51 protein-coding genes (2 of these 51 cut by a window edge) are annotated in these 57,671 nt (G+C 40.2%); 32 read left to right on the top strand and 19 right to left on the bottom strand.

Annotation, left to right across the window (positions count from 1 at the left end; all coding sequences use genetic code 11):
* The 5 genes in view from CWB60_RS06340 to CWB60_RS06360 are tightly spaced (at most 56 nt apart) and all read right to left on the bottom strand, a layout consistent with a single transcriptional unit that may run on beyond the window.
* Window positions 1-389 carry the 5' portion of a transporter substrate-binding domain-containing protein gene (locus CWB60_RS06340; RefSeq protein WP_138577264.1) on the bottom strand. The gene continues 466 nt to the left of window position 1, outside the view, so the window shows 389 of its 855 coding nt (coding positions 1-389); it begins with the start codon at window positions 387-389; its stop codon lies beyond the left edge, outside the window.
* Window positions 390-445: 56 nt separating this feature from the next.
* A complete protein-coding gene (locus tag CWB60_RS06345) occupies window positions 446-1,249 on the bottom strand; it encodes a DUF1338 domain-containing protein (protein ID WP_024031784.1) in 804 nt (267 codons plus the stop codon).
* 27 nt (window positions 1,250-1,276) lie between these two features.
* Window positions 1,277-2,743, bottom strand: coding sequence for a succinylglutamate-semialdehyde dehydrogenase (gene astD, locus CWB60_RS06350; protein ID WP_138577263.1), 1,467 nt, complete (start codon window positions 2,741-2,743; stop codon window positions 1,277-1,279).
* Between the two features lie 7 nt (window positions 2,744-2,750).
* Window positions 2,751-3,785 (bottom strand): arginine N-succinyltransferase, encoded by a 1,035-nt coding sequence (gene astA, locus CWB60_RS06355; RefSeq protein ID WP_024031782.1) that lies wholly within the window; start codon window positions 3,783-3,785, stop codon window positions 2,751-2,753.
* Window positions 3,786-3,830: 45 nt separating this feature from the next.
* A complete protein-coding gene (locus CWB60_RS06360) occupies window positions 3,831-5,036 on the bottom strand; it encodes an aspartate aminotransferase family protein (RefSeq protein WP_138577261.1) in 1,206 nt (401 codons plus the stop codon).
* Window positions 5,037-5,218: 182 nt separating this feature from the next.
* Between CWB60_RS06360 and CWB60_RS06365 the strand changes: the two genes are divergently transcribed.
* Window positions 5,219-5,647, top strand: coding sequence for an Lrp/AsnC family transcriptional regulator (locus CWB60_RS06365; protein ID WP_031289416.1), 429 nt, complete (start codon window positions 5,219-5,221; stop codon window positions 5,645-5,647).
* Between the two features lie 128 nt (window positions 5,648-5,775).
* Entirely contained in the window at window positions 5,776-6,948 is a 1,173-nt protein-coding gene (locus tag CWB60_RS06370) for a cellulose-binding family II protein (RefSeq protein ID WP_138577259.1), read from the top strand.
* Between the two features lie 53 nt (window positions 6,949-7,001).
* Here CWB60_RS06370 and CWB60_RS06375 read toward each other — a convergent pair whose 3' ends face one another.
* Window positions 7,002-7,934 (bottom strand): hypothetical protein, encoded by a 933-nt coding sequence (locus CWB60_RS06375; RefSeq protein ID WP_138577257.1) that lies wholly within the window; start codon window positions 7,932-7,934, stop codon window positions 7,002-7,004.
* 373 nt (window positions 7,935-8,307) lie between these two features.
* On the opposite strand from CWB60_RS06375, the gene CWB60_RS06380 reads away from it, so the two are divergent.
* The 10 genes from CWB60_RS06380 to rluF all read left to right on the top strand — a co-directional run bounded on the left by CWB60_RS06380 (window position 8,308) and on the right by rluF (window position 23,791).
* A complete protein-coding gene (locus tag CWB60_RS06380) occupies window positions 8,308-8,610 on the top strand; it encodes an isoamylase early set domain-containing protein (RefSeq protein WP_138577255.1) in 303 nt (100 codons plus the stop codon).
* Between the two features lie 9 nt (window positions 8,611-8,619).
* Complete coding sequence (gene malQ / locus CWB60_RS06385; RefSeq protein ID WP_138577253.1) at window positions 8,620-10,617, top strand: 4-alpha-glucanotransferase; 1,998 nt, start codon at window positions 8,620-8,622, stop codon at window positions 10,615-10,617.
* Window positions 10,610-12,829, top strand: coding sequence for a 1,4-alpha-glucan branching protein GlgB (glgB, locus tag CWB60_RS06390; protein ID WP_138577251.1), 2,220 nt, complete (start codon window positions 10,610-10,612; stop codon window positions 12,827-12,829). The genes malQ and glgB overlap by 8 nt, the downstream gene beginning before the upstream one ends.
* Window positions 12,822-14,885 carry a glycogen debranching protein GlgX gene (glgX, locus tag CWB60_RS06395; protein ID WP_138577249.1) on the top strand — a complete coding sequence of 688 codons (2,064 nt, stop codon included), beginning with the start codon at window positions 12,822-12,824 and terminating at the stop codon, window positions 14,883-14,885. Before glgB ends, glgX begins: the two co-directional genes overlap by 8 nt.
* A complete protein-coding gene (locus tag CWB60_RS06400) occupies window positions 14,878-17,415 on the top strand; it encodes a glycogen/starch/alpha-glucan phosphorylase (protein WP_138577247.1) in 2,538 nt (845 codons plus the stop codon). The genes glgX and CWB60_RS06400 overlap by 8 nt, the downstream gene beginning before the upstream one ends.
* A 14-nt stretch (window positions 17,416-17,429) precedes the next feature.
* Window positions 17,430-18,731 carry a glucose-1-phosphate adenylyltransferase gene (gene glgC / locus CWB60_RS06405; RefSeq protein ID WP_138577245.1) on the top strand — a complete coding sequence of 434 codons (1,302 nt, stop codon included), beginning with the start codon at window positions 17,430-17,432 and terminating at the stop codon, window positions 18,729-18,731.
* A gap of 41 nt (window positions 18,732-18,772) precedes the next feature.
* On the top strand, window positions 18,773-20,308 hold the full coding sequence (locus CWB60_RS06410) for a glycogen synthase (RefSeq protein ID WP_138577243.1): 1,536 nt from the start codon (window positions 18,773-18,775) through the stop codon (window positions 20,306-20,308).
* Between the two features lie 91 nt (window positions 20,309-20,399).
* On the top strand, window positions 20,400-21,614 hold the full coding sequence (locus tag CWB60_RS06415) for an EAL and HDOD domain-containing protein (protein WP_138577241.1): 1,215 nt from the start codon (window positions 20,400-20,402) through the stop codon (window positions 21,612-21,614).
* 19 nt (window positions 21,615-21,633) lie between these two features.
* Window positions 21,634-22,728: a DUF418 domain-containing protein gene (locus CWB60_RS06420; RefSeq protein ID WP_502704736.1), complete on the top strand. Its 1,095-nt coding sequence runs from the start codon at window positions 21,634-21,636 to the stop codon at window positions 22,726-22,728.
* Between the two features lie 76 nt (window positions 22,729-22,804).
* Window positions 22,805-23,791, top strand: a complete 987-nt coding sequence (rluF, locus tag CWB60_RS06425; RefSeq protein WP_029774482.1) for a 23S rRNA pseudouridine(2604) synthase RluF — start codon at window positions 22,805-22,807, stop codon at window positions 23,789-23,791.
* A 9-nt stretch (window positions 23,792-23,800) separates the two neighbouring features.
* Here the strand turns inward: rluF and CWB60_RS06430 are convergent, their stop codons facing one another.
* From CWB60_RS06430 to CWB60_RS06445, 3 genes are all read right to left on the bottom strand, one after another.
* A complete protein-coding gene (locus tag CWB60_RS06430; protein WP_138577239.1) occupies window positions 23,801-24,385 on the bottom strand; it encodes a hypothetical protein in 585 nt (194 codons plus the stop codon).
* A 333-nt stretch (window positions 24,386-24,718) separates the two neighbouring features.
* A complete protein-coding gene (locus CWB60_RS06440) occupies window positions 24,719-27,799 on the bottom strand; it encodes an efflux RND transporter permease subunit (RefSeq protein WP_138577235.1) in 3,081 nt (1,026 codons plus the stop codon).
* Between the two features lie 2 nt (window positions 27,800-27,801).
* Window positions 27,802-28,884 (bottom strand): efflux RND transporter periplasmic adaptor subunit, encoded by a 1,083-nt coding sequence (locus tag CWB60_RS06445; RefSeq protein ID WP_138577233.1) that lies wholly within the window; start codon window positions 28,882-28,884, stop codon window positions 27,802-27,804.
* A 123-nt stretch (window positions 28,885-29,007) separates the two neighbouring features.
* Here CWB60_RS06445 and CWB60_RS06450 point away from each other — a divergent pair, with 123 nt between their 5' ends.
* The 3 genes from CWB60_RS06450 to CWB60_RS06460 all read left to right on the top strand — a co-directional run bounded on the left by CWB60_RS06450 (window position 29,008) and on the right by CWB60_RS06460 (window position 31,320).
* Window positions 29,008-29,904, top strand: coding sequence for a LysR family transcriptional regulator (locus CWB60_RS06450; protein ID WP_138577231.1), 897 nt, complete (start codon window positions 29,008-29,010; stop codon window positions 29,902-29,904).
* Window positions 29,894-30,205 (top strand): MGMT family protein, encoded by a 312-nt coding sequence (locus CWB60_RS06455; protein WP_138577229.1) that lies wholly within the window; start codon window positions 29,894-29,896, stop codon window positions 30,203-30,205. Before CWB60_RS06450 ends, CWB60_RS06455 begins: the two co-directional genes overlap by 11 nt.
* A gap of 563 nt (window positions 30,206-30,768) precedes the next feature.
* Window positions 30,769-31,320 carry a diguanylate cyclase gene (locus CWB60_RS06460; RefSeq protein WP_138577227.1) on the top strand — a complete coding sequence of 184 codons (552 nt, stop codon included), beginning with the start codon at window positions 30,769-30,771 and terminating at the stop codon, window positions 31,318-31,320.
* A 271-nt stretch (window positions 31,321-31,591) separates the two neighbouring features.
* Here the strand turns inward: CWB60_RS06460 and CWB60_RS06465 are convergent, their stop codons facing one another.
* Window positions 31,592-32,491, bottom strand: coding sequence for an SDR family oxidoreductase (locus CWB60_RS06465; protein WP_138577225.1), 900 nt, complete (start codon window positions 32,489-32,491; stop codon window positions 31,592-31,594).
* Between the two features lie 598 nt (window positions 32,492-33,089).
* Window positions 33,090-33,719, bottom strand: coding sequence for a PAQR family membrane homeostasis protein TrhA (trhA, locus tag CWB60_RS06470; protein WP_055254106.1), 630 nt, complete (start codon window positions 33,717-33,719; stop codon window positions 33,090-33,092).
* Window positions 33,720-33,886: 167 nt separating this feature from the next.
* Here trhA and CWB60_RS06475 point away from each other — a divergent pair, with 167 nt between their 5' ends.
* From CWB60_RS06475 to CWB60_RS06550, 16 genes are all read left to right on the top strand, one after another.
* On the top strand, window positions 33,887-34,246 hold the full coding sequence (locus tag CWB60_RS06475) for a hypothetical protein (protein ID WP_024031760.1): 360 nt from the start codon (window positions 33,887-33,889) through the stop codon (window positions 34,244-34,246).
* Between the two features lie 225 nt (window positions 34,247-34,471).
* Window positions 34,472-34,750, top strand: coding sequence for a hypothetical protein (locus tag CWB60_RS06480; protein WP_138577223.1), 279 nt, complete (start codon window positions 34,472-34,474; stop codon window positions 34,748-34,750).
* Window positions 34,751-34,973: 223 nt separating this feature from the next.
* Window positions 34,974-35,555: an LON peptidase substrate-binding domain-containing protein gene (locus CWB60_RS06485; protein WP_004586417.1), complete on the top strand. Its 582-nt coding sequence runs from the start codon at window positions 34,974-34,976 to the stop codon at window positions 35,553-35,555.
* 69 nt (window positions 35,556-35,624) lie between these two features.
* Entirely contained in the window at window positions 35,625-36,248 is a 624-nt protein-coding gene (locus CWB60_RS06490) for a sigma-70 family RNA polymerase sigma factor (RefSeq protein ID WP_004586416.1), read from the top strand.
* Window positions 36,241-36,921, top strand: a complete 681-nt coding sequence (locus CWB60_RS06495; protein WP_138577221.1) for a ChrR family anti-sigma-E factor — start codon at window positions 36,241-36,243, stop codon at window positions 36,919-36,921. Before CWB60_RS06490 ends, CWB60_RS06495 begins: the two co-directional genes overlap by 8 nt.
* 8 nt (window positions 36,922-36,929) lie before the next feature.
* On the top strand, window positions 36,930-37,883 hold the full coding sequence (locus CWB60_RS06500) for a YbgA family protein (RefSeq protein ID WP_096042971.1): 954 nt from the start codon (window positions 36,930-36,932) through the stop codon (window positions 37,881-37,883).
* Window positions 37,883-39,274 (top strand): deoxyribodipyrimidine photo-lyase, encoded by a 1,392-nt coding sequence (gene phrB, locus CWB60_RS06505; protein ID WP_138577219.1) that lies wholly within the window; start codon window positions 37,883-37,885, stop codon window positions 39,272-39,274. Before CWB60_RS06500 ends, phrB begins: the two co-directional genes overlap by 1 nt.
* A 1-nt stretch (window position 39,275) precedes the next feature.
* Window positions 39,276-39,704 carry a nuclear transport factor 2 family protein gene (locus CWB60_RS06510; RefSeq protein ID WP_138577217.1) on the top strand — a complete coding sequence of 143 codons (429 nt, stop codon included), beginning with the start codon at window positions 39,276-39,278 and terminating at the stop codon, window positions 39,702-39,704.
* 2 nt (window positions 39,705-39,706) lie between these two features.
* Window positions 39,707-40,417 (top strand): SDR family NAD(P)-dependent oxidoreductase, encoded by a 711-nt coding sequence (locus tag CWB60_RS06515; protein WP_004586411.1) that lies wholly within the window; start codon window positions 39,707-39,709, stop codon window positions 40,415-40,417.
* Window positions 40,414-41,670, top strand: coding sequence for an NAD(P)/FAD-dependent oxidoreductase (locus CWB60_RS06520; RefSeq protein ID WP_138577215.1), 1,257 nt, complete (start codon window positions 40,414-40,416; stop codon window positions 41,668-41,670). Before CWB60_RS06515 ends, CWB60_RS06520 begins: the two co-directional genes overlap by 4 nt.
* The gene (locus tag CWB60_RS06525; protein WP_054981923.1) at window positions 41,663-42,400 is read left to right on the top strand and encodes a DUF1365 domain-containing protein; all 738 of its coding nucleotides are present in this window, start codon (window positions 41,663-41,665) and stop codon (window positions 42,398-42,400) included. The genes CWB60_RS06520 and CWB60_RS06525 overlap by 8 nt, the downstream gene beginning before the upstream one ends.
* 53 nt (window positions 42,401-42,453) lie before the next feature.
* Window positions 42,454-43,716: an SAM-dependent methyltransferase gene (locus CWB60_RS06530; protein WP_029774496.1), complete on the top strand. Its 1,263-nt coding sequence runs from the start codon at window positions 42,454-42,456 to the stop codon at window positions 43,714-43,716.
* Complete coding sequence (locus CWB60_RS06535; RefSeq protein ID WP_138577213.1) at window positions 43,691-44,203, top strand: DUF2878 domain-containing protein; 513 nt, start codon at window positions 43,691-43,693, stop codon at window positions 44,201-44,203. Before CWB60_RS06530 ends, CWB60_RS06535 begins: the two co-directional genes overlap by 26 nt.
* 50 nt (window positions 44,204-44,253) lie before the next feature.
* The gene (locus CWB60_RS06540) at window positions 44,254-44,727 is read left to right on the top strand and encodes a chalcone isomerase family protein (RefSeq protein ID WP_055254401.1); all 474 of its coding nucleotides are present in this window, start codon (window positions 44,254-44,256) and stop codon (window positions 44,725-44,727) included.
* A gap of 1 nt (window position 44,728) precedes the next feature.
* Window positions 44,729-45,268, top strand: coding sequence for a DUF3833 domain-containing protein (locus CWB60_RS06545; RefSeq protein WP_024031747.1), 540 nt, complete (start codon window positions 44,729-44,731; stop codon window positions 45,266-45,268).
* Between the two features lie 206 nt (window positions 45,269-45,474).
* The gene (locus tag CWB60_RS06550) at window positions 45,475-45,750 is read left to right on the top strand and encodes an HU family DNA-binding protein (RefSeq protein WP_004586404.1); all 276 of its coding nucleotides are present in this window, start codon (window positions 45,475-45,477) and stop codon (window positions 45,748-45,750) included.
* 206 nt (window positions 45,751-45,956) lie between these two features.
* Here the strand turns inward: CWB60_RS06550 and ilvN are convergent, their stop codons facing one another.
* Together ilvN and CWB60_RS06560 are read right to left on the bottom strand one after the other, a co-directional pair.
* Window positions 45,957-46,454, bottom strand: coding sequence for an acetolactate synthase small subunit (gene ilvN, locus CWB60_RS06555; RefSeq protein ID WP_004586403.1), 498 nt, complete (start codon window positions 46,452-46,454; stop codon window positions 45,957-45,959).
* Window positions 46,454-48,178: an acetolactate synthase 3 large subunit gene (locus CWB60_RS06560; RefSeq protein WP_138577211.1), complete on the bottom strand. Its 1,725-nt coding sequence runs from the start codon at window positions 48,176-48,178 to the stop codon at window positions 46,454-46,456. The genes ilvN and CWB60_RS06560 overlap by 1 nt, the downstream gene beginning before the upstream one ends.
* Window positions 48,179-48,622: 444 nt before the next feature.
* On the opposite strand from CWB60_RS06560, the gene CWB60_RS06565 reads away from it, so the two are divergent.
* Entirely contained in the window at window positions 48,623-51,622 is a 3,000-nt protein-coding gene (locus CWB60_RS06565) for an immune inhibitor A domain-containing protein (protein ID WP_138577209.1), read from the top strand.
* Window positions 51,623-51,826: 204 nt separating this feature from the next.
* Here CWB60_RS06565 and CWB60_RS06570 read toward each other — a convergent pair whose 3' ends face one another.
* The 6 genes from CWB60_RS06570 to CWB60_RS06595 all read right to left on the bottom strand — a co-directional run.
* On the bottom strand, window positions 51,827-52,834 hold the full coding sequence (locus tag CWB60_RS06570) for an isocitrate dehydrogenase (protein WP_004586400.1): 1,008 nt from the start codon (window positions 52,832-52,834) through the stop codon (window positions 51,827-51,829).
* 189 nt (window positions 52,835-53,023) lie between these two features.
* Complete coding sequence (locus CWB60_RS06575) at window positions 53,024-54,712, bottom strand: hypothetical protein (protein ID WP_138577207.1); 1,689 nt, start codon at window positions 54,710-54,712, stop codon at window positions 53,024-53,026.
* Window positions 54,713-54,718: 6 nt separating this feature from the next.
* Window positions 54,719-55,105 (bottom strand): DUF3192 domain-containing protein, encoded by a 387-nt coding sequence (locus tag CWB60_RS06580; RefSeq protein ID WP_004586398.1) that lies wholly within the window; start codon window positions 55,103-55,105, stop codon window positions 54,719-54,721.
* A 69-nt stretch (window positions 55,106-55,174) separates the two neighbouring features.
* Window positions 55,175-55,948 carry a flap endonuclease Xni gene (gene xni / locus CWB60_RS06585; RefSeq protein ID WP_138577205.1) on the bottom strand — a complete coding sequence of 258 codons (774 nt, stop codon included), beginning with the start codon at window positions 55,946-55,948 and terminating at the stop codon, window positions 55,175-55,177.
* A 10-nt stretch (window positions 55,949-55,958) separates the two neighbouring features.
* Window positions 55,959-57,302: a nucleotide 5'-monophosphate nucleosidase PpnN gene (gene ppnN / locus CWB60_RS06590; protein ID WP_138577203.1), complete on the bottom strand. Its 1,344-nt coding sequence runs from the start codon at window positions 57,300-57,302 to the stop codon at window positions 55,959-55,961.
* Window positions 57,303-57,381: 79 nt separating this feature from the next.
* On the bottom strand, window positions 57,382-57,671 hold the end of the coding sequence (locus CWB60_RS06595; RefSeq protein WP_138577201.1) for a GGDEF domain-containing protein. 1,246 nt of this gene lie beyond the right edge of the window; only the last 290 of its 1,536 coding nucleotides appear in the window; the start codon falls outside the window, past its right edge; the stop codon is at window positions 57,382-57,384.

Below are 57,671 nucleotides of genomic sequence, written 5' to 3' on the forward strand. Positions count from 1 at the left end.
TCAGGAAAGTTTTGTAAGGTGCGTTTAAATGCGTATATTTTTCGTTGCTCGTAAATAGTAGTTGGTATATTTGAGAACAAAATATGTTTTTCACGCTCGGGCGTTTTTATTATATCGTAGCTGCACACTGCTTCATTACCCATAAGCCGCTTGATTAAACGAGCTTGGTTGGTCCACTGCAATTTAGTATTAATTGTATGATTGAGCAGGCTTTCGAACGTTTTATCTGAGTTTAAAAAGCCATCAGTAGACGCATTCGCTCTAGAGAGTAATGTAAGTGGTTCATTTGCATGGCTCAATGATGATATAAGCAGTACATGCAAGATAATCAAAAATTTAGTAAATACAGGCATATAACTTAGTGTAAATGTTCTAAATATTTTTGTCATAAAAAAAAGCCCAAACGGGCTTTTTTTAAGTTAAAACATTAAGGCATGTTTTATTTTTAACGCGCGTTAGTGCTTTCAAAGATTTTATCAGCAGAGGCTGCAACAAACCCCGTGTAAAGCTCGCCATCGGCTTTAGGGTATCTAATGGCAAACTCATAAAAGCAGCTAGGGATGCGCAGGTCACCGTCGCTGAAGGTGACAGCATACTCATCTGCAAGGGTTGATGATTGCTCTAATAACACCTCTGGTGAGCCTTTTACTTCGCCGCCTGATGTATTTAGGGCAAAGCCTGCGTCTTTAAGTGCTTGGTTAACATCCTGAATATTATCAAACTTAGCAAGCATATTAATATTTACAGTAAAGTGGTTTGCACGGTAGCCCCATGCCGACATCCACGCTGCGTACTCACTTTCAGCAAGTAACTGCTTGTAAGTATCGCTACTTACTTGCCAATGGGTGCCTGAGTATAAAAAGTTATCGGCAGTTACTGCGTTTTCATCTATTTGCTCTACCATATCTGTCACAATGGCTTGTAACTCTGGTGAACACTTTTCAACTAATAGCTCAGAAATAAATACTTTAGGTTGCTTAGGATCGCTATGCTCGTAGTGTTTAGCATAGAGCTTTTTAGCTTCAAAGTGGTATTCACCACACTCTGTATAACCAAGTGCTAAAAAGTGCGCGGCTAGTTTTTCTAGGCCTACTTTTTCAATATTAAAGGTCCGCAGCGCAATATGGTCGTTAATAATGTCATCTTTTTGCGTTGAGCCTAATAAATCATGAATTTTATCTGCCGAGGGGGTAACGGCTAAATAGTTATCCCATAGGTTTTCAAATAATGTATTTACGTTAGTGTGCATGTTAAATCCTTAAATTGGGTTATTCACTTATTCAATTACTAAGCCTGGCGCTAAAGTTTGTGGCAGGTTTACCTTATCGGCCTCAACTGATGCTACAGGGTAGGCACAATAATCAGCGGCATAATACGCACTGGCTCGGTGGTTACCACTTGCGCCTATGCCACCAAACGGTGCTGCACTAGAGGCACCCGTAATAGGGCGGTTCCAGTTGACAATGCCGGCACGAATGCGCTTTAAAAAGTGGCTGTAATCATCTTCGTTATCGCCAAGTAAGCCTGCAGATAAACCAAAGCTGGTGTTATTAGCCTCTGCTATTGCGCTGTCAAAGTCGTTGTAGCGATACACTTTAATGAGCGGGCCAAAGTGTTCTTCATCGGCCATGTTGGTAATGTTAGTTACATCAATAATACCTGGGCTTACAAACCCAGTGCCTGCTTTTAGCTGCTTAAGCTCAACAAGTATTTCGCCACCACTTGCAACTAATTCTTTTTGCGCTGCAACCATGCCTAAGGCGGCTTTTTCGCTGATCATGGCACCCATAAATGGTTGATCGCTTGCAAAGCTGTCATCAACAACAATGTTTTTAGTTGCGCTAACAAGTTTTTCTAAAATAGCATCGCCATTGAGCGATTTTTCAATAAACACGCGGCGTGCACAGGTACAGCGCTGGCCAGAAGTAATAAAGCCCGATTGAATAATATCGTGCACTGCAGCGCTTACATCGGCTACATTTTTAACGATTAATGGGTTATTACCGCCCATTTCAAGCGCTAATATTTTACCTGGGTGGCCTGCAAACTGTTTATGTAATAAATGGCCGGTGTTTGAGCTGCCGGTAAAAAATAAGCCGTCTATGTTTTGATGCGAAGCAAGAGCTTTACCTGTTTCTACTTCACCTTGCACTAGGTTAATAACACCTGCTGGTAAGCCTGCTTTTAACCAAAGTGATAAAGTAAATTCAGCAACGTGAGGGGTTAGCTCAGACGGTTTAAATACCACGGTGTTACCCGCTAAAATAGCCGGTACAATATGGCCATTAGGTAAATGCCCAGGAAAGTTATACGGGCCAAATATAGCCACAACGCCGTGTGGTTTATGGCGTATAAAGGCTTTAGCACCCGGCATTGGGTTTTCAGTGGTGCCGGTACGCTCGTTGTACGCTTTAATTGAAATGGCCACTTTACCTGTCATAGCGCCTACTTCTGTGCGTGTTTCCCAAAGAGGCTTGCCAGTTTCGCGCGCTATAATGGCTGCAAATTCTTCGCTGTGCTCTTTTAATTGTGCTACAAAGTTTTCAAGTATGGTTATACGCGACTCAATAGGCGTATCTGCCCATTGTACTTGTGCGGCTCTAGCTGCATTGATTGCAGCATCTACTTGCTCAGCTGTTGCGCCATTACCTTGCCATATAACTTTGCCGTTACTCGGATTAACAGAGCTAAAAGCGGGGCCTTGGCCTGAATGCCATTGGTTATTTATAAGGTGTGTGTTCATATTTGTTTTACAGGCGGAAAAAACGCGCTGCATCTCCTTGGGATAAATTAAGGGCATCAGCCACTTCTTGGCTTATTACTAATGTGTGTTTAGCGTGGTTATAGTGGGCGTGCTGGGTAAAGGTTGCTCTAAACCCACTTACACCTTGATTACAAACGGCTAAAGTATCTGAGCTGTGCTGGCTAATATGTTCCAGCTCGCCAATAGTAATAGGGCATACTTGAGATTCACGAATACTGCGAATATTACCAAGCTTGGCTTCTACCGTTGGGCCTGCATCAAACAAATCAACATAGCCACGGTGCTCAAAGCCTTCTTTTTCGAGCAGTTTAAGTGCGGGTTTAGTTTTTTCATGCACGTTACCAATCACTGCTTGGGCTTTTTTACTGAGTAGATTGACGTAAATAGGGTATTTAGGCATTAACTCACTAATAAACACTTTATCGCCAAGCCCAACTAAATGATCGGCCTTGGGAAACTCAATACTAAAAAAGTGCTCTTGCAGCCACTGCCAAAACGGTGAATGACCATCTTCGTCGCTTACACCCCGCATTTCAGCAATCACGGTATCGGCAAAGCGTTCGCTGTGCTGCGCCATAAATAAAAAGCGTGAGCGTGATAAAAAGCGCCCGGTTAAGCCTTTACGGCTGTTTTCGCGCAAAAACAAAGTACATATTTCAGAGCATCCGGTGTAATCGTTACACATGCTTAAAATATCAACGGTGTTATAAACATTAAGTGTAGGCGAGTGGTGTACTGTTTTACCTAAATGGTAATGGTACAAAGGCACAGATAAACCAACAGCGGCTTCTATGGCGGTTGTGCCAATGACCTCACCTGTTTCACTGTCTTCTAAAACAAATAGGTAGCTTTCATCTAACGGCTGATTGATATTTTTAGCAAAGCTTTTTTCGGCGCGGTCTATTTTGTCTTTTAATAGCTGGTCGTCCACCGGAAGCGAGGTAAACCCATGGCCCGATTCAATCGCAATTTGCTTAAGTGCAGCAAAGTCTTCAGTGGTAATAGGACGTAATACTTGCATTTATTACTTGCTCCAACAGCGCGCCCTGGGGCGCACTTAATTAAATTAGCCGTTTACTACGTCGCTTACTGCTTTTTCAAAGCGTGCTAGGCCTTCTTTAATATCTTCAAATGGAATAACTAAAGAAGGGGTAAAACGAATAACATTCATGCCTGCAACAAGGTTCATTAAACCATTGTTAGCACTGGCAACTAAAAAGTCACGTGCGCGGCCTTCAAATTTATCGTTTAATACCGCACCAATAAGTAATCCTTTACCACGTACTTCACTAAATACGTTATATTTTTCGTTAATTGCATTTAAACCATCGCGAAATAGTTGTTCACGCTCTTTAACGCCGTTGAGTACATCCGGTGTGTTTACGGTGTCAAATGCAGCTTCTGCTACTGCACAAGCTAGTGGGTTACCACCGTACGTAGAGCCATGCGTACCTACTTTTAAGTGCTCTGCGATATGAGTACGAGTGATCATAGCGCCAATAGGAAAACCACCGCCTAACGCTTTAGCTGTCGTTAAAATATCGGGCACTACACCTAAACCTTCGTAAGCGTATAAATCGCCAGTGCGGCCAACGCCTGTTTGTACTTCATCAAAAATTAGCAGTGCATTGTGCTTGGTACATAACTCGCGTACTTTTTTTGCAAATTCGTCGGTAGGTGAAATAATGCCGCCTTCACCTTGTAGTGGCTCCATCATTACGGCACATGTTTTATCGCTAATAAGTGCTTCAAATGCTGCAATGTCGTTGTAATCACAATGCATAATGTCGCCAGGTTTAGGGCCAAAGCCATCAGAGTAAGCAGCTTGTCCGCCCACCGTTACTGTAAAAAATGTACGGCCGTGAAATCCTTTGTTAAAGGCAATTATTTGTGATTTTTCTTCGCCGTGTTCGTCAAGTGCAAAACGACGTGCAAGCTTAAGGGCCGCTTCGTTGGCTTCTGCGCCTGAGTTTGCAAAATACACTTTATCAGCAAATGTCGCTTCAACCATTTTTTGCGCTAAACGCAGGGCTGGCTCATTAGTCATCACATTTGATAAGTGCCAAATTTTCTCGCCTTGCTCTTTTAAAGCCGATACAAGCGCTGGGTGACAGTGGCCTAAACAATTAACAGCAATACCGCCTGCAAAATCAATAAACTCATTGTTATTTTGATCCCACACACGTGAGCCTTCGCCGCGCACAGGAATAACTGCCGACGGATTGTAGTTTGGCACCATTAGATCGTTAAATAAGTCTCTTGTTACTTGCATTATGTACACCTAAAAATTGTGAATATTGAATAAAGATTAGCAAAATAAAAACGTTAGCGTTTTCTCAGCTAGGTAATTTTTGTTATTAAGCACTATTATCGAAGGTTGTAGGTTAAATTTGCAGTGCTATTTTGTGAAAAATGATTACAATAAAAGTCAAAATAACGAAATTAATAAGCAATATGATAACTTCACAAGACGAAAAGCTACTTTCAATTTTAAAAACCAATGCAAGAGCCAGTATTTCTGACTTGGCACGCATGCTTAATTTATCGCGCTCTACCGTGCAAAGCCGTATGTTAAAACTTGAAGAAACAGGAGTTATAAAAGGCTATAGCGTAGACTACGGTGAAGACTATTTGACCAGTATGGTCTCGGCTCATGTATCTATAAAGGTGATGCAAAAACTCACCACTAAAACCAATTTAGAACTTAAACAGATTGATGCTATTTCCCAGCTTTATGCCATAAGTGGGGAGTTTGATTTAATTGCCGTAGTGCAAGCGCAAAACTTAGAAAAGCTAAGCCATTTACTTGATGATATAGGTAATTTAGATGGGGTAGAGCGCACAACGTCGTCAGTGATTTTAGAAACAAAATTTAAGCGTTAAAGTATAGCGTTACTGAAGCGAAAGGTTACCTATTGATTTAACTTAATATTTAATTTTATCGAAGTTAGGTATTTTGGCAAAGCCTTACTATACTTATTGTAATTAACACAATTATTTAGCAATGGATTATGCCCACAACGTTATTTTTTGCACTTTTAACTTTAACTGAACCCTTAAAATTAGGTACCAATGTATCGCTTACAACACCAGATAATGCGGTTAACCAAGTGCAATGTATTTTACACAATATGGACATGCCATTTGAGTTGCAATCGTTACCTTGGCTGAGGGCACGTCGCGAGGTAAAACAAGATAGGTTGGATGGGTATTTTACAACGCATTTAACCTCTGAGATGAGCCAGTATGGTAAGTTGTCATCACCTATTTACCTAGAAAATTGGTACTGGTTTACTCATCCCGATAGCGTTAATAAAGACCCCAAAAAATTACGTTATGGCGTGGTCCATGGCAGTTATCAGGCTAATTGGTTTAAAACGCAAAATATTACCTCGCTGCTTGAAGTAAACTCGCTAGAAGAAATAGTAAACGTACTTCACCATCATAGAGTAGACAAAGTATTACTTGATTTAGATGACTTTAATAATGCTGCCGATCACTTAGGTATTGACGCATCTGCCTACCCGCGCTCATTTTATCGTTATGTGCCATTAGGGGTTTTTGCTGCTAATAAGCTTATTAATTCGCACCCTTCTTTTTTAGAAAAATTCGACGAAACGATTCCTCAATGTGCCCCTGCACCGTTTTATTTATCACAGGGTGAGCAAGTACAAATACTAAATACATTGTTAGAGCCAATAAAGGCGTTAATTTCACAGCCCATAATTACCGATGCCGCAGCGCAAAGTAACCATATAAAGCTAACTAACAAAGCGCTCAAACTCGCTGACGAGCTTTGGATAAAAGAAGTCAAAACACATCAACATGATTTAGCTAAAAATATGCTATTTACTGATGCTTCATTATATTTAAAACAATGGCAAAGGCAGTTCAAAGGCATAATCACCGAAATTATAGTGACAGATAGGCAAGGTAAAAATGTGGCTATAAGCAAAATCACCAGTGATTATTGGCAAGGGGATGAGAATAAATTTAGCCTCGTATACCAGCAGTCTTTAGCGTATCGCTTTGACAGTGTTGAATATGATGCTTCAACACATCATTTTCAGGTGCAATTAAGTTTACCGATAAAAAATGCCAAGGGCGATCATATTGGCGTTATTATTATGGGGGTCGATGTAGAAAAAGCGCTGCACTCATTTAATAACAACGCATTAAATTAATAGCGTGTGCAGCGTCTTATTAAAGCCCGCGTGTATAGCAAAATTTTGTGTAGCTATTTATTTACGGCAGTCTTTGGCGCTTGTCTGATAATGGTTTTTTGTGCTTCATTTAATTTAATAACGTAAGCATTTCCTCCTACCAGCCCTTTAAATTCTTCATCGGTAAAAATAAGTGTATTATCATCATAAAAGGTGATCGCTTCTTTTTGCGTGACAATACCTAAATCGATTCGAGACACATCACCAGAAAAAAACTTGTCGCCTTTAAAGTTTTCGAACAGCCAAATGCTTGTAGAATCAAGTAACACAAGTTTAGTCCTGTCAGGGCTAAGAGCAGCGGATGTGATCCAACAGAGTTTTTCTAAAGTTGTGCATGTTTTAAATGAATCAATTAACTGAGCATCAAAATTGGCTGCATGATCGCCCACTTTATAAACATTGGTTATGCCATCGAAAGGTTCGGTTCTATTTTTGGTAAATAAATATAAATGGCGTTTGTATTCTACAAAGGCTTCTAAATCAAAGTTGCGTTTGTTAGGAGTAATGGGAGTGCCATCCATTTCAGGATAGGTAAACTTAATAATTTCGGCTTCGGTGGTCTCTGTTTTTATGTCTATTGGGTTTTCTATTTTATAGATAGTTAACCACTTTCTGTCGTTTTTATTATTGCCAAAATCACCTAAGAAAAAATGACCAAATTTATTTTGCGTCATGTCTTCCCAGTCTATATTTTTAGCATTCGTAACAAGGATTTCTTTTTCAATAGCGCCATCTTCGCCTAGGCGATAAAGTTTTGGGTCGTCACCGCCATCATTAATCGCCCACAAACGCTTTTTTTTATCAAACTCAATGCCTGAAATTTCTTTTAATTTAGGGTCTACTGATAATTGCTTTTTACTATAAAGGGTATATACAGAAAGGCTTACAAAGGAGGCAAGTGCAATAAATACAATTACCGTAGTAAATAAAATGCTTTTTTTCAACATGAAATTTTTGGTATTTCAGAGACGTAAGATGCTGTGTATTATTACTTAAGCACACTGATAACGAAAGAATTTTATAGGTTCGTGTGAACCTTTAAACGATTTTTTACTCAATATATTAATAATGAAAAATGATTAAGTTGGTTTAATACTTGCTGTACATTAGTTTGTCATTAATAAGCGAAAATTTTTATCGTAATCGCACCTTATATGTGCAGCTAAAAACTTTTTTGCACTGTAATAATGCGTAAATAAAAATTTGTTTAAATTACCCGCGTTTAATGATGTTTAAATGCACCCCACATCGCCCTTTAAAGTGTTGTATCGGCCCTGTGGCAAAGATTAAGTACCCATTTTGGTTTAGTTGGAGCCTACTATGTTGAATAAACGTTTTTTCAAAACAAAAAATGAAGCTGAAGTTACCTTTGAGTTTACCCACCCTGATGCAGAGCAAGTAAGTTTACTTGGCGAATTTACCGATTGGCAGCCGGTGCCTATGAAGTTTAATAAAAAAGAAGGGGTATTTAAATGTAAGCAACGCTTGCCAGTTGATCAGCAGTTTCATTTTCGTTACTTAATTAATGGTGATATTTGGGATAACGACCACCAAGCAGATGACTACCTACCTAATACATTTGGCACAGAAAATAGCATAGTGAACACTCAACGCATAAATTAAGGCGAGTAAATGGACGCACTTTCGCAGTTGTTTTATCTGCACGGTATTGGTTATGAGTTTACTAAATACACGGGCGAGCAGGTTATATTTAGCGAAGACACGCGCAAACGTGCCTTACAATGTTGTGGTGTAAATACCGAAGATGAACACCAAATAGCTCAGCTTAATTATCAATTAGATGTTGCGCCTTGGTTAGAGTTAGCACCCGATACCAGCTTAGTGAATTTAACTGATAACCTTTTTTATATTCGCATAGATGAGCGTCAACGTGATTTACCTGTTGCGATAACGTTGCCAAAGTTAAACGTTACCTATGAGCGTGCTAATTTACATAATTTGGCCATCACTGGCGATTACTATGTACATGGCGTGCGTTATATTGAAGTAGCAGTGCCGTTAGGGGCTATTCCGGTAGGTTATCATCAGGCGCTGGTTAGTGTAGGGGAGCAAAGCAAAGAGATTCAATTGTGGGCCACCCCAGAAAAAGTTTTTCAAGTAGATGATACTAAGCGCACTGGGCTTTCGCTGCAGTTGTACACAGTTAAAAACAAAGCAGGCCTAGGTGTAGGGGATTTTAATGATTTACTAGAGCTATGTGATTTATGTGCTCAGCAGCACATGGACTACATATTACTCAACCCGTTACATTTGCTGTTTGCACAGCAAAGTGAGCGAGCCAGTCCCTATAGCCCTAATAGCCGTGCGTTATTAAATCCTTTGTACATTTGTGTTGAACTATCAGCTGATGCTAAAAACAATCCACAATTAGATGCTTTGTTACACAGTGATGAGGTAAAAGCGCTTTTTAACAGCAATGAACAGTTTATAAATTATGAAAAAGTAAGCGCCGTTAAATATGCATTATTTAAAGCGCTATTTAGTCATTTTGAAGCACATGCCAGCGCTTCACGACGCGATGAGTTTGCCCAGTTTTGCAAACAAAACGCCCAGACCCTAACTACGCTAAATTCAGCCAATCCTACCTTTGATTACTACTTACAATGGCAGGCTAAATTACAATTAAGCCATTGTCAGCAGCACTGTTTAAATAAAGGCATGGCAATAGGTTTAATTAATGACCTAGCTGTTGGTTGTGCAGGTGATGGCGTTGAGTATCAATCTCAGCAATCCCTTTTTAGTGATAATGCCAATGTTGGCGCGCCGCCAGACCCTTGGGCGCAAGCAGGGCAAAATTGGGGGCTGCCTGCACTTAACCCGCAACAATTAAAAAATGATCACTTTGCCTTTTATCGCTCACTTATTAGCGCAAACATGCAAGGCGTTGGCGGTTTGCGCATTGATCACGTTATGGCACTAAGGCGCTTATGGTGGTGCTTTGAAAATAATCACACACAAGATGGCTGTTATGTTTATTACCCTTTCGAACACTTATTGGCTATTTTAAAAATAGAGTCTCACCTTAATCAGTGCATAGTAATAGGTGAAGACTTAGGCATAGTCCCGCCCGAGGTAAAACACGCACTTGCTGCAAGTGGTATTTATTCAAATAGCTTATTTTATTTTGAAAAACAACATGATGGTGAGTTTTTACCATTACAAGAATTACCTAAGCATTGTTTAATTATGATAGCGAATCATGACGTACCGCCATTTTGCGGCTGGTGGCAAACAGATGATTTAGATATTAAACGTCAGTATCAGCTTATTGATGATCAGCAGTACCAACAGCAATTGCACGAAAGACAACAAGAAAAACAACGATTACTGCGTTTTATACAGTTACATAGCGCAGAGCAACTTAGCGAAACTAGCGATGCTATGTGTGTTTACGGTGAACTTGCCAAAGCACTTGCACACAGTGAGACCCGTTTATTTGCACTTCAGCTTGATGATTTAGATAAACAAACGTATCCGGTGAATATACCCGGTACTAATACCGAATACCCAAATTGGCGCCGTGTTTTAACTCATTCAAGCAACGCTATTTTTAAAAATAATGCCAGTACCTTGGCTGCAGTTAATTCAATAAGGAAAGGATATGAGTAGTACCGCACCAAAGGATTCATTACAGACCCATTACGACGCACAGGTAACTGCACTACAAGGCGGCAGATTTAAAGACCCTTTTAGTTTTTTAGGGGCACATGCTTATAAAAATGGCTATGAAATACGCGTGTATTTACCCGCTGCTAAAAATGTAAATATTATTATTAATGATAAACAAGTTATTGCTAAGCGTTATAACAGTAGCGATTTATTTATTGCAACAAGCAACGAAATGCCAACGCAGCCTTATAAGTGCAACGTTGAATATGCAAACTCAGCATTATGTTTTTACGATGAATATAGCTTTGCAAGCAGCCTAGATACGGATGCAATGTATTTATTTAACGAAGGCAGTTTAGAGCATGCATATAAACATTTAGGCGCTCACTTTATTAATCAACAAGGGGTTGATGGAGTGCGTTTTTGTGTGTGGGCGCCTAATGCAGCCAGTGTATCTGTTATTGGCGAATTTAACCTTTGGCAAGCTAATCGTCATTATATGCGTTTTCATCCTGCGTGTGGTGTATGGGAGCTTTTTATCGCAGGGCTTCAGCCCGATACCTGTTATAAATTTTCTATTGTGACACAGCAAGGCGATGTGCTTGAAAAAGCAGATCCGTTTGCCTTTAAAATGCAGCAAGCTCCGGGTACGGCCAGTGTGTTACAACAGCAAGCAACGCCTATTTCGCTCAGTGATAGCGAGCTTAAAAATCGTCAAAAGCGTAACCATATAGACGCGCCCATAAGTATTTACGAAGTGCACTTAGGGTCATGGCAAAGGGCTGAAGAAAACCGCTATTTAAACTATAGCGAACTTGCCGACAAACTGGTTAATTACACGCTTGAAATGGGCTTTACGCATATTCAATTAATGCCAATAAGTGAATACCCGTTTGATGGCTCTTGGGGTTACCAGCCGGTGGGTTTATTTGCACCAACTAGTCGCTTTGGTGATTACAGCAGTTTTAAATACTTTATTCAGCAGTGTCACAAAGCAAACTTAGGTGTGCTACTTGATTGGGTGCCTGGGCATTTTCCTAGTGATCCGCATGGTTTACACCACTTTGACGGCACGCATTTATTTGAGCATGCCGATATTCGACAAGGCTTTCATCCTGATTGGAATACCTATATTTATAATTACGACCGCCCGGAGGTTAAAAGCTTTTTAATCTCTAATGCGATGTATTGGCTAGAGCAATTTGGCCTTGATGGACTGCGCGTAGATGCGGTGGCTTCAATGCTTTATTTAGATTACAGCCGCAAAGAAGGTGAATGGGTTGCCAATTGTTATGGTGGGCGAGAAAACCTAGGCGCTATTGAGTGCTTAAAGCAGGTAAATTTGCGTAGTTATAAAAATAATCAGGGCATTATGATGGTGGCTGAAGAGTCGACCGCGTGGCCGGGAGTCACTCAAAGTGTTGATCACAATGGCTTAGGTTTTGGCTACAAATGGAATATGGGGTGGATGAACGACAGCCTTCATTACATGCAACATGACCCGCTTTATAGGCAGCATCATCATCACGAAATGACGTTTTCTATGGTGTACGCATTTAGTGAAAATTACATTCTACCGCTAAGTCATGACGAAGTTGTACATGGTAAAGGCTCATTAATTGAAAAAATGCCTGGTGATGATTGGCAAAAATTTGCCAATCTACGTGCGTATTACGCATTTATGTGGGCGCACCCAGGCAAAAAGCTGCTGTTTATGGGCGGCGAAATAGCACAGCGAAAAGAGTGGGATCACAATCATTCTATTGATTGGCATTTGCTAGAGCATAAAAGCCACCGCGGTATACAAAACACTGTACAAGCGCTTAATACTGTTTATAAAAAGTCGCCTGCACTGTATGAACTCGACTCAAGCCCTGCGGGTTTTGAATGGATAGATAACAACAATAATGAGCAAAGTATATTTAGTTTTGTACGTTATGCTAAAAATGCCCACGACTTTATTGTAGTAGTAGCAAACTTTACGCCTGTTTCTTATCAAGAGTATGAAATTGGGGTACCCGCAGCGGGTAAATATAAGGTTATTTTAAACACCGATGATGACGCTTTTTTTGGCTCAGGTATTAAAGTAACAGCAAACAAAAACGCCACGGTTAGTAGCGTTAAGGCAAGCGCTCATGGCTTTTCGCATAGCATTAAAATTGCAATGGGCGGGTTAACGACTATTTATTTACAAAAGGTTGAAGATGAGTAATCGATTTGAGGTTTCACATGGGCAACCACATCCACTTGGCGCAACTATTAGCAGTGGCGGCGTTAACTTTAGCTTGTACGCACCTAAAGCAACACAAGCTTATGTGTGCTTATTTGATAAAAGTGGGCACTCTGAAATATTAAAAGTAACCATGCATATCAACGAAGGCGGTATATGGACTGCCCATGTAGCGCCATTAGCCGAAGGCGCATTATATGGGTATCGCGTAGAAGGGGAGTACAGTCCTGAAAAAGGCCTGCTGTTTAACGAGCACAAGTTGCTGATTGACCCTTATGCAAAAGACTTATTTGGCGAATTCACATGGAGTGAGCGCCACTATGGGCAAATGCCTATTGGCACGAAAAGCACCGTTAATAATGCCATTGATATACCTAAATCACGGGTTGTTAATAGCCAGCCTTATAAACACAAAAAGCCAAACCATAGCTGGTCTAATACCGTTGTTTATGAGTGCCATGTAAAAGGCGCCACGTGCCGACACCCTAATATCCCTAAAAATTTACAAGGTAAGTTTTTAGGCTTAAGCCACCCTAGCTTTATTGAGCATTTGCATAATTTAGGGGTCACCGCACTAGAGCTGCTCCCTGTACATGCTTTTATAAGTGAGCAGTTTTTAACGGCAAAAGGGCTGCAAAATTATTGGGGCTACAACACACTCAACTTTTTTACTCCGCATAAAGATTATTTAGTTGATGATGACATTAACGAATTTAAGCGCATGGTTAGCGAGCTTCATAAAGCGGATATAGAGGTTATTTTAGATGTGGTTTATAACCACACCGCAGAAGCGGGCGCCGATGGGCCGATTTTATCGCTCAGAGGGCTAGATAACCTAGCTTATTACCGAACGGTGGCTGATAAGCCTCAGGTGTATATAAACGATACCGGCTGCGGTAACACCATTAATATTGATCATCCTAAAACCTTAAAGCTGGTACTTGATAGCTTACGTTATTGGGTGCAAGTAATGGGAGTAGACGGATTTAGGTTTGATTTAGCCACCATTTTAGGCCGAAATGCCCATGGTTTTAATAGCGCCCATGCGTTTTTTCAAGCCATTGAACAAGACCCTGTATTGAGTCGTGTAAAGCTTATTAGTGAGCCCTGGGATATAGGGCCAGGTGGCTATCAGCTAGGGGCTTTTGCTGCACCTTGGCGAGAGTGGAATGACCAATACAGAGATGTCATACGCCGATTTTGGCAAAGCGAAGAAGGCGTTATTGCAAATGTAGCAAAACGTATTCATGGCTCATTTGATATTTTTGAGCACAGCCAGCGCGGGCCGCTAAACAGTATTAATTTTATTACCAGCCATGATGGTTTTACGCTTGCCGATTTGGTGAGTTATGAGCATAAACATAATGAAGCGAATGGCGAGCAAAATCGCGATGGCCACAGCGCTAATCATTCCACCAATTGTGGTGTTGAAGGATTTACTAATGATGCCAAAATTATTGCCCTAAGGCTGCAGCAACAAAAGAACTTTTTACTTACGCTAATACTCTCAAAAGGGGTGCCTATGATTGCCTCAGGCAGTGAAATGGGTCACTCGCAAGGGGGCAATAATAATGCGTATTGTCAAAATAACCGCACCAGCTGGTTGGCATGGAAAGACTCACAGCTAAATCATTCACTAACCCGATTTATTGACGATGCACTAAAAATAAGGCGTGGTCACAGTGCGTTTAAACACAGTGTGTTTTCAGAAGATATTGACGAGCGCTTTACGGTTAAATGGTTTACCGAGCAAGGCGTAAAAATGACTAACGAGCATTGGCACGAGCCGCAGCGCCAGTTTTTAATGTATAGCTTGTTAGATAAGCAAAATAAATACGCCTTATTAATCATTTTAAATGCGAGTAAAAAAACAGTTTTTTGTAAGTTACCCCCATCGCCTATCGCGGCGCAATGGGACATGGTTTTATCAAGTGTACATAACGCATCGCTAAGCAGTAAAGAGGATGCAATAGTCGAAATTTCAGCACAAAGCAGCTGGGTTTTTAGTGCAAATTTAGAGGACGATGGTCATGTCTAAGCAAGACGAAAATGTGTGTGTGGTAAAAGGGTGGCAAGAAGGCCCTGTAATTGATGAAAGCACTTTAAAAGATGATTTAACTCGGCACTTTTATTACAGTTTAGGGCGTGACAAAGTGGGTGAGTCGCAACTGTATTTATATCATGCGCTTGCGCTGACAATCAGAGATCGGCTTGTTGCTCGTTGCAGAGAAACCAAACAACAAATCAAGCAAGAAAAACGCCGTAAAACAGCTTACCTATCGCTAGAATTTTTAATGGGTAGAGCACTTGGTAATGCAATTTTAAATCTCGACTTAGACGAACAAGTCTCCAGTGCACTGCAAGAGTATTGCACCACAATTGAAACCGTAGCCCAGGCAGAGCACGATGCAGGGCTAGGTAATGGTGGCCTTGGGCGTTTAGCTGCCTGCTTTTTAGATAGTTGTGCAAGCCTTGCGCTTCCCGTGGTTGGTTACGGTATTCGCTACGAATACGGTATGTTTAACCAATCATTAAAAAATGGCCACCAAGTTGAGCAACCCGATAACTGGCTTCGTGAGGGGCACCCGTGGGAGCTTGCCGCGCCTGAGCAATCACAACGAGTGAAGTTTTTTGGGCACGTACAAAGTTATACCGACAAACATGGGCGCGAACACCGTCAATGGGTTGGTTGTAACGACGTATTAGCTGTGCCATATGATGTGCCTATTCCTGGTTATAAAAACGACATTGTTAATACGCTAAGGCTATGGAAATCAGAAGCGACCGACGAATTTAACTTAACCGAGTTTAACGCGGGGAGTTATTCAGAAGCGGTAGCGCAAAAAAACCTAGCAGAACAAATCACAATGGTGCTTTACCCAAATGACAGCAGTGAAAATGGTAAAGAGCTTAGATTACGCCAACAGTACTTTTTATCATCAGCGAGTATTCAAGATATCGTATCGCAATGGGTTGAACAGTACGGCGAAGACTTTAGTGACTTTGCAGCCCATCATGTATTTCAATTAAATGATACGCACCCAAGTATTGCCGTGGCAGAGTTAATGCGCATTTTAGTTGATGATTACGAGCTTGATTGGGATAACGCGTGGGAAATTACAACCAGCACAATGGCTTACACTAACCACACGCTATTGCCAGAGGCATTAGAAAAGTGGTCAGTGCCGCTTTTTGCAAAACTATTGCCGCGAATTTTAGAAATTATTTATGAAATAAACGCCCGCTTTTTAGCGCAAGTGGCTCAGCATTGGCCAGGCGATGCAAGTAAACAGCGTGCGCTTTCGTTAATTGAAGAAGGCGACGTGCCGCAAATACGTATGGCTTATTTAGCGATTGTTGGTAGCTATTCGGTAAATGGTGTGGCCGCACTACATACCCAACTTTTAAAAGAAGGGCTATTTAAAACCTTTTATGAGCTTTGGCCTAACAAGTTTAATAATAAAACCAACGGGGTTACCCCAAGGCGTTGGTTAGCACACTGCAACCCGGCCTTGAGTCATTTAATTACAGAAAAAATTGGCTCAAAATGGGTTAGCGATTTTGCAGATATAAGCCAATTACGCCGCTACTTCGACGACACCGCGTTTCATCAGCAATGGCAAAATGTTAAACGCGAAAACAAACAACGTCTCGTCGATTTAGTGAAAGAGCGCTGTGGTGTTGATTTTGATGTAGAGATGATGTTTGACGTACAAGTTAAACGTATTCACGAATACAAACGCCAGTTATTAAATGTACTTCATGTTATTCATTTATACGACCGTATACGCCGAGGCGATACTACAAACTTAGTACCACGTTGTGTGCTGCTAGGGGGTAAAGCCGCCCCTGGTTATTACATGGCTAAAAAAATAATTAAGTTAATTAATAACGTAGCTGAGGTTATTAATAAAGACCCACTTGCAGCGCCTTATTTACGAGTTGCGTTTTTGCCAAATTATAATGTAACCGCAATGGAAACTATTTGCCCTGCAACCGATTTATCAGAGCAAGTATCGACCGCAGGTAAAGAAGCATCAGGCACTGGTAACATGAAGTTTATGATGAATGGTGCGCTTACTATTGGTACGTTAGATGGGGCGAATATTGAAATTAGAGACGCTGTTGGCGCTGATAATTTCTTTTTGTTTGGTGCCCAGGCTCATCAAATTGATGATATTAAATCGCGATATAACCCTTCTCATTTAATAGAGCAAAACAGCGACCTAAGCCATGTAATGCAGTTACTCGAAAGCGGGCAATTTAACCTGTTTGAGCCTAATTTATTTGACGACATTATTAATGCTATTAAAAGCCCTCACGATCCGTGGTTGGTTGCACATGACTTTGAAAGCTATGTGGCAGCGCAAAAGCAGGTAGAGGCTGCGTATCAAGACCAAACGCATTGGACGCAAATGAGTATTTTAAATACGGCCGCAAGCGGCATATTTTCAAGCGATAGAACCATAAGCCAATACAGTGAAGATATTTGGCACCTAACCCCCCTAACTATTAGTGAAACAGACTTACACGCAACTACGAGCCATGCCACTAAGAGCACAGACTAAACGGAGAGAGTATTATGCCTAGTTATGCAAATCGTTACATAAGTAGCTTAACCCGAGATACGTACGCGTTAATACTGGCTGGTGGACGCGGCTCACGCTTACACGAATTGACAGATTGGCGCGCAAAGCCCGCTGTTTATTTTGGCGGTAAGCACCGTATTATCGATTTTCCATTATCAAATTGTATCAATTCGGGTGTGAGGCGTGTAGGCATAGCCACACAATATAAATCGCACTCTTTGATTCGCCATGTTAATCGCGCCTGGGGCCATTTTAAAAAAGAGCTGGGGGAGTCGGTTGAAATTTTACCCGCATCTCAGCGTAATGGTGATGAGTGGTATTGTGGAACTGCCGATGCGGTTTTTCAAAACATGGATATTATTCGCCACGAACTGCCAAAATATGTGATGATTTTGTCAGGCGATCACGTTTATCGAATGGATTACGGCGCTCTATTAGCCGAGCATGTGCAAAAAGGCGCCGACATGACAGTATGTTGCCTTGAAGTACCTGTTGAAGAGGCTGCAGATACCTTTGGGGTAATGACCGTTGATGAAAGAAATCGGGTATGTCGCTTCGATGAAAAGCCTTCGATCCCCAGCTCTGTCCCTGGTAAGCCAGGTACCTGCTTAGCCTCTATGGGCAACTATGTGTTTAATACTGAGTTTTTATTTGAGCAGCTAAAAAAAGATGCTGAAAATGAAGGTTCTGGCCGCGACTTTGGGCACGATATTATTCCGGCAATTATAGAAGAGCACAGTGTGTATGCGTTTCCGTTTAGAGATCCCATGCAAGAAGGGCAACCTTATTGGCGTGATGTAGGAACGTTAGACTCGTTTTGGGAAGCCAATATGGAATTGGTAATGCCCGAGCCACAGCTAGATTTATACGATCCAACCTGGCCTATTTGGACCTACCAAGAGCAGTTGCCACCGGCTAAGTTTATTTTTGATGATGAAGACAGACGAGGTATGGCGGTAGACTCTACGGTATCGGGAGGGTGTATTGTATCGGGCTCAGTAGTTAGAAAATCACTGCTGTTTTCAAACGTGCACGTGCGTTCATTTTGCGAAATAGAGCAATCGGTTATTTTACCCGGGGCTCTTATTAATCGTCATTGTAAAATTAAGCGAGCCATAATTGATCGAAGCTGTGAAATACCCGCAGGGCTTGAAATTGGCTACGATAGAAAAGCCGATGAAGAAAATGGCTTTAGGGTATCTAAAAAAGGCATCGTATTAGTCACCCGTGATATGCTCACGGAACTTGCTAAAAAGCTTGAACGTCAAGCACACGAAAATAAAAAGTTCGCTTAAAATCGGATGCGAATAACAAAGGTTAAGGAAGTAGTAAATAAATGCATGTATTAATGGTTGCCGCAGAAAACGATGCTCTACCAAACGCTAAAGTGGGCGGGGTAGCAGATGTAGTCAGAGATGCCCCAAAAGCACTAGCAGCACAAGGCGTGAGCGTAGATGTTGTTATTCCTGATTATGGGTTTGAGCAACTGCAACGTGAATATATAGGTGATGTCACTGTTATATTTAGAGCGCAGCCACAGGTATTATCTTTATTTAAAATAAGTGATGACAACACACACATTAATCAATTTGTTATTTCGCACCCACTGTTTAGCCAATCGGGTTCGGTGTATTGCAATGACGAACCCGGGCGACCTTTTGCTACTGATGCAACAAAATATGCATTATTTAGTGCCGCTCTATGTGAAGCGCTGCTTCAGGGTTTAATAACGCGCCCTCAAGCACTGCATTTACACGATTGGCATAGCGCGTGTGTCGCCGTATTATTAAAATTTGATAAACGCTACGATACCCTCGCTAATTTACATATTGCCTATACAGTTCATAATTTAGCACTGCAAGGGATCAGGCCTTTTAAACACGACGACTCGAGTTTAGAGGCTTGGTTTCCTTCGTTAGGTTATAACGGGCAACATTTGTGCGACCCTCGTTACCCACACTGTTTTAACCCTATGCGCAGTGCTATAAATTTGGCGGATAAAGTTCATTTAGTCTCACCTACTTACAGTACCGAGGTACTAAAGCCGAGTAATTATCAGCAAGGTTTTTTTGGTGGAGAAGGCTTAGAGCTTGATTTACAAAATCAATCGGCTCAAGGCAAGGTGGTGGGAATATTAAATGGCTGTGAATACCCTGAGCAAAACCCTAAGCAAGTTACTTTATCGCTCTTGTATGAGCGTATTGAACATACTTTATTTAACTGGATGGCAAAACATGAGCAGCTTGAAACGAGCTACTATGTGGCGCATCAGCGCATGCTGCAGTTTAAAAACACGCCAATAGATGGGCCCCTTGTAACAAGTGTTGGCAGGCTGACCGAGCAAAAGGTGTTATTACTTTGCCAACAATACGGTAATGCATTAGCGCTTGATAAAGTGTGTGAAATAATTAACCGTTTTAACGGTCGTCTTATTATTTTAGGCTCTGGTGACAAAGCCCTTGAAAGCATTTTTACCAAGGCTATGGCACGTAATACAAACTTATTGTTTTTAAAAGGTTATGGGCAAGGTATTGGCGATAGCCTATATGAGCTTGGGGATTTATTTTTAATGCCAAGCTCGTTCGAGCCATGCGGAATTAGTCAAATGCTTGCTATGCGCGCAGGGCAACCTTGTTTAGTCCACAGTGTTGGCGGTTTAAAAGACACCGTAAGCCACAACAACAATGGCTTTGTATTTTCTGGCGGCTCGTTGAATGAACAAGTTGATGGGTTAATGACATGCTTGACTGAAACCCTTACGCTAAAACAGCAAAATCCTAAGCAATGGAGTAACATTACAGCTAATGCTAAAGGAGCACGTTTTTCGTGGGAAACGGTCGCTGCTGATTATATTTCAAGCATGTATTGCTAAATCATTAAAATTAAACGCAGTAGAAGTGACATTTATACCTATTTACGCTATTAATTACTTAGTTTGAGTATAAAAATAAGAAGTAGGTAATGTGTCTGTATTTGTTGCAAGGCAAGCAATATTCAATCGTAAGCAAAATGTAGTTGCTTACGAGCTTTTATTTCGTAATAGTGCTGAAAACTTTTTTCCCGATATAGAAGAAGGTCAAGCAACTGCTCGCCTAATAATGGAAAACCAGCTTAATTTAGGCACACGCCACATCACCTCAGGTAAAACGGCACTGATAAATATAGGCCCAGACTCTTTAAAGCACAATTTATGTGACTTTTTACCCTGCAAAGATGTGGTCATTGAGCTATTAGAAACCATTGAACCCACCGACGATAACTATCAGCTTTGCAGAGAGCTTTTTCATAAAAACTATAAACTCGCATTAGATGACTTTGTTTATAACGAGCAATGGGAGCGATTTTTAAAGTTTATTAAGCTAGTAAAGTTTGATATTGCGCAAACGCCTTTATCAGATATTGCTGAGATTGTAGAAAAACTAAAACAGCATAAAAAAATAAAAATATTAGCAGAAAAAATAGAAACCCAAGCCGATTATCACCAAGCACATAAAATGGGGTTTGATTACTTTCAAGGCTACTTTTTTGCCAAGCCCACAATGCACGAACAGCAAGACATTGATTATAACTATGCGTTAGTTGTGGCTATTTACGCGCAAGTAATGAAACCAAGCCCAGATATAAAGCAAATTAGTGCGTTATTTGAAGCCGATGCGGCCTTGGCTTATAAGCTTATGCGGCTAATTAACAGCGGTGTTTTTCCTATTCAGAGTAAAATATCATCTATTAAGCAGGCGTTAGTGTATTTAGGGCATGAGCGTTTAAAAAAGTTTGTTAGTTTAATTGTTACCGCGCACACCGCGGGTAAAAAGCCAGCAGAGCTAATGCAAGTGTGTGTAGTTAGAGCACGCTTTTGTGAGCTAATAGCAAAGCAGGTGTCTAAATCGTTGGTGGGTGAGGCGTTTTTAACCGGCTTGTTTTCGTTACTAAATGCCATACTCGATCAACCTATGAGTTTATTAGTCGAAAAGTTACCTTTTCCTGATGATATTAAAGCGGCATTACTAAACGAAAAAAACACCCTATATTATATTTTAAATGTAGTACAAGCGTACGAAACAGGTAGCTGGTGGACATTAGAAAAAGCCGTTATATTACTTAATGTTAAAAGTGATGTGCTGCCAGGATTATATAATCAAGCCGTAGATTGGGCAGATAATTATAAAAATAATAGTTAAAGGACAGTAACCGCTCATTATGCGAAATTATAATATGGACTTTATTCGCGGCATTGCCGTGCTTTGCTTAGTGTATATGAATGGCTATGCGTTTGGCTTAGTGGATTATAGCTATATTCCTTTATCTACCCCGCCTTTTAGCGACACCCTTATCCATGCTGTGAGTACTTTTTTTGTTGATGGCCGATTTAGAACGCTGTTTAGCTTACTGTTTGGTGCAGGGCTTTATATTCAATGGCAAAAAGTTAAATCAACAGCGCCTTTAAAAGCGCGATTGCATTGGCTTATCATTTTTGGTTTGGTACATGGTTTTTTACTTTGGGCTGGCGACATTTTATTTTTGTACGGTGTATCTGGCTGGTTTGTTCTAAAATATTTGCAAAGTAATAATCAACTGCTTGTAAAAAGGGCAGGGGAGTTTCTTTTAATTGGTTGTGTAGCCACGGGGTTGGTGCTTTTTAGTGCGCCAGATGAGCTCGTTTATCGTGATTCAGCACAGTATATCGATTTATATAGCCCGCATTGCAGCGATTACTTTTTGAGTAACCTAGGTATGAATGTATTAATGCTGGTAGCTGTTCCTATCATGATCATGTGGCTGTGCGTAGGGCTAATGCTGATTGGCATATATTTATATAAAAATGAGGTTTTTAGTAAAGGTTTAACTAAGCCGCACCTTATTGTTTGTATAGCTGGCGCCTTTATTTTTTCAGGCATGAGGCTTTATGCGTCAAAGTTTACTGGGGGAGCGGGGTTCGCCCTACAAGAGTTTATAAATACCTTTGCCGCGTTATTCATGGCTGTATTTTATATTCATCTCATCGTTAAATTTTGTAATAACCGTGCTCATGTGGGCCAGCTTATTCAGCAGGCGGGGCGCTTAGCTTTTACCTTATATATATGCCAAACACTTATGCAGCTGTTGCTTTATAAAGTGTTGTATCCGCAGTGGGTATTAAGTTTTAACCGAATAGACTATTGGATAATCGCGACTGGCCTAGTTAGCGTGCAGCTATTGTTTACAGCTTTATATTGTCGCTATTATGAGCAAGGGCCGCTGGAATATGTTTGGCGCAGGTTAACTCAAGCAAAAATTGCAAAAATTAATGCGTAAAGGTTTAAATTAGGGGCGAAAAATAATGGCGTGTGGTTTACACTAGTCGCCTTTAAAATTAGGACCATTCAGTGCCATGACCGAATTAAAACGTTTAAATAAATTTATTAGTGAAACAGGTTTTTGTTCACGCCGTGAAGCCGATAAATATATTGAGCAAGGTCGTGTAACAGTTAATGGTAATACGCCTGAAATGGGCGTAAAAGTGGCTGATACCGATACTGTTTTAGTCGATGGAAAACCGCTGCGCGAAAAACCAAAACGCGTGTACATAGCGTATAATAAGCCAGTGGGTATTACCTGTACCACCGAGAGTAAAATTCAAAGTAATATTGTCAAAGCCGTTAATTATCCCACCCGTATATTTCCTATCGGCCGTTTAGATAGACCTTCAGAAGGATTGATTTTTTTAACTAACGAAGGCGATATCGTTAATAAAATTTTGCGAGCGGGTAATAACCACGAAAAAGAATACGTGGTGACAGTTGATAAACCACTCAATCGCCAATTTGTGAGCAAAATGGCCAACGGTATTCCTATTTTAGATACCGTTACAAAAAAATGTAAAGTGACGCAAACAGCTCCGCAAGAATTCAAAATTGTGCTTACGCAGGGTTTAAACCGCCAAATTCGCCGTATGTGTGAATACCTAGGTTATGAAGTTGTAACCCTTAAACGTACCCGCATTATGAATGTAACGTTAAAGGGCTTAAAAGTAGGCCAGTGGCGACATTTAACCGACGTAGAAATGGCGCAAATTAATGACTCCATTGCCGATTCGGGTAAAACGCAAGAGCATTCGGTTGATACCAATAAGCAAAATGCCAATAACAAAGGCGAGCCTAAAAAGCGTGATTTTCAGGGGGAAAACCCACGTGCCTTTAATAATGAGCGAGGCACTCGCACTCAAAGAAGTAACACCCCTTTTCAAAAGCGCTCCACCACCTATGTAGGTAAAGGCGGAGCTAGTAAAAATACGCAAGGCGATAGCAAAAGCGCAAACAACAAAAAGCCAGCAAACGGTAAAGCGCGTTCATCTGGCACATTAAGTTTAAAAAAATAGCGTGCGCACTTACCATTGTATTTGATGCACGACGTTACCTAGTGGGCTTTTAACGCCCACGATGTTTATTTTCTCATTTTTTAGCCGCTTTAATGCTGGTTTATCTAAATACCACCTAAAAGAGCGCTTTCTGTAAGTTTGTAAATCAAGCACAACCAGTTTTGCGCAGCTGTATTCGTAATCACTCGGACACGCCTCTACAGCCAGTAGCTGGTAATCTTGCTGCCAGCTATTGTCGCTATAATAATACGTCCATAACTTTACTGAAATACAAAAACTAGCCCACAGCCATAAATAAACTAAAACCGGTATAAACAAAATACCCAGCCAGCCCCTAAGCTTCCCATCATCCTCTAAGTAGTCTTTAAAATTTGATTTAAATGTTATGCATGCGTTGTACTTTTTGTATCCGTACATCCCCCCTGCAATACTAATTATTACTGACAAAACAGGAAGCAGCTTATGTGTTAAAAAATCATAAGCGGTATTGGCAATAAAGGGGGGATCGAGATTTTCATCCCAAGCAATAAAAAATAGGGGTGGGAATAGTAAACTAGCGGTAATTATTATTCTAAAAAGTTGTTTTGCTGTCATTTGAGGGGTTACTTATAAAACACAACGCCAATATAAAGTAAATAAAGCCCTAAATAAATGGCTAATGCAGATACGCTGTTTTTAGAGCGCAGTCGTTTAATTAAATCGTAAGTACCGTCAAACATGCCTGTTATTACCAGTGTAATACCGCCCGTGAAACGGTAGTTGTTTAAATCTACATTGCCATTTTCGTCGGTTATAAAGCGAAAACAGCCAAAGAGAATACAAATACAACCTAGTTTATTATGTCCATCTTTAACTTCGGTTTAAATAATAAAAAACGCAGCTACTGTGAGGTAAGCTGCGTTTTAAACGTCCTGTAAGGCTTTTAAATTACTTTCTAGGCTCGTAGTCTATTCTAAATACAACAGTATAAAGCACAGGCACTACAATAAGCGTGAGTATGGTTGCAAAACCTAAACCAAACATAATAGTTACCGCCATTGACTGGAAGAACACGTCAAACAACAGCGGGATCATACCTAAAATGGTGGTAATAGCCGCCATGGCTACAGGGCGTACACGGCTAACGCCAGATTCAAACACAGCTTGATAAGGCGATTTACCATCGCGAAGCTCAAGATTTATTTGATCGACCAACACAATGCCGTTTTTAATCAGCATCCCGCTTAAACTTAGTAATCCAAGTAGTGCCATAAAGCTAAATGGCGCATTCATTATTAACATGCCCGCACTCACACCAATAATGGCAAGTGGCACTGTAGCCCAAATAACTAAAGGCTGTTTAAGTGAATTGAACAGCAGTACGGTTACCGCAAACATCGCTAAATAACCCAGCGGTAATGAACCAAATATAGCGGCTTGCGCATCCGATGACGACTCATACTCGCCGCCCCATTCTAATTTATAACCACGCGGTAGCTCTATTGCCTCTACGGGTCCGCGCACGCGTGCAAATAACTTAGCGGCAGTTTCATCGCCTAATACGTTGTGATCGGCCATTACCGTTATTGTGCGCTTTCGGTCGCGGCGCATAATTAGGCTGTCTTCCCATTCAACCACAAATTCGTCAACCACTTGCGTTACTGGCACAAATACACCCAATACAGGGCTGTATATTTGTAAATCGTGAACGCTTTCTACATTTAGGCGCTCATTTGCCGGTGAGCGAGCAATAATTGGCAGAAGTTGCGTACCATCACGATATACACCCACTTGCTTGCCCGAAAGGCTAGTAAGCAGAACATCATCAAGGTCTGACTTACTAATACCTAAGCGGCGCGCTTTTTGTTCGTTAAATTGTGGGCGAATCATTTTAGTACGTGCGCGCCAATCATCACGAATATTATAAGCGCCGTCGTCTTGTGCGATAACTTCTTCAGCCTGGGCGGCTAATCGTCTAAGTATTACCGGATCGGGGCCTGTAAAGCGTGCTTCAATTTTAGCATCGGTTGAGGGGCCAATTTCCATGGGCTTAATTTTAAGCTCAGCTGAAAGCGGTGTATTTTGCGAGTATTCACGCACTTTTTGCATTACTACAGCCACCGCCTCGCGGTTTTTTACTCTAATAATGAGCTGCCCGTATGACGAGTACGACTTTTGCGGTGCATAAGTAAGCATAAAGCGTGGAGCACCTTGGCCTGTAGTACTGGTTATTTCTTCAACTAGCTCTTCTTTTTGAAGGTAGTTTTCAAGCTTTTTAATTCCCTCTAGCGTTGCTCTTATGTCGGAGCCTTGTTGCTGCCAGTAATCTACATAAAACATAGGCGTGTTAGAGGCGGGGAAAAACGATTGTTTAACCGCACCAAAACCAACCACAGCCGAGCAAAGAAGCACGACCATAAGCACAAGCGTGGTTTTACGATAATGCATAGATACATCTAAAAGTGCTTTATAGCCGGTAAAAATAAAGCCTTGGTATGGGTCGTCATCATCCTCTTCGCCCTCAGCATTTTTAGCTTTTTTAAACTCATCTTGTTTAAACATTAAATTTGCAAAAAATGGCGTAAGCGTAATGGCGGTGATCCAGCTTAGTAAAAGCGATATAAACAACACCCAAAATAAGCTACCCGCAAATTCACCGGTCGCATCAGAGCTTAAGCCAATAGGGGCAAACGCAGTAATACCAATAACTGTAGCGCCTAGTAGCGGCCATTTAGTTTGTTCTACAATATTAACCGCAGCTTTTAACTTAGTTTGGCCACGCTTTAAATTTATTAATATGCCTTCGGTTACTACTATAGCGTTATCTACCAGCATACCAAGGGCAATAATAAGCGCACCTAGAGAAATACGTTGCAGGTCTATGGCGAACAACTTCATAAATATAAAGGTGCCTAAAACGGTGAGTAATAAAATACCGCCAATTAAAATACCACTTTTTAACCCCATAAATATAAGCAGTACTACGATTACAATGGCAATCGCCTCAACTAGGCTGACAATAAAGCCATCTACCGATTTTTCTACTTCTTTAGGTTGGTTATACACCGATTCTACATGTATGCCATGTGGGCGTTGATATTCAAGCTCTGCTAAGTGCTCGTCAATACGTTTACCTACATCTACTACGTTCACGCTATTCATAAACGAAACGCCAATTAAAAGCGCTTGTTCTGAGTTGTAGCGAATAACATTGCTGGGTACTTCTGCGTATTCTCTAAATACTTTGGCTACATCACCTAAGTAAATAAGCTCGCTAGCACCGGGTTTTGATATAAGTAGGGTTTCGAGCTCTTTAACATCTTTAAATTCGCCGGTTGGGTGAAAGCGTATAGACTCATCGCCCACTCTAATTTTACCTGCGTTAGAGACTGTATTTTGCGATTGCAGTAAACCAAAAATATGGCTTGGGGCAATACCGAGCTGCGCTAATTTACGGGTAGACACTTCAACCATTACTTGAGGCTGTTGCTCACCAGCAATGGTCACTTTACTCACACCTTTAACCAGTACGAGTTCACGCTTTAAGTAATCGGTGTAATCTTTAAGTTCATCATAAGAGTAGCCATCGCCGGTAACCGCATACATAACGCCGTATACATCACCAAAGTCATCTAAAATGGTGCTTGGGTAAACGCCACTTGGAAGTGAAGGCGCTAAGTCGTTAATTTTACGGCGCATTTCATCCCAAATTTGGCGCAGCTGTTCTTTTCGGTAGGTGCTTTTCATTTCTACCGATATTTGCGACTTACCATTTGATGAAATAGAGGTCACATAATCTACGTAGGGGAGTTGCTGAATTGCATTTTCGATAGGAAAGGTGACTTCTTCCTCTACTTGTTGTGGCGATGCACCCGGATACATAGTAATAACCATGGCGGTTTTAAGCGTAAACTCTGGGTCTTCTAGTTGGCCTAAATCAAAGTATGACACACTCCCGCCAATTAACAGCAGTAGTGCAAACATCCAGCTAATTACTTTTTTCTCTATGGAGAGTTGCGCAAAGCTCATAATTATAAGCCTCGCTCTTTATTCCATGGACGTACTTTCATGCCCTCATCTAATGAGTGTACGCCAGCAGAGACGACAATTTGGCCTTCTTTAATACCGCTTAGCACTTCAATGCCGTCGCGGTGTACTTGGCCTACTTTAACGGCTTGTTTATTAACAACACCGGTTTCTGGGTTATATATCCACACATAGGCGTTATCTGACACGCTTTCTTTAGCTTCAGAAAAAACCGACTCAACCGGTAAAATAGTGTAAGCCACTTGCGAGCTGGTTACTTTTGATAAATCGATAAATACACGCCCTGTCATCCCTGCAAGTAAGTTAAAGTCTTTGGGTACTGGCAGCGAAAAAACAACTTTGTAGGTAAGCGTAGTAGGATCGGCCTGCGTATCCCACTCTTTTAAATCAAGGGTGTACTCTTTATTATCATAACCGTCAAACACAACGGTAGGGTGGTAGTCGCTGCCTTTTTTAATGCGCGCTATTATTTTTTCAGGAACTTGGATTTCTACATCCATTAAATCGCGGGTTTCTAGGCGTAAAATGTTTTGCTTGGCTTGAATGTTTTCAAAGTTTTTAACAAATACTTTGGCTACAGTCCCTGCAAATGGGGCGCGCAGTTCGCTGTATTCTAGGTTGGTTTCGGCAATTTTAAAGGCAGACTCTGCCACTTGCATATTGGCTAATGCTTCATCGTACTCTGATTGACTCGCGATTCTTTTTTCAAGTAATTGTTCAATGCGGCTAAGTTGTGATTTAGCAAGCTCATAACGGGCTTTTCTATCATCGTACTGTAATTGAAAGTCTTCTGGGTCAAGCTTTGCTAAAAGTTGTCCTTCTTCAACTTCTTCACCTGCTAATACCGGAAACTCTACCAGTTCACCATTGACTCTAAATGCTAAGTACGAGCCTTGGTTAGCAACCACTTCAGCAGGAAAACTGCGCACATTTGTTTGCGAATCATGTCCTATATTGAATAACTTTACAGGCCTAATGGGCTCTTCTTTTACTTGCTTTTCTGGCTCTGAGCAGGCCATTAAGGTAAGTAAAGTCGTAGTAAGTATACATAGACGAAAGAGTTTCATGTCTTCTCCGTGGCAATGATGGGCAAAATAATTAAGTGCAGGATACGCCGCAACCATATAAAATAAAATTCATTAAATTTTAGAAACATAATAAGTTTTATTTATGATCATGTTGAGCGCAGTATGAAGCTGAATCAATTACAAATTTTAGATGCCATTGTACAAAGTGCAAGTTTAAGTGGCGCGGCGCTTAAATTACATAAAACTCAACCTGCGCTTACCTTAGCAATTAAAAACTTAGAGGCAAAAATTGGCTTCGAACTACTCGATAGAAGCAAGTACCGATTACAGTTAACTGAAAAAGGGCGTGTTTTTCATCGCGAAGCACAACAATTATTGCATGCAAATGATGAGCTAGCACAGCTTGCTAAAGAGCTTGCACTGGGTAACGAGCCACAATATCGAATTTGCTACGAGCAAATTTGTCAAAAAGACAGTTATAACGAGATCATAAGTAATACTTTTAGACTATTTAAGCGTACAGAGTTTAATTTAACCAGTGGCAAACGCTTTGTCTCTTTAGAGCAAGTAAATAGTGGGCAAGTGGAGTTAGGCATAGGCCCCTGGTTTGACTTATTTCATGCAACAGGGCACTTAGAGAGCCTACCTATTGGTAAATTAAACATTGGAATTATTGCATCTACTAATACGTTTCCTAAGTACATGACCTTTAACGAGCTACAAAATTACCCGTGTTTGGCCATGTTTGAAAGTGACTTAAGCATAGACAGCGACAAGCTTTCGTATTCAAAAGGCTCTGCCTTAATGAAGATTGACGATGTAACCAATTTAAAGTCGTTTTTGCTTGCTGGTGCCGGCTGGGCAATGATGAACATAGACTATTGCGCCCCTGAAATAGAAGCAGGGCTGTTGCAGCAAATACAGATAAACGACAGAGAAGATGAGTTTGGTATAGAAGTACGTGCATTTAGGCGTGATGCAATACACCATGGCCCTGTTGCGCGCTCTATTTGGGAGCAATTTAAAGTACTCAGTGAGGCGTACGTTAATGACCGATAATATTGAGAAAGAAACCCTCATCTACACCATTATTGCAAATATACCTGCAGGTTTTGTAGCAAGTTACGGGCAAGTAGCAACGCTTGCAGGTTTCCCGCAAAATTCACGCTTAGTAGGGCGCCTTTTAAAGCAAATGCCAGATGATTCTGTTATACCGTGGCACAGAGTAGTAAATAGCCAAGGTAAAATATCATTTCCTGCAGGCAGTGATAAATACCAAGAGCAGCGCCAAAAGCTATTATTAGAAGGGGTTAGCTTTAAAAACGACAAAGTGAACATGCGCGAGTGTAGATGGCTGTAGTGAACGTATTATCGTAAAAAAGCTTTTAAAGGCTGCTTTATTACAAGTGTGCGGCTTACTTTTTTGTTTTTAGCTATCGTAAATCTACAAAAAATAGGGTTATTCAGCTTGTAGTTTTACTTTTAACACAATCTCCTTATCTAGCTTTGTGAATGAAAAACTTACAATGAAAAGCGATATATTTTCTATTTTTTACACAATAAAAATATATACGGCAAAGTAAAAACACCTCCACACCTACCAATACCTAAGATGGCATTAAATCAATTTAGCGTCGAGATTTGGCATAACATTTGAACTACTTATTTGTTGTAAATAGATATTGAGCATACCAAATGTTGGCTTAAGGGCGCGTTTAAAATGGTATCTCATTTGCAAAAAGGTAAAAGAGTAAAAGCGTAAAAACGTAAGTAATCCTCAAGCCATCTTAAAAGTGACTGATAAATTATTTGAAAAATACGGTTTTTCACATCGCTAGTGATGAATAATTGAGGTGATGAAGTGTAAATAATTAGTTTTAAGCATGAGGGTTATTAAAACGAAATATTAAGGACTAACAAACTATGACTGACCCAACTTTATTGATTTTAATGTATTTTGTGATCCCTGTGTGGCTTGCTGCTGGTATTGCTGATTGGTTTTGTCATCGACGTAGTAATATTTCTACAACCAGCGGTGCTAAAGAGTCATTTATTCATTTATTAATGTTTGCCGAAGTGGGCATTCCGTTAATCCTCGTTTTAATTTTTGAAGTTAATAGTTTGATTATTGCCATTTGTATTGTGTTGTTTTTTCTGCATGAGCTTACAGCAATGTGGGATGTAAGTTATGCAGTAAGTAAGCGAAGGGTAGGGCCGGTAGAGCAACATATACACAGTTTTTTAGAAATGATACCCCTGTTAGCTTTGGTATTAATTATTGCGCGCCATTGGGAGCAATTTACCGCTTTATTTACTCCAGGCGGCTTTCCTCCTGACTTTACGCTGCAATTAAAAGCCTCTCCTTTACCAATAACTTACTTGGCAACGGTGCTATTTATAGCACTTGCGCTAGAATTTACACCTTATTTAGAAGAGTTCATTCGCGGTATACGTGCTAAAAAAGATAATACTTAATCGGCTTAAGTTATTTATGCAGTTAATTTATGCGTGTCTAAATAGGCACGCTCTTGCTTACACTGAGCTAAATAGTGTTGCTCGAGCACAGGGTTTAGTACCAAGCTAAGATGCTGTCTAAGGTATTGTTAACCAGAGCCTCACTAATACTTAGTGGGGCTTATTTAGGTATAATTGAAAAAGGCTAGGTAAAAATAGCGGCGTATATACGCCGCTATTATTTTATAAAATCAATATGTTGAGATTAACTAATATGAGTGAGCTAGCATGATTAAGGTAGATGCTGCCCACCTGTAACACCCATTATTTCAGCGGTAATGTAACTTGACTCTTGCGATGCTAAGTAGACATAGGTGGGTGCTAGTTCAGCAGGCTGTCCTGGCCTGCCTAATGGTACGTTATCACCAAATTCAGGCAATTTTTTAGCCGGTTGGCCACCACTTTGTTGAAGCGGGGTCCAAATTGGCCCAGGAGCAACCCCATTAACCCGAATGCCTTTATCAATCACCATTTTTGCTAAACTTTTAGTAAAGCTTGTAATTGCGCCCTTAGTCGATGCGTAATCAAGAAGCCCAGCAGAGGGTTGATAACATTGGATAGAGGTTGTATTAATAATACTAGCGCCCGGTGGCATATGTTTTACCGCCGCTTTTGTTATCCAAAACATAGCAAATACATTTGTTGCATATGTTTGGCAAAATTGCTCGGTAGATAAATCGTCTAACTCTGCAACAAACTGTTGCTTACCCGCATTATTCACTAATATGTCGATTGAGCCTAAGTTTTCAACGCTTTGCGCCACAAGGTCGTTACAAAAACTCTCATCAGAGATATCGCCTGCAATTCCCCATGCTTTGTTACCGCTGGCTTTTAATATATCGAGTGTTTCTTTCGCATCAGCTTCTTCGCTGGCTAAGTAATTAATAACTACATCGGCACCTTCTCTGGCAAATGCAATGGCAACCGCTCTGCCAATGCCCGAGTCGCCCCCGGTGATCAACGCCTTGCGACCCTTTAATCTGTCGCTACCTACATAGGTATCTTCGCCGTGATCTGCTTTAGGTTTTAAAATTTCATCTAGGCCAGGGTCTGGTTGATCACTGTCTTTTTCGGTCCGACCCATTTGATATTGGCTTCTAGGGTCTTGCATCGTAAATTGGTTAGTTGGCATATCAACGTCTCCTTTAACGTAAAGTTTAAGTTGGATTAACTGCATGTAATCACAAAGAGCCTAATGGCATATAACGCAGCAATGCGAGTTACCTACCTCTTTGCTTGGCGGGAATAGACGTAAAAGTGAGTGTGGTTGTAAAATATTGAGTATAAGTAGCAACTTACTAATGTAGCACTTGCCTCAATTGTAGAATCAGCTTGTAATGCGCCCACTTTGTATCTCCTTTAACGTATTTGCTTGGCCAAGGTTTTACTGACCATTTATATTGAAGGAGCAATAGATATGCCATAGCGTTACATTCAAAATATGATGCTATGTCACTTATTTTAATGCATTTATTTTAAAACTAGGAAAGGATTATGTGAAGATAATGGGTAAAAAATGGATAAGAGTACCGAAAATGTTACACGCTGTTTATCGAGCTATTTAATTAGGCGAGTAAGGACAGTGATAGGCTTATAGTCAAAGCGGTAAATTACAGCGTTTTTAATTAAGGCCCAGGTGATATCACCTGGGCTAAAACGCGCTTTTATATAGAAGGGTAGCCAAATTAATGCGGTTTATGTACGTAGCGTAAAATTACTAATTACATGCATTAATACACGTAATTAGTAATTGAAATGTAGTGGCACACACACCCAGCTATTACAAAGAGGTGCCAAATTGCGTGGCTAAATTGAGTGCTTTTAGCGCTATAAAATAATGTTCCTAAGCTATAAAAAATGCCACCGGCCAGTAACCAGTACAGTGCTTTTACATCAATATTTAAATAAAGTGGGTATACAATCGCAAGGGCAAACCAGCCCATAAGTAAGTAGGTAGCCAGCGAGACTTTTTTATTACCATTTTTAACCAGCACTTTATAAGCAACGCCACCAAGCGCGACTGCCCAAATAAAACTCAGTGTCCCCCAAGACCACAATCCATTTAGAGATAGCAATAAAAATGGGGTGTACGTACCCGCTATTAATACGTAAATAGCGCAGTGATCGCACTTTTTATAAAAAGCGCGTAATTTGGGCTGTACACTGGCGTGATAAAGTGTGGATGATAAAAACAATACAAATAAACTAGCCCCATATACAGCGGTGCTAATATAAGCTTTTACGCTGGTGGCTTGTTTAAATAAATCCCACATTACAAACACAGCAAAAAATATTCCCAGTGCATGGCTTAATACATTGAGTTTTTCTTCTTTGCGAGAATAGGGTGCACCTATAGTCATACTAGTCCTACCACTTATTAATTAAACTTGAGTGTACAGGTGTACGCTCAATGTTTCAATGTCAGCATTGTTACTGTAAATTAGTCACCGTACTTTTATTGATTTTAAAGGGAATTAATCGGGTATAGTGTGGTCGTATAGTCTCAATTAATTAAGGCACGTTTATCATGAAAAAAGAGCTCAAAGCCGTTTTACTTACTGCCATTGTGTATCCTGGGGCAGGGCATTTTTCGCTTAAAAAGCATTTAATAGGCTGTATTTTTGCAGGTGTATTTACGCTACTTTTGTTTATGACATTAGGTGATATTTTGGCTATAGCGCAATGTAGCGCAAATGAAATTTTAGCAGGTAAAATTCCGATGACGGCTTCAGGCATTTTACAAGCCGCCCGTAATCCATCAGGTGAATGTGCACAGCTTGGGGAATATAAATATCTTCCTTTAATGGTGGTCATTTGGTTACTAAGTATGGTTGATGCTTATCGGTTAGGTAAAAAAGTTAAACCCGATACGCAAAATAAAAAGTAATGGTAGTCGTTGTTTTAAACTGCAAATAGTGAGCTAAAAATATTTACTAATAGTTAGTCAAAAAATTAAAAAGGTTAGTTAAATTAACCAAGCCTGAATACTGCGTTGCTGTATGGTTTTTAATATAGTCTTTATATATCAATGATTTAATTTTTATTTTTCTGTTGGCACAACCCTTGATTATGTTATTGCGTCTAAACAATATACACAACAAGGAATACCATTATGAAACATTCAATTAAAATCGCTATGGCAAGTTTATTAGCATTAGGTTCTTCGCAAGTACATGCGAGTGAAGTGGACCTAGATGTAACTGATATTATAACGCAAAACGTAACAAGCTATATTAATCAAGCAACGGCAGAACTTGAACAATCAATTTCGCAGAGCCTTAGTTTTGATGCCCAGGCAGTACTTGAGCAATTTGTAAATCAAGCGCAAGAACAAGCTGACGTTACCACGCAGTCTACAATGCCGGTAACTACGCAAGTTAAAGCTAAATAAGTGTAAAAGGATAAGACGATGAGTAACGAATTAGGATTATTTGCACTTATGTTGGCGCCTGTTGTAAGCATGCTTAGTGTTTACTATATGGTTCAAGTAATAAAAAGTATGGGAAGTTGGATCAACTTTTAATTTATAGGTAAATAATTCGATTTGAGTAAGCTGATCGACTTAGTAAAAGCGCACGTAAATAATGGCAGTGTAATTTAAAGAAGTAGACTTTATGAAACGTGCGATTTTCCCATTACCAATATTTGTGTTACCAGAAGGCTATACGCGTTTGCGTATATTTGAGCCTAGGTATTTAAACATGGTAAAAACCGCACTACAAAATAATGTCGGTTTTGTACTGTGCACCTATCAGCACGACACGCCATTTAATATCAGCGCTCAGGGCTGTTTGGTCGATATTATCGACTTTGATCAAGACCCTAGCAATATGCTACTCATTGATGTGTACGCTGCTAAAAGCGTGCAAATAAATGACGTATACCAAGATGAAAGTGAATTGCGCCATGGCTTATTAAGCGATTGCAATACGCCGTATTGGTACAATGACTCCCACAGTGAAATTTCGGCTGATAATCAACGCTTGTCTGATTCTTTGCAGGACATATTTTTAAACAATAAAGAGCTTTCTAGTTTATATAGGCAAACCAAGTTTGATAATTTAGCCTGGGTAGCTGCGCGCTGGCTTGAACTATTACCTATATCTATTGATAAAAAACAGCAACTTGCGTTCGAAAGTAACTTTGCTAACTTACTAAACTTCCTCCATACTGTGATTAACAATGAATTTGCCTAAAATAATGTGATCTGCGTTTAATTGCTTGGCGTATAGATATATACAAAAGCATACACGGGATTAATTATTATGGTAAGTCAACAACCCTCACCACGTTGTGAACCTAATACAGGTAAATATACTGCCATGCCAGAAACGCCAAGTGCAGAGCTTATGCAAGCTCTGCTTGATGTAGCTACTTCGCGAGACAAAAGAGCGTTTGCTTACTTATTTGAATATTTTTCGCCAAAAATTAAACGCTTTGGAATTAAGCAATTTGGCTCTGAGGCACAAGCAATGGAGCTTGTACAAGAAACACTAACCTCAGTGTGGCGTAAAGCGCATTTGTATCACAGCGATAAAGGGGCTGCGACGACTTGGGTATATACCGTAATGCGTAATGCCTCATTTGATATGCTTCGTAAAATGAAAAGTAATAAAGAAGAAAATATAAGCGAAGATATTTGGCCACTTATTAACGAATCACAAGATACAACACTTGAATTTAGCGACCACTTGGAAGATCAACAAATTAAACGATACCTAGACAAACTACCAACCGCACAGCGAGAGGTCGTCCGAGGCGTTTATTTCCAAGATATGTCGCAAGAGCAACTTGCTCAACAATTAAATATTCCTGTAGGCACGGTAAAATCACGATTGCGTTTAGCCTTGCAAAAATTACGTAATGAAATGGGAGATCAGCATGATTAAACATCACCCTAGTGAATCTTTACTAGCACAATATTGTTCAGCGCAGTTACCTGCATCGTTAAGCGTTGCGGTATCTATACACGTTGATATGTGCCCGGTTTGCCAAGCAAAAGTGGCAAAACTTGAAGCCGCTAATGCAAAGGATGTATTTAGCGATGCGTCATACGCCCCTGATACATTAAATTTAAGTAATGATTTACAAGCGCCAGATTTTGACGCTGACCTGCTAGATTTGATAACCGCCGATGCTAGCATTGATGAAGTTTACGAAGTTGAGCCGGTAACCGTACAAGTTAACGAGCATAACTACGAATTACCACGCGCCTTAACACGCATTTCGCATGGGCGTTTTACGCAAGTGGGTAAGCTTGCTCGCTCTCGCGTTGCTATTGATGATGGCCCATTGCGCTCAAGCCTTTTACATATTGGCGCAGGGGGCGAAATCCCCGAGCATACTCATACTGGTTTTGAAGTAACCTTGCTACTTGATGGTGAGTTTAGTGATGAAGAGGGCAGTTACGTGCCAGGAGACTTTATTTGGCAAGATGGCTCTCATCAGCACACCCCACTTACAAAAGATGGCTGTTTATGCTTTACAGTAGTCAGTAGTGCGCTACATTTTAATAAAGGGCTCAGTAAGTTACTTAATCCTATAGGTAACTTGATTTATTAAGAGAATTTATGCAAACAGACACAATAAAAATAGGTATCAGCGCCTGCTTAGCAGGCGAAAAAGTACGTTTTGATACAGGCCATAAAAAGTCTAACTTTTGTATGGATGAACTTGGAAAACATGTAGAGTACACGCGTTTTTGCCCAGAGGTAGCCGTAGGGTTACCTATTCCTAGGCCAACCATACGCCAAGTACGTGTGGGCGATACAATAAAAGTATGTCGCCCAGATGGCACTGGCGATGTTGGGCCTAAGTTAACTGAATACGGTAAAAAAGTAGCCACAGAGCAAGCTAAAAACCTAAGTGGTTTTGTTTTTTGTGCGAAAAGCCCAAGCTGCGGTATGGAAAGAATTAAAATTTATAACGAAGCTGGCACCGGCAATACTTCCGAAGGCGTTGGTTTTTTTGCTGAGCAAATAATGAAGCACAATCCATTACTGCCATGTGAAGAAAACGGCCGCTTAAACGACATGCATTTACGCGAAAACTTTGTAATGCGCGTGTACGCTTACAAACAGTGGCAGTTATTAGCTTCTGAGCCGCTCACAGTGCATAAGCTTACCCAGTTTCATTCCCAATATAAGTACTTATTGATGGCTCATAATTATCAAGCTTACCGCGACTTAGGTAATTTACTTGGTACTTATAAAGGTGATGATATTAACGCTTTAGCAGATGAGTACATTCTTGGGTTAATGAACGGCCTTAAAAAGCCTGCATCACGTAGGAATAACTGCAACACGTTAATGCACTTGCAGGGCTACTTTAAAAAAGACTTATCTAAGGTTGAAAAGCAAGAGCTACGCGATGCCATCGATGAATACCGCCAAGGTTTAGTGCCTTTGTACGTACCGCTTACTTTGTTAAAACATCATCTGAAAGTACACCCTAATGAATACCTAGAAAAGCAGGTGTTTTTTAATCCTTACCCTAATGAACTAAAATTACGTTACGGCATATAATGAATACACTTTTTTGGTTTAGGCGCGATTTGCGCCTTTTTTCTAACGAAGCGCTTATTGAAGCGCTAAATAATGGCGCTAAACAGGCCATTTTTTTTATCTGCGAAAAGCAATGGCAACAACACAACGCCGCTCCCATTCAAATAGATTTACTAAAAAGACGTCTCAATTATATACGCGAGCAGCTAGCGCAGTACGCAATAGAGCTGCATATTTTTGACGCTCCTTACTTTGACGATTGTGAAAGTGCGCTTTTATCATTTTGCGATAAACATCAGGTAAAACATGTAATTGCCAATAAAGAGTATGAGTTAAATGAAGTAAATCGTGATGCGCAAATACTTGCAAAGTGTGATGATAAAAAAATTACGTTTACCCTCTATGAGGGAGATGTAATAGCGCCTGTAGGCAGTGTTAAAAACCAAAGTAACGAAATGTACAAAGTGTTTACGCCATTTAAAAAACAGTGGCTTAAACAACACCAAGATACTCACTTTAGCTTATTACCGTGGCCTTTAAAAAAACAGCCGATAAATAACAACGCACAAGCAATTAAAAGTGATGGCAGCTCAGAAAAATGGCCAGTTGATGATGAAAGCTTAGCAACCATTGTTGATAATTTTATTTGCGACAAATTAAGTCGCTACGACGAACAGCGTGATATACCCAGCATTAAAGGCACATCGGGTTTAAGCCCTTATTTAGCTCTGGGTATTATAAGCCCTAAGCAGTTACTGGTTAATATTCAAAACCGCTACCCAGATATTTTAACAACATCTAAAAGTAAAACTTTTACTTGGGTAAACGAGCTTATTTGGCGCGAATTTTATCGTCATTTAATTGCGCAATTTCCTAAGCTTTCTCGTGGTGATAACTTTAACGAAAAGTACAATGGCGTTAAGTGGCGTAAAAACGAGGCTGAGTTTAAAGCCTGGTGTGAGGGAAAAACAGGTTACCCACTCGTTGATGCAGCGATGAGACAGTTAGTTCAAACCGGCTGGATGCATAACCGTTTAAGAATGGTAGTTGCCAGCTTTTTGACCAAACATTTATTAATTGATTGGCGTGAAGGCGAGCAGTTTTTTATGCAGCACCTTATTGATGGCGATTTAGCCTCTAATAATGGTGGTTGGCAGTGGGCTGCAAGCACTGGCTGTGACGCGCAGCCTTATTTTCGCGTATTTAATCCTATCACTCAAAGTGAGCGCTTTGATCCTAATGGTAAATTTATACGTAAATATTTACCGGAGCTTGAAAAAGTGCCAGATAAACATATTCATTTTCCTCATGCTTATTTAGCGTCAATAGGGGCTGATAAGCAATGTTACTGGCCGGCAATCGTAGATCATAAAGCAGCTCGCGAGCGTGCAATAGCTGCATTTAAGGGGTGATATGGAAACAGCATTACCGGTAGCAAAATTTGTAGAAATATATCAACAACTCGATAAATCAAACCTGCATTTGCTTAATGATATTTACAGCGAGCAAATTAAATTTAAAGACCCAATGCACGAAATACACGGGCTAAGCGAGCTTACCCGATATTTTTCTAATCTATATAGTAATGTTAAGCATTGTCAGTTTGATATTAGCGACACCTACGAGCGTGATGATAAAGCATTTTTGTATTGGACTATGCATTACGCCCACCCAAAACTGGCTTCTGGCAAAACTATATCGGTAGAAGGGCACAGTAAGCTGGTATTTAAAGAATGTAAAATTATTAACCACCGCGACTATTTTAATGTAGGTGAAATGCTATACAAGCATATTCCTATTTTGGGTGGCGTTATAAATTACATAGATAAACGAGCAGGGTAGCGATGAATATTTTAATTACAGGTGCAACCTCAGGTATTGGCGAGCAGCTTGCAATAAAGTACGCACAGCAAGGTAACACGGTAATTGCTTGCGGCAGAAACCTTGAAAAGTTAGCTGAGCTTGAAAAACACACCAACATTAAAGCGTGTCAGTTTGATGCCACAGACCTCAAAGACATAAAGCAAGCAACCCTTGGGTTTAGTGCTTTTGATAAGGTTATTCTTAACGCTGGTAACTGTGAGTATGTAGATGATGCCCGTAACTTTGACAGCGCTTTGTTTGAGCGAGTTATTTCAGTAAACCTGCTGGCAATGGGCTACTGCCTAGAGGCACTATTACCAAAAATTAGTGCGGGCGGGCAACTTGTACTTGTTAGCTCAAGCGTTACGTATTTACCTCTGCCACGCTCTGAGGCTTATGGCGCATCTAAAGCCGGGGTAAGCTATTTAGCGAAAAGCTTAGCAATCGACTTAAACGATGTTGATGTTACGTTAGTGCACCCTGGTTTTGTTAAAACCCCCCTTACTGATAAAAACGATTTCCCAATGCCTATGGCTGTTACTGCAACAGAGGCCGCCGATTATATGATTAAGGGGATCAATAAACGCCGTAAAGAAGTTCATTTTCCTTATCGGTTTACGCTTATTTTAAAAGCATTACGTATTTTACCGTTACCACTTTGGTTACGTTTAGCAAAAGGATTAGCCCGTTGAAAAAAATAGCAATAATAGGTTCTGGCGTATCGGGTTTAACCTGTGCTCATTTACTGCATAAGCATTACGATATTACTGTATTTGAAAAAAACGATTACATTGGTGGTCATACCGCGACAGTAGAGATATCTGATGCTGGGGTTAAACGCGCAATAGACACGGGCTTTATAGTATTTAATGACCGCACTTACCCGTACTTTGAAAAACTACTCGCGCGCATTGGCGTAGACAGACAAGAAACACAAATGAGCTTTAGTGTTCATAATCAAGCAAGTGGTTTTGAATACAACGGACACACCTTTACCAGCTTATTTGCTCAAAAAAGAAATATATTTAGGCCTAAGTTTTGGCGCTTGTTAAGCGATATAGTTAAGTTTAATAAATTATGTAAAGCAATGCACAGCGAGCAAAACTACCCTAAAGATCAAACACTGGGTCAGTTATTAGATACGCACGGCTTTAATGACTTTTTTAAATACCATTACATTTTACCTATGGGGGCGGCAATTTGGTCAACCAGCATCAAAGAGATGCAAAATGTAGGGGTTGAGTTTTTTGTAAACTTTTTTTACAACCATGGCTTACTTGATGTTACAAACAGGCCGCAGTGGTATGTAATCCCTGGTGGGTCTAAGCAATACATTAAGCCGCTTATTAAAGGTTTTGCAGAGCGGATAAAACTAAATACCGACATTGAGACGGTTACGCGTGTAGATAATAAAGTAATTATTACTTTTGAAAATGGCGAACAAGCTGAATTTGATAAAGTGGTATTTGCGTGTCACTCAGATCAAGCCCTTACATTACTTGGTGATGCGACTGAGCAAGAACACGCTGTATTAGGTGCAATCCCTTATACCGAAAACTCGGTAGTACTGCATACAGATACCAGTTTACTGCCAGATAGAAAAGCCGCCTGGGCTAGCTGGAATTACTTACTAAACGAAAACACCGACAAAGCAGCGGTTGTTACATACCAAATGAATATACTGCAAGGTATTGACTCAGATACACAATTTTGTGTAACCCTTAATCACTTAGAAGGGATTAACAAAGCAAATATATTACGTGAGTTTACTTATCATCACCCTGTTTTTAACGAAGCATCCATTGCCGCACAAAAACTCAAGCACACTGTTGATGGCCAAAATAATAGCTATTTTTGTGGTGCTTATTGGTATAACGGTTTTCATGAAGATGGTGTTCGCAGTGGGGTAGATGTGGCTAAGCAATTCGGTGTTGAATTTGAATAGCGCTGTATACTTAGGCGATGTGAGGCATCGGCGCTTTGCGGTAAAAAACCATCAGTTTAAATACCCGCTTTATATGATGTGGGTAGATTTAAAAAATCCGTTATTGCTTAATAACATTCACCCTATGTTAGGTACTTTTGGGTTTAAAGCACTGCGTTTTAATCAAGCCGATTATTTAAACACACTGCCAAACTCAGAGCCATTAAGTATTATTGAACGTGCACAGTGCCAAATAGAAAAACTAGGCGTTAAAGAGACGTTTTCGCATATTTATATGCTTGGCCAACTTAGGTGTATGGGCATTTATTTCAGCCCTGTAAATTTTTACTTTTACGGTAATAGCACCGATAACTTTAAATATATGGTGGCTGAGGTAAGCAATACGCCGTGGAATGAACGCCATTATTATTTGGTGCCCTTACAAAAAAAAGTGAACTTTAAGAAGGCTTTCTCCGTATCACCCTTTATGAATTTAGATATGGACTACCATTGGCAGGTACAACATACAGCCGATAACACATTAATTCATATAGAAAATAAACGTGGGGATGAGTTGTTATTCGACGCGTCTTTACGATTAAAGCGAAGTCAGTTAACGAAGCAAGAAGTTAATAAATTATTAAAAAAATTTCCTGCGATGACTTTGTCTATTTTCAAAGGTATTTATGTGCAAGCACTTAAGTTGTTTATTAAAAGGGTTCCTTTTTTAGGTCATTCAGGAAAACCTTAGTATAGTTAAACAAGCTTAGTTGCGGGTAGCGATACAATTATAAAGGGTTTAAGATGGAAAAAGTCTCGAGTATAAATTGCCAAGAGCAAACTGGTTGGTTTACAAACTTATATAAAAAGCTAGTCACCAAAGCCTTTGCAAGTATTGAAACAGGCCAAATAGTGTTAGTTGAGAACAGTCGCTCAACAGTATTTGGTCAACAACATTCAGACTTAAAAACCACGATTACCGTTAACGACACTGCCATGTACAAAGCATTTGCGCTATCTGGCAGTGTGGGTGCTGGTGAGTCTTATATTCTTGGGCAATGGTCATGTGATAACTTGACCAAACTCATCGAAATTTTTGCCATAAACCAAAAACAACTAGATGCTTTTGAAAAAAAATTCTCGTTTTTTAGTGGCCTAGCCCACCGTTTTAACCATCTCAAAAACAGCAACTCAGAATCTGGGTCGAAAAAGAATATCGTTGCACATTACGATTTAGGTAACGATTTATACGAGTCATTTTTAAGCGAGGAAATGCTCTACTCCTGCGCTGTTTATCCATCAAGAGACGCCTCTCTTGAGGATGCTCAACAAAACAAGCTTAAACAAATTTGTGAGCAGGTAGAGATAAACGAAGGCGATTCAGTTATTGAAATTGGCACAGGCTGGGGGGCGTTTGCGATTTACGCGGCCACACATTACAACTGCCATGTGACCACAACAACGATTTCTGATGAGCAATATGCCTATGTTGAAAACAAGGTTAAACAGTTAGGACTTGAAAATAATATAACTCTGCTCAAGCTTGATTACCGTTTATTAGAAGGTCAATACGACAAGCTTGTATCAATAGAGATGATAGAAGCAGTAGGACATGAATACCTACCAAGCTTTTTTAAGCAATGTAATAGCTTGCTTAAAGAAGACGGTGCAATGCTTATCCAAGCGATCACTATTGGCGATCAACGTTATCAACATTATTTAAAAAACTCTGACTTTATTCAGCAGTATATTTTCCCCGGTGGTTGTTTGCCTTCAATTAATGAGATGAGCGAGCAAATTAAGAACAATACCGATATGGTTATTCATACTGTAAGCGACATAGGCGCGCATTATGCTAGAACACTAGCCGATTGGCGCACACGCTTTATTGATAACTGGCACACCCTTGACAGTGACAAGTTTGATGAGCGTTTTTACAGATTATGGTTATTTTACTTTGCTTACTGCGAAGGCGCTTTTAGAACGCGAGCAACCAGCACCGTTCATTTAACGGCGCGTAAACCACGTTTTACTAGTCAAAATGACGAAATTGCCCTTAATTATTAATTTTGTGCTTTTTCAAACAGTGTGGTTTTTATCACTGTTTTTAGAAGCTCAATCTGTTTTATACACCTCTGGTATTGTTGTGCTTATGTTTGTTTTATCAAAGCAGCATAAGCTCGACGCGTTGCTTTTAGTAAAAGCTTTACCAATTGCGCTGTTATGTGAATACCTTGCTGTGCAGTTAAATCTTTTTGAATTTAAAGTATCCCCTTTTCCGCTTTGGTTAGCCTTGCTATGGGCAGCACTATTGCTTTGCTTAAACACATCAATGGCGTTTATTACTAACCTAAAACTTTGGCAAGCCTATTTAGTGTGCTTAGCCTTTGCGCCAATTAGTTATTATTCAGGTGCTCAATTTGGCGTGCTTAGTATTTATTCACCTGTGTGGGCATTTTGGCTTCTGTACGGCGCACTTTGGGCTGCTGCCTTTACATTAATTCTTATTATTAACCAAAAAATTAAAGCGATTATAAATTTTAGCAAGCAATAACAGGAGCTTGTATGAATATCACCGCAAAAATATGTGCAATAACGGCCGCAATGATTATGGCTACTTTTTTTACCCCATTGAGCTTTAGCGAAGAGCAAACTGACTTTAAAAAAGTGGGCGAGGCGCGCATGGAATATTTATTTTGGGATGTTTACGATGCAACGTTATATACCCGCTCAGGGAGTTACAAACAGGGGGCGCACCCCGTTAAATTTACGCTCACCTATTTGCGAGACTTTGCAGCAAAAGACATTGTTAAAGCCACTAAAGAGCAATGGCAGCATTTAGGTAAAAGTGATTTATCAGCTAAGTATGCTGATAAATTGCTCGCTCTTTGGCCAGACATTAAAAAAGGCGAGTCGTTAAGCTTACAAACATCACCAAGCGGTCAGGCTACTTTTTACCATAATGATAAAAAGTTAGGTGAAATTAGTGACTCGCAATTTGCCAATCAGTTTTTAGCTATTTGGCTAAGCCCAAACACCTCAGAGCCAGCACTTAGAAAACAATTATTAGGGATTTAACATGCGCAATATAAATAAATTTAAACAGCTATGTATTTTAATGGCCGCATTATTTTTAGTGAGCTGCTCCGCGCCAAAAGTAGAGCACTACAATAGCAGCAACCCAGAATTTGATTTTAAAGCGTTTTTTAGTGGCGATTTGAAAGCATACGGCGTTGTGCAAGATTATAAAGGCGAACTCACACGTAAACTTGTTGTCACTATGAATGCGCGCTGGGAAGGGAACGAGGGCGTTATAGAGGAAGACTTTGTGTATGACGATGGTGAAACACAAAAGCGTATTTGGTATGTCACCCTTAATGACGATAATAGCTTAGTGGGACGTGCTGATGATGTGCTTGGCATTGCAACCGGTAAAAGCGCAGGCAGTGTGTTTCATTGGAACTACAATGTGGCCTTACCCTATGACGGCAGTACGCTTGAGGTAAATTTTGATGATTGGATGTACCTGGTTACACAATCGCGCTTGATAAACCGAACGTCTATTGTTAAGTTTGGTGTCGAGGTTGGGGAAGTGACCTTAGTTATCGAAAAAATATAGAGCAGTGTGTTATTTAAAGTGTGCCTTTTGTGTACTTAAATTAAGTTTTAGTTAACCCAACACGCTGTATTTTACCGAGAATTATTAAAATTTTACGCATTTTCGAAGTATTTAAGCAAAAAATGCAATTTGCTGTTGCTAACTCCTTAAAAATGCATAAAGATAGGTTTTGCGAAGGCAAAATAATAACGAATAGGAATCTAACGATGAATAAAGCTCAATTAGTTGAAAAAATCGCTACTGATGCAGAAATCTCTAAAGCTGCTGCTACACGTGCACTTGACGCGTTTACTGGCGCTGTAACTTCTTCTTTAAAAGAAGGTAATTCAGTTGCATTAGTAGGTTTTGGTACTTTCTCAGTTAAAGAACGTGCAGCACGTACTGGCCGTAACCCACAAACGGGTGCTGAGATCCAAATCGCAGCGGCAACTATCCCAAGCTTTAAAGCAGGTAAAGGTCTTAAAGACCAAGTAAACCCTTAATTGGCGCTTTACAGAATTTTTTAAAAAAGAGCTATTTAGCTCTTTTTTTTTGCCTGTATTAAAGTAGTGAGCTTACCTAAGTTAAGCTTATTCCCACATGCCTAATTAGGTATCAATGCAGAGCGTTGTAAGGCAAGGCTTAACATAAAAAATCCCTGCTAATTGCTTAGCAGGGATTTAATATAAAACGCTTAAGCTTTAATTAATTACGCTTTTAATGCTTTGTCACCACGGCCGATCCCTACAGCACCAGAGCGCACCACTTCAATAATGTCGGTTTCATGGCGTAGGGTGTCTAAAAACGATTCTATTTTGTCTGTGCTGCTAACCAGTTGTAAGCTGTAGCTTTGGCGACCCATATCTAAAATAGCACCTTGGAACACGTCTACAACGCGTGTAACCGCTGCACGTGTGGTTTCGTCTTGGGCAAATACTTTAACAAGTAATAATTCACGTTCGATGTGACTCATTTCGGTCAAATCAATAATTTTAAGTACATCAACTAATTTATTAACTTGTTTAGTAATTTGCTCAACGATTCTATCATCACCCATAGTGGTAATAGTGATACGTGACAGTGACTCATCATCAGTGGTGCCCACTGTTAAGCTATCTATGTTGTAGGCGCGCTGTGAAAAAAGCCCAACAATGCGAGATAAGGCTCCCGGTTCGTTTTCTAATAAAATAGATAATATACGACGCATTATGCTTTTACTCCTTTACGTAACCACATCTCATCAATGCCACCTAGTTTAATTTGCATTGGATATACATGTTCTTTTTCATCAACGTTAATATCTAAAAATACTAAACGGTCGTTAATGCTCATGGCTTTATCTATAGCAGGTTGTAGCTCATCTAAAGTATCTACCTTTATGCCTACATGGCCATAGCTTTCAACAAGTTTTACAAAGTCAGGTAATGAGTCCATATATGAAGATGAATGGCGACCGCCGTAAATCATATCTTGCCATTGGCGTACCATGCCTAATGAGCGGTTATTTAGCGAAACCACTTTTACAGCCAAGTTGTACTGTAAGCATGTTGATAGCTCTTGAATATTCATTTGAATAGAGCCATCGCCGGTTACACACACTGACTCTTTATTAGGAAAGGCAAGCTTAACCCCCATCGCTGCTGGTAAGCCAAAGCCCATGGTGCCTAAGCCCCCTGAATTGATCCATTGGCGAGGGTTTTTAAATGGATAATATTGCGCTGCAAACATTTGGTGCTGACCCACATCAGAGCTTACATATGCGTCACCATTAGTGGCTTTATACACTGCTTCTATAACAGCTTGAGGCTTTATTTTGTCGCCATCGGTGTTGTAGCTTAGGCACTTTTGCTCGCGCCAGCTAATAATTTGTCGCCACCAATCCTCTTGTGCACTGCGATCAATTTGAATGCTACTTTTATCTATGCCGGTTTGCAGTTGCTCCATCACAGTGGCTAAACAGCCTACAACCGGAATATGTGCTTTAATCGTTTTAGAAATAGAGGTTGGGTCTACATCTACGTGAACGATGGTTGCATTAGGGCAAAACTTTTTAACATTATTGGTTACACGATCATCAAAACGCGCTCCCAGTGCTAAAATTACATCGGCATTTGCCATTGCTTTATTGGCTTCAAGCGTGCCGTGCATACCCAGCATACCCACGTAATTTGGGTGAATACCCGAAATACCGCCTAAGCCCATTAATGTATTAGTGATAGGTGCATTTAGCGATTCAACTAAGCGGGTTAATTGCTCAGAGGTGTTAGATAAAATAATACCGCCGCCTGAGTATATAACCAGTTTTTTAGCTTCTAAAATTGCGGTAACCGCTTTGCGAATTTGTTTAGAGTGGCCCTTTGTATTTGGGCTGTAGGTTCTAAGCTCTGTTGTTTTAGGGAAGTTGTACTCAAACTTAATAGCAGGGTTAAGCATATCTTTTGGTAGCTCAACAACAACGGGTCCTGGGCGGCCAGTACTTGCAATGTAAAACGCTTTTGCCAAAATAGCCGGAATTTCTTCAGCGCTTCTGCAGTTAAAACTATGTTTTACAACCGGGCGAGAACAGCCAACAATGTCGGTTTCTTGGAATGCATCGTCACCAATTAAGCTAGTAGGTACTTGCCCCGATAATACCACCATCGGAATTGAGTCCATATAAGCGGTAGCAATACCTGTAATACAGTTAGTTGCGCCAGGGCCTGAGGTAGCAAGTACAACACCAACTTCGCCAGTAGCTCGGGCATAACCGTCTGCCATATGGGTTGCGGCTTGTTCGTGACGCACTAAAATATGTTCAATGTCTTCTTGTTGAAAAAGTGCATCGTATAAATCTAAAACCGATCCACCTGGGTAGCCAAAAATATACTTAACCTTCAACTCTTTTAATGCCTGAACAACTAGTTCAGAACCATTATATTCTTGTTTGCTCATCCTCATTCCTCTGTGCGCTGTTTATGCATAAAAAAACCCCCGCGTAGTGCGAGGGTTTTTAAAAAGCAATTTCACTTTTTAATACATCCCCGCTGGGCTTATCACTAAGACCACTACGAGTACGATTAAAAGGTGAAGTTGTTTTTTCATAATTGTCACTTTATAAAAAGCAAAATGCTGCTTTAGATTAAAAATTCTATATGGGGTTATTTTTAAGGGTTTTACGTGCTTATGTCAACCTTGAAAGGGCTGTTTTGGATTGAAATTTCAAATTAATTTATTTTCATACTAAAAAGTTGCACGCTATTTGTAGTTATATAAAAAATATGAAGAAATTATGCTAATTTTACCGAGTAGCCATAATGGGTAAATAGGTGGTTTGAGCGCTGTGCTTAATGCATATATTAGGTATGATAGAGCAATAGTTTATCTGGGGAAGATACAGTGAAAAAAATAATATGGCTTGGCTTATTCCTTTGCAGCCTAAATCTTAACGCAGCAAATACCAGTGCGCATGACCCAGGTATTATTAACAAACAAAGAATAGAGTATTGGTTAAATAAACGCGCTGATACCCAACAAACCACTAACAAGCCAACGGTTGAAAGCTACTTAGCGAATACTGAACGGCTTAACCCTTTGCAGTTAAAACCTGTTTCTACTATGAAAGCCCGCTTAACCGCTAAGCAAGCCAATAAGCAGCTGCAATATGCAAGTGCGGCTAGCCCTAGCAACGCGCTAAATGAGGTTAAAGTACTGGCTATTTTAATTGATTTTCCTGATTTAAAGCACGATGACAATCAACTAGTTGATGATGATACCGACATGTATTACGAAAATTATACAAAGGAGCATTACCAACAATTGCTTTTTAATGAGGGTGGGTTTATTGGCCCTAATAATGAAATACTTAGCAGCGTATACGATTATTATTACGACGCATCAGGTGCTAGCTTAACTTTTAGCGGGCAAGTATATGGGTGGGTTAGGGCAGATAGTAATGCAAAAACCTATGGTGAGCGCGTAGGCAACACGCGCGATATAAATGTCCCCGCACTGATACAAGAAGCAGTCGAAAAAGCCACTGCACAATTTGATATTGATTTAACGCAATATGATTTAACAGATTTAGATGATATTGACGGCGATGGCATTATCAACGAGCCAAACGGCATTATCGACCATGTTATGGTTTTTCATTCCAGTATTGGTGAAGAATCCGGTGGAGGCTATTTAGGCGTTGATGCAATTTGGTCTCACCGCTACTACGTATTTGATGAAAACAGTGAACCTGTCAGTATTGCGGGTAGTAGCGTTAAGTTATCGGGTTATACGATAAATCCAATAGATGCCAGCATAGGTGTCGTTGCGCATGAATTTGGTCACGACTTAGGTTTAGCAGATGAGTACGATTTACAGTCAAATACCGTGGGTGAGCCTGTATCGTCTTGGTCAATAATGTCTACTGGTAGCTGGGCTGGTGGGCCTCGGGGCTCAAAGCCCGTTATGTTTAGTGCACAGGCGCTTGAGTATTTACAAAACAGATACCAAGGCAATTGGGTGAACCAGCTTAATTTAACCATGGAGGAAGTGAACAGCCAGCCTCAGCAGTCGCTAGTTTATACTAGCTCACTTTCTCAGCAGCAAAGCCAAATTAAAGTGACACTTGCGCAGCAGCTAGAAAAATTTAAAACCCCGGTTGAAGGTGATTTTCAATTTTACTCTGGTACAGGTAACAATCTAACACACACGCTCTCACAAACCGTGACCTTACCTGAGGCGGCTACACCACTGACACTTAGCTTTTTAGCTTACTACAGTATTGAGCGCGACTATGACCTTGTACAAGTAAAGGTAAATCAAACTCCTTTAGCTGGTAATTATACAATCGAGACAAATCCTTATTATGGCGATATAGGCCCGTATATAAGTGGTGATTCGTTTTTACATGCAGATGCGCAGCAACCAAATGGTTTTTTAATGCATGAGTTTGATTTAACACAATATGCAGGACAAACCATTACACTAAGTATTGAGTATATTACCGATACAAACACACAATATTATGGTTTTGTAGCCGATGATTTAAAAATAACATACAACAATACTGTGATTTGGCAAAATAACGCAGAGCAGCCAAGTACTAACTTAGCGTTAAATGGTTTTAGCCGCGTGAGCAGTTATATTTATGCTAAACCAGCCCACTACTATATACAGCTACGTGCGCACAGAGGTGTGGATGTCGGCTTACAAGCAGAGCAATATTCACCGGGAGTTTTATTATGGTATAGCGATAGTGCATTTGATAACAACAACACAACTGATCACCCTGGGGGTGGTTTTAATTTAGTGGTTGATGCGGATCAAAAGCCAATTTATCGCGGTACAAGTAGCACCACACTTGCAGATACACCTATACAAGTACGCGATGCTGCATTTAGTTTATATCAGCAAAGTGCAGGTTTAGGCGATCAAGACTTAGCTGCCATTAGTGAGTTTAATGATCATTTTGATTACAGCTTTACGCAGCAGGCTGAATCAGGTGTGGTGCTTACTCCCCCAGGGTTTAACTTTGAAATAGTCAGCCAACACCCTGGAAGTGAAACAGCAGAGCTCTTGCTTAGCTATGATGCGCTACAACAAATAACCACAACAGTAAACGAGGCAACCGTTAGCTTTAATGTACCCGGTTTAAAGTTAACCCCCACAGATACATTTTTATGGGACTTTGGTGATGGGCAATCGAGTACTGAGCTAAGTCCTACACATACCTATGCCGATTACGGCACCTACAGCGTTACCTTTTCGGCAATGGGTGAGACGACTACGCAAACACAAACTAAACAAATTAGTATCACAAAGCCGCTAGAAATTGAAAATTTAACGTATCAGTTAAACGGTGCGACTTTATCTGCTCAAGCAATCGTAACTGGCGGAGAAGCACCTTACAGCATGAGTTGGCTTATAGATGGTGAACCCGTATCGCAAACTGAAAACCTAGATTACCAATTTAGCTACTCTGGAGATTACACCCTCGCGTTAATAGTAACTGATACGCAAGGGATAAGTGTTAGCCAACAACATGCTTTGAGTGTTAACGCACCGCTGCAATTAAGTACACGCTATACTGCAAATAACTTAGCGGTACAATTTAATAGCTCACCATTAGGTGGATCTAGTAATTATACATATAGCTGGGATTATGGCGATAGCAGCCCACTAGGTACAACGCAAAACCCAAGTCATAATTACCAAGGTGCAGGTAGTTATTCAGTAAAACTTGTACTCACAGACAGTCAAACCAATGAAGTTATAAGTAGTGAGCTAACAGTCTCGGTACAAGAAGCGCAAAGTGAATCATCATCAAGTGGTGGGGCAATAGGTTATTTCATTGCGCTATTAGTGATAAGTGGGTTTTATCGGCGTACCAGCAATAAAGTTTAATGATTTTGTGAAGTAATACCAATCGACTTAAATGTCTAATAACTTAACACCAGTGGTATAAAAGGAGATGTTCACTGCATTAAAAATTCTATTTAAAATAAATAGCGTAGTTATGCCAAGTGATGTAATTAGCAAAGGTTAAAATACAAAAAAGCCAGCAATATGCTGGCTTTTTAGGCTTAAAACAAGATTAACCTTGTTAAATTATAAACGGTCGATTACTGATTGAGTGAAATCAGTTGTACCGTGGCTGCCGCCTAAGTCACGTGTTGTGCGATCGCCAGATTTAATTACATCAGCTACAGCGCTTCGAATACGCTCAGCCGTGTCGCCCATATCTAAGTGCTCAAGCATTTGGATAGACGCTAAAATTACTGAAGTAGGGTTTGCTAAGTTTTTGCCAGCAATATCTGGTGCACTACCGTGAACGGCTTCAAAAATAGCAGCATCTTCACCAATGTTTGCACCTGGTGCCATACCTAAACCGCCAACTAAACCAGCACAAAGATCAGATAAAATGTCGCCAAATAAGTTAGTTGTTACTACAACGTCAAACTCTTCTGGTGTCATAACTAGCTTCATACATGTTGCGTCAACAATCATTTCAGTTGATTCAATTTGCGGGTAACGCTCAGCAACTTCACGTGCAACTTTTAAAAATAAGCCAGAGGTAGATTTTAAGATATTTGCTTTGTGTACTGCGGTTACTTTTTTACGGCCTTCACGTACTGCTAACTCGTAGGCAAAAGTGATGATTTTCTCAGCGCCTTCGCGAGTAATTACAGATTTAGCTTCTGCTTCGTTACCGTCTTCGCTTACTACTTGGCCTAAACCTGAGTACATACCTTGGGTATTTTCACGAATAGTAATGATATCGATATCATCGTAACGTGCTTTAGTACCAACAAAAGATTTAACAGGGCGTACGTTTGCGTATAAACCAAACTGCTTACGTAATGTTACGTTAATAGACGTAAAACCTTCACCTACCGGCGTCGTTAGTGGACCTTTAAGAGTGATTTTGTTTTTAGCGATTGTATCAATTGTTTCTTGAGGAAGTAGCTCGCCAGTTTTTTCTAGTGCAGCAAGGCCTGCATCAACAAATTCATAATCAAAATCGCAACCTGCGGCTTTTAATATTTCAAGTGCTGAGTCGATAATGCTCGGACCGATGCCGTCGCCTTTGATCACTGTGATGGTTTGTTTGGCCATTGACTTTTCCTTTAAAAGAATAAAAAACGCACATAAATTATTACTAATAATAGTAACTGCTTGTTAGGTCATTTATGTGACGTATGTGGATATATTTTGAGGGCGCATTTATACCAACTTATCGCCCATTTTGCCAGTTTATACTATAAATACAGGGTATAACCTGTGCTTATAGTCAGCATAAGTGACTTAAATGCTGTTATATAGCGATAAGCCTTGCAGTTGCGCAAAAAAATCATCCTCAGATTTAAAGCCTTGTGCTTTTAGCTGCGCATTTAAAGTTTGTTTTTGCCAAGGCGTTAAAGGCAGAGCGGGTTTAAAAATAGTTTGCGCCACGACCTTTAAACTAATCCATAATTTGTGCTGCTCGTTTAGCTCTTTTTTAGGTTGTTGTTCAGCATCGAGTAGGGGCTTGGTCCATGGATTATCACTCAGTAGTTGTGTTAATTCTGTATTTAAATGTTCATTATTAATCGTTTCCACCCCAAAAAAGGCTGCTAATGGGGCACTATAGGTTTGGTTAGGCACGCTACTTATGGTTACTTTTGCACAGAGCTGTGCACTGCAATGGGTTAATAAATAATGCACGTAACCATAGAGGGGCAAGGCTATATGTTCAAATTGCTGTTTTGGGTTATTACTTACTATTAAAGCTAAAATATTAATAAAGCTATTAAGTTTATTCAGTACGATGTGTTTGTGTGGATGATGTGATGTATCCACTAATTGCTCAAATATAACCCGCTGAATAATCGCCGGTGCATTATCGTAGCCGACCATCGACAAGCTATGGCGTAAGTCTTTGGCGGCTTGGTGCTGATTGTTATAGGGCCTGACTGCTTGGCAGAGCTTCTGTGTTATTTCACTAAAAGGGGCCAGTAACTTATCTAAGCCTTTAAAACCATATTCATGCGCTACTTTTATATGACTCACTAACGCTATTAATTCGGCCTTTGAGCTTATCTGCGCCGGGGCCTTACGTACCAGGTGCTCATTGTTCCAGGCTAAAAATAATACCCGTTTATCAGTACATAGCCATTGCAGTGGTTGATCTTTAAGTGAGGTTTTAACCTTGTACCACGCCAGTTTTTTCTCATTATTGGCATTAATAAGTATATGCTTATTAGCCTCATCACTTGCTAAATAAACCATTGCTTGGTCGCTGTAAACAATTTTACTGCCTGGCAGGTGTGGGCCTATATGCGCTATTAAATCCTTAATTAACCTTTGCGCAAATGGGTTAGCTGTTTTGACATACAATTCACCCAAAGCTTTGTAAAAATTTAATGGGTTCTTTTTCGATGTATAGGTGATGTTCATCGCGATAATATTACTTAATGCACACAAGGTTATGGCATTGTCATATAGCATTATGTCGCTAGTACTTAGTAACGCTTGCTTATACTTATTTAGTTTAGCCAACATACGCACGCTATTTTGAGTAGGGTGCTGTGCACTGAGCAACACTTTTGCTGCTAGCTGATGGCGAAAACGCCATATTTTTTTATCGCTGAGTGTAAGCATTTGCTGCTGCGCAATTTTATTATGCTGCGCTACAACGCAGCAATGCTCTACCAATGCAACACCAATATAAAGCTCGGTTAGTTCGTCATCAAATTGCTGGCTAGCGCACAGTGCTGTGCTAATAACACATTGGTTAATAACGAGGTTTGTAGCAAAGTCGTAGTGGCTGGTGTACAAGCTTAAACGCGCTTGTAAAGCGTGCGGGTGTTGCTGATACAAAACGCGATAATGCTGGGCTGTTTGTACAACAAGCGGATAAAGATGTTGCCACTGCGTTTTGTCACTATAAATTGTTAGTATTTGATGTGTGTTGTGTAGTAACCGCACTAACTGTTTTGAAATAGGCTCATCCATTGGCCATCACCTGATCTTTTCCTGATAAGTTGTATAGGCGCTGGGGCCCCATAAAAATAACTCACCATTTTTAAATAATAAGCCGGTGCATTCATCCATCGTGGTTATGCCATCTGAAGTTTGGTGCTGAGTACGGTAAAAAACAATCTGCCATACTTGGTCTTTATTACGTTTGGCATAGGTTAAATCGGGGCTTCCTAAATAATCGAGTACACTGTTTAAGGTAACCGCCTCATCAATTGACAGCTTTCTTATGTAGCGCTCGTTAAAGGCCTCACGGTCTTGCCAAATCATTGCTTGCGGGTCATCTTTATAAAAGGTGATCACTAAAGTCGCAATGAGTGCATACAAGCCTAACCCTAATATTAAGTATCTTATAAACTTTTTAATCATTTTTAACTCACACTCGCAACAATAAAGTGAGTATATGTTGTACGCTTAAACAGTGCTATCAACATGCGACTAATGCAACCTTAACTGCTTTAAACTAAAACCTAGCTGTATATCTGTTCGCAAAGTGACTAATTGTTTAGAAATAACATACATGTCTTTTTGCTCAACTAGCTTTTTTTGAATACTGCTTGATAGGGCATCATCTTCTATGGCGCTATCTATGCTTTCGTAGGTATTTACAATAAGCTGAGCCGATTTAGTCCCTATGCCTTTAACGCCGGGTACATCGTTAGTTTTATCACCCGCTAAGGCCCAAAAATCAATAAGTTTACTTTGCTCAATACCAAAACGCTGCTCAATGCTGTCGCAATCTAGGTAGGTCTTTTTAAAATAATCGTACACACAAATATAGTCGTTCAAAAAAGGTAAAAAACCCTTATCGGTAGAAACAATGGTACTGTTTATCTTATTTTTTGCAGCTTTGTCGGCTAAGGTGGCTATGATATCGTCGGCTTCATCGTTGAGCGGTTCAAATACAACGATGCCCGTTTGCTCTATAGCTTCTTTAAAGTTGTGCAGCGCATTTTTAAGCGTGTCGGGCATGGGGGCCCTAGAATGTTTATATTGCTTATAAAAGTGGTAGCGCCAGCTTTTGTCGCCATCAAAAACAGCTATAGCGTGAGTGGCATTTGTTGACTGTAAAAGCTTTTTGCAAGCATGTGCTACGCGCGCGCAACTGGCCTTTAGCATCTGCTCTTCACTATGGTGTGTTTGGTTAGCGTCAACTGCGTAAATGCGCCTAATTAAATTAAGCGCATCAATTAAAAGTAAATGGGGTTTCAAATAGTCAAACTCATGCTTTTATTTCATAACAAGGGATATACTTACTACCGGGTAACTTCATACGACCTTGGTCTACAAATGCTTGTAATAGTTTATCCATATCTTTCATTAAATCAGGCTCACCACTTAACACATAAGGTCCATGTGCTTTTATAGCGCGTAGGCCTTCATCTTTAACATTGCCAGCAACAATCCCCGAAAACGCTCTACGTAGATTAGCCGCTAATTGCTGCTTGGGCTGTTCTAGGTGCAAATCTAAACTTGCCATGTTTTCGTGCGTAGGTGCAAAAGGTTGCTGAAAATCGTTATCGATTTTAAGTGTCCAGTTAAAGTAGTAGGCATCGCCTTGGCTTTTACGGTAATTACGTACATTTGCCATAGCTGATTTTAATTTTTGCCCTACTAGCGCTGGATCATCAATGATTACTTCAAACTTATCAAGGGCTTCTTTGCCTAATGTTAGCTCTACAAACTTACATAACTCGCTAAAGTATGCTTCGCTTTCTTTAGGGCCGGTTAAAATAACAGGCAAACACTGTTTTTCGTTATCTGGATGCAGCAAAATACCTAATAAATAAAGTAATTCTTCTGCAGTACCTGCACCACCTGGGAATATAATAATTGCATGCGCCGTTCTAATAAATGCTTCAAGGCGCTTTTCAATGTCGGGTAAAATCACCAGCTCATTTACAATAGGGTTTGGCGGCTCTGCGGCAATTATACTAGGCTCGGTTAAACCAAGATAACGGTTTTCGCTAATACGTTGTTTAGCATGGCCAATAGTGGCACCTTTCATCGGGCCTTTCATTGCCCCTGGGCCGCAGCCAGTACATATATTTAAACCACGTAAGCCAAGCTCGTAACCTACTTGTTTTGTGTATTTATATTCTATTTCGTTAATTGAATGTCCACCCCAACACACAACCATATTTGGTTCGCTGTTAACGCGCAGCGCCCCGGCGTTTCTAAGCATATCAAATACCATGTGGGTAATGGCTTTTTGTTCTTTAAGATCTTTTTCGTACTTTTGGCAAATAAATAAAATATCGCGGATCACCGAAAAAATATGCTCGTGAATACCGGTAATTATTTCGCCATCAACAAAGGCGGTTTCGGGAGGGTTTTCTAACTCAATTTTAATGCCGCGCTCGCGACTGACTAAACGAATATCAAAGTCTTGGTATTTGTCGTAAATTTCATTACTTGCGTCTGTGTGGCTGCCTACATTAAGGACGGCTAAGGCACAGTTTCTAAAAAGTCGATAACGTTCACTGGCTGAAGATTGCTCTAATAAATCAACTTCCAATTGTGACAGTAAATCTAAAACCCCAGTCGGGTTTAACTGTATTAACATCGGCATTCTCCTTGCTGCTTAAAATGTAAAAACTGCATGTCATCTACTTTAGCACTCAAACTAATTGAGAATTATGACATTATTTACTCATACAAAGGCGATCCCGACCCGTTTTCTTTGCTTCATAAAGGGCGTCATCTGCTCTGTCGAATGCTTTGAGCGGTGTATCGCCTTTTTTAAATTGTGTAGCGCCTAACGAAATGGTGATTTCTATTTCTTTTTCTCTAAATTTAAAAGGAATATTTTTAATCACTTTTCTAAGTTTTTCAAGCGGCTGCGCTGCGTTTAACAACGAAAGCCCAGGCATAAGTAGTACAAATTCTTCTCCGCCGTAGCGGGCTATAAAATCAGACTGCCTTACTGATTTTT

This window comes from Pseudoalteromonas sp. S327, from assembly GCF_005886415.1.
In the GTDB taxonomy this organism is placed as follows: domain Bacteria; phylum Pseudomonadota; class Gammaproteobacteria; order Enterobacterales; family Alteromonadaceae; genus Pseudoalteromonas; species Pseudoalteromonas atlantica.

Excerpts from the sequence above, each read along its gene's own strand:
- CWB60_RS06345 (WP_024031784.1), bottom strand. The coding sequence starts at position 1,249 with ATGCACACTAACGTAAATACATTATTTGAAAACCTATGGGATAACTAT.
- astD (WP_138577263.1), bottom strand. The coding sequence starts at position 2,743 with ATGAACACACACCTTATAAATAACCAATGGCATTCAGGCCAAGGCCCC.
- astA (WP_024031782.1), bottom strand. The coding sequence starts at position 3,785 with ATGCAAGTATTACGTCCTATTACCACTGAAGACTTTGCTGCACTTAAG.
- CWB60_RS06360 (WP_138577261.1), bottom strand. The coding sequence starts at position 5,036 with ATGCAAGTAACAAGAGACTTATTTAACGATCTAATGGTGCCAAACTAC.
- CWB60_RS06365 (WP_031289416.1), top strand. The coding sequence starts at position 5,219 with ATGATAACTTCACAAGACGAAAAGCTACTTTCAATTTTAAAAACCAAT.
- CWB60_RS06370 (WP_138577259.1), top strand. The coding sequence starts at position 5,776 with ATGCCCACAACGTTATTTTTTGCACTTTTAACTTTAACTGAACCCTTA.
- CWB60_RS06375 (WP_138577257.1), bottom strand. The coding sequence starts at position 7,934 with ATGTTGAAAAAAAGCATTTTATTTACTACGGTAATTGTATTTATTGCA.
- CWB60_RS06380 (WP_138577255.1), top strand. The coding sequence starts at position 8,308 with ATGTTGAATAAACGTTTTTTCAAAACAAAAAATGAAGCTGAAGTTACC.
- malQ (WP_138577253.1), top strand. The coding sequence starts at position 8,620 with ATGGACGCACTTTCGCAGTTGTTTTATCTGCACGGTATTGGTTATGAG.
- glgB (WP_138577251.1), top strand. The coding sequence starts at position 10,610 with ATGAGTAGTACCGCACCAAAGGATTCATTACAGACCCATTACGACGCA.
- glgX (WP_138577249.1), top strand. The coding sequence starts at position 12,822 with ATGAGTAATCGATTTGAGGTTTCACATGGGCAACCACATCCACTTGGC.
- CWB60_RS06400 (WP_138577247.1), top strand. The coding sequence starts at position 14,878 with ATGTCTAAGCAAGACGAAAATGTGTGTGTGGTAAAAGGGTGGCAAGAA.
- glgC (WP_138577245.1), top strand. The coding sequence starts at position 17,430 with ATGCCTAGTTATGCAAATCGTTACATAAGTAGCTTAACCCGAGATACG.
- CWB60_RS06410 (WP_138577243.1), top strand. The coding sequence starts at position 18,773 with ATGCATGTATTAATGGTTGCCGCAGAAAACGATGCTCTACCAAACGCT.
- CWB60_RS06420 (WP_502704736.1), top strand. The coding sequence starts at position 21,634 with ATGCGAAATTATAATATGGACTTTATTCGCGGCATTGCCGTGCTTTGC.
- rluF (WP_029774482.1), top strand. The coding sequence starts at position 22,805 with ATGACCGAATTAAAACGTTTAAATAAATTTATTAGTGAAACAGGTTTT.
- CWB60_RS06430 (WP_138577239.1), bottom strand. The coding sequence starts at position 24,385 with ATGACAGCAAAACAACTTTTTAGAATAATAATTACCGCTAGTTTACTA.
- CWB60_RS06440 (WP_138577235.1), bottom strand. The coding sequence starts at position 27,799 with ATGAGCTTTGCGCAACTCTCCATAGAGAAAAAAGTAATTAGCTGGATG.
- CWB60_RS06445 (WP_138577233.1), bottom strand. The coding sequence starts at position 28,884 with ATGAAACTCTTTCGTCTATGTATACTTACTACGACTTTACTTACCTTA.
- CWB60_RS06450 (WP_138577231.1), top strand. The coding sequence starts at position 29,008 with ATGAAGCTGAATCAATTACAAATTTTAGATGCCATTGTACAAAGTGCA.
- CWB60_RS06455 (WP_138577229.1), top strand. The coding sequence starts at position 29,894 with ATGACCGATAATATTGAGAAAGAAACCCTCATCTACACCATTATTGCA.
- CWB60_RS06460 (WP_138577227.1), top strand. The coding sequence starts at position 30,769 with ATGACTGACCCAACTTTATTGATTTTAATGTATTTTGTGATCCCTGTG.
- CWB60_RS06465 (WP_138577225.1), bottom strand. The coding sequence starts at position 32,491 with ATGCCAACTAACCAATTTACGATGCAAGACCCTAGAAGCCAATATCAA.
- trhA (WP_055254106.1), bottom strand. The coding sequence starts at position 33,719 with ATGACTATAGGTGCACCCTATTCTCGCAAAGAAGAAAAACTCAATGTA.
- CWB60_RS06475 (WP_024031760.1), top strand. The coding sequence starts at position 33,887 with ATGAAAAAAGAGCTCAAAGCCGTTTTACTTACTGCCATTGTGTATCCT.
- CWB60_RS06480 (WP_138577223.1), top strand. The coding sequence starts at position 34,472 with ATGAAACATTCAATTAAAATCGCTATGGCAAGTTTATTAGCATTAGGT.
- CWB60_RS06485 (WP_004586417.1), top strand. The coding sequence starts at position 34,974 with ATGAAACGTGCGATTTTCCCATTACCAATATTTGTGTTACCAGAAGGC.
- CWB60_RS06490 (WP_004586416.1), top strand. The coding sequence starts at position 35,625 with ATGGTAAGTCAACAACCCTCACCACGTTGTGAACCTAATACAGGTAAA.
- CWB60_RS06495 (WP_138577221.1), top strand. The coding sequence starts at position 36,241 with ATGATTAAACATCACCCTAGTGAATCTTTACTAGCACAATATTGTTCA.
- CWB60_RS06500 (WP_096042971.1), top strand. The coding sequence starts at position 36,930 with ATGCAAACAGACACAATAAAAATAGGTATCAGCGCCTGCTTAGCAGGC.
- phrB (WP_138577219.1), top strand. The coding sequence starts at position 37,883 with ATGAATACACTTTTTTGGTTTAGGCGCGATTTGCGCCTTTTTTCTAAC.
- CWB60_RS06510 (WP_138577217.1), top strand. The coding sequence starts at position 39,276 with ATGGAAACAGCATTACCGGTAGCAAAATTTGTAGAAATATATCAACAA.
- CWB60_RS06515 (WP_004586411.1), top strand. The coding sequence starts at position 39,707 with ATGAATATTTTAATTACAGGTGCAACCTCAGGTATTGGCGAGCAGCTT.
- CWB60_RS06530 (WP_029774496.1), top strand. The coding sequence starts at position 42,454 with ATGGAAAAAGTCTCGAGTATAAATTGCCAAGAGCAAACTGGTTGGTTT.
- CWB60_RS06535 (WP_138577213.1), top strand. The coding sequence starts at position 43,691 with ATGACGAAATTGCCCTTAATTATTAATTTTGTGCTTTTTCAAACAGTG.
- CWB60_RS06540 (WP_055254401.1), top strand. The coding sequence starts at position 44,254 with ATGATTATGGCTACTTTTTTTACCCCATTGAGCTTTAGCGAAGAGCAA.
- CWB60_RS06545 (WP_024031747.1), top strand. The coding sequence starts at position 44,729 with ATGCGCAATATAAATAAATTTAAACAGCTATGTATTTTAATGGCCGCA.
- CWB60_RS06550 (WP_004586404.1), top strand. The coding sequence starts at position 45,475 with ATGAATAAAGCTCAATTAGTTGAAAAAATCGCTACTGATGCAGAAATC.
- ilvN (WP_004586403.1), bottom strand. The coding sequence starts at position 46,454 with ATGCGTCGTATATTATCTATTTTATTAGAAAACGAACCGGGAGCCTTA.
- CWB60_RS06560 (WP_138577211.1), bottom strand. The coding sequence starts at position 48,178 with ATGAGCAAACAAGAATATAATGGTTCTGAACTAGTTGTTCAGGCATTA.
- CWB60_RS06570 (WP_004586400.1), bottom strand. The coding sequence starts at position 52,834 with ATGGCCAAACAAACCATCACAGTGATCAAAGGCGACGGCATCGGTCCG.
- CWB60_RS06575 (WP_138577207.1), bottom strand. The coding sequence starts at position 54,712 with ATGGATGAGCCTATTTCAAAACAGTTAGTGCGGTTACTACACAACACA.
- CWB60_RS06580 (WP_004586398.1), bottom strand. The coding sequence starts at position 55,105 with ATGATTAAAAAGTTTATAAGATACTTAATATTAGGGTTAGGCTTGTAT.
- ppnN (WP_138577203.1), bottom strand. The coding sequence starts at position 57,302 with ATGTTAATACAGTTAAACCCGACTGGGGTTTTAGATTTACTGTCACAA.